The 54671-nt window shown below is 67.8% G+C and carries 61 protein-coding genes, 1 tRNA gene and 1 pseudogene (1 of these 63 running past the window's edge); 24 read left to right on the forward strand and 39 right to left on the reverse strand.

Annotation, left to right across the window (positions count from 1 at the left end; genetic code table 11):
- Positions 1–98: 98 nt before the first annotated feature.
- A pseudogene (locus PV734_RS13290) lies at positions 99–191 on the reverse strand (NIPSNAP family protein); the annotation flags it as partial.
- Between the two features lie 175 nt (positions 192–366).
- Here PV734_RS13290 and PV734_RS13295 point away from each other — a divergent pair.
- Positions 367–1476: a hypothetical protein gene (locus tag PV734_RS13295; protein ID WP_319090291.1), complete on the forward strand. Its 1110-nt coding sequence runs from the start codon at positions 367–369 to the stop codon at positions 1474–1476.
- Positions 1477–1492: 16 nt separating this feature from the next.
- Here the strand turns inward: PV734_RS13295 and PV734_RS13300 are convergent, their stop codons facing one another.
- A complete protein-coding gene (locus tag PV734_RS13300; RefSeq protein WP_319289586.1) occupies positions 1493–2338 on the reverse strand; it encodes a DUF6602 domain-containing protein in 846 nt (281 codons plus the stop codon).
- Between the two features lie 146 nt (positions 2339–2484).
- On the opposite strand from PV734_RS13300, the gene PV734_RS13305 reads away from it, so the two are divergent.
- Entirely contained in the window at positions 2485–5646 is a 3162-nt protein-coding gene (locus PV734_RS13305; RefSeq protein ID WP_319090293.1) for a DUF3427 domain-containing protein, read from the forward strand.
- A 4-nt stretch (positions 5647–5650) separates the two neighbouring features.
- Here the strand turns inward: PV734_RS13305 and PV734_RS13310 are convergent, their stop codons facing one another.
- Positions 5651–6301, reverse strand: coding sequence for an ATP-binding protein (locus PV734_RS13310; RefSeq protein ID WP_319289588.1), 651 nt, complete (start codon positions 6299–6301; stop codon positions 5651–5653).
- A 225-nt stretch (positions 6302–6526) separates the two neighbouring features.
- On the opposite strand from PV734_RS13310, the gene PV734_RS13315 reads away from it, so the two are divergent.
- Entirely contained in the window at positions 6527–7375 is an 849-nt protein-coding gene (locus tag PV734_RS13315) for a helix-turn-helix transcriptional regulator (protein ID WP_319289589.1), read from the forward strand.
- Entirely contained in the window at positions 7372–7587 is a 216-nt protein-coding gene (locus tag PV734_RS13320; protein WP_319289591.1) for a DUF397 domain-containing protein, read from the forward strand. Before PV734_RS13315 ends, PV734_RS13320 begins: the two co-directional genes overlap by 4 nt.
- A gap of 90 nt (positions 7588–7677) precedes the next feature.
- Here PV734_RS13320 and PV734_RS13325 read toward each other — a convergent pair whose 3' ends face one another.
- The 4 genes from PV734_RS13325 to PV734_RS13340 form a co-directional block, all read right to left on the reverse strand.
- The gene (locus tag PV734_RS13325; protein ID WP_319090689.1) at positions 7678–8850 is read right to left on the reverse strand and encodes a serine hydrolase domain-containing protein; all 1173 of its coding nucleotides are present in this window, start codon (positions 8848–8850) and stop codon (positions 7678–7680) included.
- A 214-nt stretch (positions 8851–9064) separates the two neighbouring features.
- Positions 9065–9913, reverse strand: coding sequence for a helix-turn-helix transcriptional regulator (locus PV734_RS13330; RefSeq protein WP_319090297.1), 849 nt, complete (start codon positions 9911–9913; stop codon positions 9065–9067).
- 23 nt (positions 9914–9936) lie between these two features.
- Positions 9937–10470, reverse strand: coding sequence for a DUF6879 family protein (locus PV734_RS13335; protein ID WP_319289592.1), 534 nt, complete (start codon positions 10468–10470; stop codon positions 9937–9939).
- Positions 10445–10702 carry a hypothetical protein gene (locus tag PV734_RS13340; protein WP_319090299.1) on the reverse strand — a complete coding sequence of 86 codons (258 nt, stop codon included), beginning with the start codon at positions 10700–10702 and terminating at the stop codon, positions 10445–10447. Before PV734_RS13340 ends, PV734_RS13335 begins: the two co-directional genes overlap by 26 nt.
- A gap of 384 nt (positions 10703–11086) precedes the next feature.
- Between PV734_RS13340 and PV734_RS13345 the strand changes: the two genes are divergently transcribed.
- Both PV734_RS13345 and PV734_RS13350 read left to right on the forward strand, forming a co-directional pair.
- A complete protein-coding gene (locus PV734_RS13345) occupies positions 11087–11545 on the forward strand; it encodes a hypothetical protein (RefSeq protein ID WP_319289594.1) in 459 nt (152 codons plus the stop codon).
- A 99-nt stretch (positions 11546–11644) separates the two neighbouring features.
- Entirely contained in the window at positions 11645–12019 is a 375-nt protein-coding gene (locus PV734_RS13350; RefSeq protein ID WP_319090301.1) for a hypothetical protein, read from the forward strand.
- 30 nt (positions 12020–12049) lie between these two features.
- Here PV734_RS13350 and PV734_RS13355 read toward each other — a convergent pair whose 3' ends face one another.
- The 5 genes from PV734_RS13355 to PV734_RS13375 all read right to left on the reverse strand — a co-directional run bounded on the left by PV734_RS13355 (position 12050) and on the right by PV734_RS13375 (position 17730).
- On the reverse strand, positions 12050–12259 hold the full coding sequence (locus PV734_RS13355; protein WP_319198812.1) for a hypothetical protein: 210 nt from the start codon (positions 12257–12259) through the stop codon (positions 12050–12052).
- Positions 12260–12429: 170 nt separating this feature from the next.
- Positions 12430–15087: a valine--tRNA ligase gene (locus tag PV734_RS13360; RefSeq protein WP_319090303.1), complete on the reverse strand. Its 2658-nt coding sequence runs from the start codon at positions 15085–15087 to the stop codon at positions 12430–12432.
- 556 nt (positions 15088–15643) lie between these two features.
- Positions 15644–16357, reverse strand: coding sequence for a hypothetical protein (locus PV734_RS13365; RefSeq protein ID WP_319289595.1), 714 nt, complete (start codon positions 16355–16357; stop codon positions 15644–15646).
- Positions 16358–16416: 59 nt separating this feature from the next.
- Positions 16417–17349, reverse strand: coding sequence for a hypothetical protein (locus tag PV734_RS13370; RefSeq protein ID WP_319289597.1), 933 nt, complete (start codon positions 17347–17349; stop codon positions 16417–16419).
- A 12-nt stretch (positions 17350–17361) separates the two neighbouring features.
- Positions 17362–17730, reverse strand: a complete 369-nt coding sequence (locus PV734_RS13375; protein ID WP_319289598.1) for a peptidase inhibitor family I36 protein — start codon at positions 17728–17730, stop codon at positions 17362–17364.
- Positions 17731–17973: 243 nt separating this feature from the next.
- Between PV734_RS13375 and PV734_RS13380 the strand changes: the two genes are divergently transcribed.
- The 4 genes from PV734_RS13380 (at position 17974) to PV734_RS13395 (ending at position 20788) form a co-directional block, all read left to right on the forward strand.
- Positions 17974–19125 carry a sensor histidine kinase gene (locus PV734_RS13380; protein WP_319289599.1) on the forward strand — a complete coding sequence of 384 codons (1152 nt, stop codon included), beginning with the start codon at positions 17974–17976 and terminating at the stop codon, positions 19123–19125.
- Positions 19122–19778, forward strand: a complete 657-nt coding sequence (locus PV734_RS13385) for a response regulator transcription factor (RefSeq protein WP_319090308.1) — start codon at positions 19122–19124, stop codon at positions 19776–19778. Before PV734_RS13380 ends, PV734_RS13385 begins: the two co-directional genes overlap by 4 nt.
- Positions 19779–19786: 8 nt before the next feature.
- On the forward strand, positions 19787–19951 hold the full coding sequence (locus PV734_RS13390; protein WP_319289601.1) for a hypothetical protein: 165 nt from the start codon (positions 19787–19789) through the stop codon (positions 19949–19951).
- Between the two features lie 279 nt (positions 19952–20230).
- On the forward strand, positions 20231–20788 hold the full coding sequence (locus PV734_RS13395) for a DUF1062 domain-containing protein (protein WP_319289602.1): 558 nt from the start codon (positions 20231–20233) through the stop codon (positions 20786–20788).
- A gap of 91 nt (positions 20789–20879) precedes the next feature.
- Here PV734_RS13395 and PV734_RS13400 read toward each other — a convergent pair whose 3' ends face one another.
- Positions 20880–21293 (reverse strand): DUF6924 domain-containing protein, encoded by a 414-nt coding sequence (locus PV734_RS13400; RefSeq protein ID WP_319090311.1) that lies wholly within the window; start codon positions 21291–21293, stop codon positions 20880–20882.
- Positions 21286–22098, reverse strand: coding sequence for a maleylpyruvate isomerase N-terminal domain-containing protein (locus tag PV734_RS13405; RefSeq protein WP_319289603.1), 813 nt, complete (start codon positions 22096–22098; stop codon positions 21286–21288). Before PV734_RS13405 ends, PV734_RS13400 begins: the two co-directional genes overlap by 8 nt.
- 174 nt (positions 22099–22272) lie before the next feature.
- Here PV734_RS13405 and PV734_RS13410 point away from each other — a divergent pair, with 174 nt between their 5' ends.
- A complete protein-coding gene (locus PV734_RS13410) occupies positions 22273–22596 on the forward strand; it encodes a hypothetical protein (protein ID WP_319090313.1) in 324 nt (107 codons plus the stop codon).
- A 101-nt stretch (positions 22597–22697) separates the two neighbouring features.
- Positions 22698–22859, forward strand: a complete 162-nt coding sequence (locus PV734_RS13415) for a hypothetical protein (RefSeq protein ID WP_319289919.1) — start codon at positions 22698–22700, stop codon at positions 22857–22859.
- 18 nt (positions 22860–22877) lie between these two features.
- Here PV734_RS13415 and PV734_RS13420 read toward each other — a convergent pair whose 3' ends face one another.
- Positions 22878–23378, reverse strand: coding sequence for a hypothetical protein (locus tag PV734_RS13420; protein ID WP_319289604.1), 501 nt, complete (start codon positions 23376–23378; stop codon positions 22878–22880).
- Between the two features lie 131 nt (positions 23379–23509).
- Positions 23510–24928 carry a DUF445 domain-containing protein gene (locus tag PV734_RS13425; RefSeq protein ID WP_415924198.1) on the reverse strand — a complete coding sequence of 473 codons (1419 nt, stop codon included), beginning with the start codon at positions 24926–24928 and terminating at the stop codon, positions 23510–23512.
- Positions 24929–25122: 194 nt separating this feature from the next.
- Here PV734_RS13425 and PV734_RS13430 point away from each other — a divergent pair, with 194 nt between their 5' ends.
- Complete coding sequence (locus PV734_RS13430) at positions 25123–26469, forward strand: SGNH/GDSL hydrolase family protein (RefSeq protein WP_319090316.1); 1347 nt, start codon at positions 25123–25125, stop codon at positions 26467–26469.
- Between the two features lie 219 nt (positions 26470–26688).
- Here PV734_RS13430 and PV734_RS13435 read toward each other — a convergent pair whose 3' ends face one another.
- From PV734_RS13435 to PV734_RS13450, 4 genes are all read right to left on the reverse strand, one after another.
- Positions 26689–27399 (reverse strand): DUF1707 domain-containing protein, encoded by a 711-nt coding sequence (locus tag PV734_RS13435; RefSeq protein ID WP_319090317.1) that lies wholly within the window; start codon positions 27397–27399, stop codon positions 26689–26691.
- Between the two features lie 32 nt (positions 27400–27431).
- The gene (locus tag PV734_RS13440; protein WP_415924199.1) at positions 27432–28529 is read right to left on the reverse strand and encodes an ABC transporter ATP-binding protein; all 1098 of its coding nucleotides are present in this window, start codon (positions 28527–28529) and stop codon (positions 27432–27434) included.
- 5 nt (positions 28530–28534) lie between these two features.
- The gene (locus PV734_RS13445; RefSeq protein WP_319090691.1) at positions 28535–29359 is read right to left on the reverse strand and encodes an ABC transporter permease; all 825 of its coding nucleotides are present in this window, start codon (positions 29357–29359) and stop codon (positions 28535–28537) included.
- Between the two features lie 178 nt (positions 29360–29537).
- Positions 29538–30338, reverse strand: a complete 801-nt coding sequence (locus PV734_RS13450; RefSeq protein ID WP_319090318.1) for an ABC transporter permease — start codon at positions 30336–30338, stop codon at positions 29538–29540.
- 214 nt (positions 30339–30552) lie between these two features.
- On the opposite strand from PV734_RS13450, the gene PV734_RS13455 reads away from it, so the two are divergent.
- On the forward strand, positions 30553–33336 hold the full coding sequence (locus tag PV734_RS13455; protein WP_319289606.1) for a transglycosylase domain-containing protein: 2784 nt from the start codon (positions 30553–30555) through the stop codon (positions 33334–33336).
- 89 nt (positions 33337–33425) lie between these two features.
- Here PV734_RS13455 and PV734_RS13460 read toward each other — a convergent pair whose 3' ends face one another.
- Together PV734_RS13460 and PV734_RS13465 are read right to left on the reverse strand one after the other, a co-directional pair.
- A complete protein-coding gene (locus PV734_RS13460; protein WP_405826354.1) occupies positions 33426–33728 on the reverse strand; it encodes a GroES family chaperonin in 303 nt (100 codons plus the stop codon).
- A gap of 75 nt (positions 33729–33803) precedes the next feature.
- A complete protein-coding gene (locus PV734_RS13465) occupies positions 33804–34136 on the reverse strand; it encodes a DUF3618 domain-containing protein (RefSeq protein ID WP_319090320.1) in 333 nt (110 codons plus the stop codon).
- Positions 34137–34316: 180 nt separating this feature from the next.
- Here PV734_RS13465 and bcp point away from each other — a divergent pair, with 180 nt between their 5' ends.
- The 4 genes from bcp (at position 34317) to PV734_RS13485 (ending at position 36488) form a co-directional block, all read left to right on the forward strand.
- Positions 34317–34784 (forward strand): thioredoxin-dependent thiol peroxidase, encoded by a 468-nt coding sequence (gene bcp, locus PV734_RS13470; protein WP_319090321.1) that lies wholly within the window; start codon positions 34317–34319, stop codon positions 34782–34784.
- A gap of 137 nt (positions 34785–34921) precedes the next feature.
- The gene (locus PV734_RS13475) at positions 34922–35548 is read left to right on the forward strand and encodes an HNH endonuclease signature motif containing protein (protein WP_319090322.1); all 627 of its coding nucleotides are present in this window, start codon (positions 34922–34924) and stop codon (positions 35546–35548) included.
- The gene (locus PV734_RS13480; protein ID WP_319090323.1) at positions 35545–36402 is read left to right on the forward strand and encodes an HNH endonuclease signature motif containing protein; all 858 of its coding nucleotides are present in this window, start codon (positions 35545–35547) and stop codon (positions 36400–36402) included. Before PV734_RS13475 ends, PV734_RS13480 begins: the two co-directional genes overlap by 4 nt.
- Before the next feature lie 10 nt (positions 36403–36412).
- Positions 36413–36488: transfer RNA gene (locus PV734_RS13485), tRNA-Leu, on the forward strand.
- 55 nt (positions 36489–36543) lie between these two features.
- Here the strand turns inward: PV734_RS13485 and rdgB are convergent.
- The 4 genes from rdgB to PV734_RS13505 all read right to left on the reverse strand — a co-directional run bounded on the left by rdgB (position 36544) and on the right by PV734_RS13505 (position 38826).
- Positions 36544–37146 (reverse strand): RdgB/HAM1 family non-canonical purine NTP pyrophosphatase, encoded by a 603-nt coding sequence (rdgB, locus tag PV734_RS13490; protein ID WP_319289608.1) that lies wholly within the window; start codon positions 37144–37146, stop codon positions 36544–36546.
- Between the two features lie 60 nt (positions 37147–37206).
- Complete coding sequence (locus tag PV734_RS13495; protein WP_319090325.1) at positions 37207–37611, reverse strand: hypothetical protein; 405 nt, start codon at positions 37609–37611, stop codon at positions 37207–37209.
- A 152-nt stretch (positions 37612–37763) separates the two neighbouring features.
- Complete coding sequence (gene rph, locus PV734_RS13500) at positions 37764–38501, reverse strand: ribonuclease PH (protein WP_319090326.1); 738 nt, start codon at positions 38499–38501, stop codon at positions 37764–37766.
- A gap of 91 nt (positions 38502–38592) precedes the next feature.
- Positions 38593–38826: a PTS glucose/sucrose transporter subunit IIB gene (locus PV734_RS13505; protein ID WP_319090327.1), complete on the reverse strand. Its 234-nt coding sequence runs from the start codon at positions 38824–38826 to the stop codon at positions 38593–38595.
- A 223-nt stretch (positions 38827–39049) separates the two neighbouring features.
- Between PV734_RS13505 and PV734_RS13510 the strand changes: the two genes are divergently transcribed.
- Positions 39050–40297, forward strand: coding sequence for a PTS transporter subunit EIIC (locus tag PV734_RS13510; RefSeq protein ID WP_319289610.1), 1248 nt, complete (start codon positions 39050–39052; stop codon positions 40295–40297).
- A gap of 86 nt (positions 40298–40383) precedes the next feature.
- Here the strand turns inward: PV734_RS13510 and PV734_RS13515 are convergent, their stop codons facing one another.
- Entirely contained in the window at positions 40384–41136 is a 753-nt protein-coding gene (locus PV734_RS13515; RefSeq protein WP_319090328.1) for an MBL fold metallo-hydrolase, read from the reverse strand.
- 206 nt (positions 41137–41342) lie between these two features.
- Here PV734_RS13515 and PV734_RS13520 point away from each other — a divergent pair, with 206 nt between their 5' ends.
- Positions 41343–41810: a type II toxin-antitoxin system PemK/MazF family toxin gene (locus tag PV734_RS13520; RefSeq protein ID WP_319289611.1), complete on the forward strand. Its 468-nt coding sequence runs from the start codon at positions 41343–41345 to the stop codon at positions 41808–41810.
- A gap of 62 nt (positions 41811–41872) precedes the next feature.
- Here the strand turns inward: PV734_RS13520 and PV734_RS13525 are convergent, their stop codons facing one another.
- The 6 genes from PV734_RS13525 to clpS form a co-directional block, all read right to left on the reverse strand.
- Complete coding sequence (locus PV734_RS13525; protein ID WP_319090330.1) at positions 41873–42823, reverse strand: cysteine synthase; 951 nt, start codon at positions 42821–42823, stop codon at positions 41873–41875.
- 16 nt (positions 42824–42839) lie between these two features.
- Entirely contained in the window at positions 42840–43118 is a 279-nt protein-coding gene (locus PV734_RS13530) for a MoaD/ThiS family protein (protein WP_006381347.1), read from the reverse strand.
- 140 nt (positions 43119–43258) lie between these two features.
- Positions 43259–43357: a putative leader peptide gene (locus PV734_RS13535; RefSeq protein ID WP_319090331.1), complete on the reverse strand. Its 99-nt coding sequence runs from the start codon at positions 43355–43357 to the stop codon at positions 43259–43261.
- A gap of 79 nt (positions 43358–43436) precedes the next feature.
- Positions 43437–43859 carry a M67 family metallopeptidase gene (locus PV734_RS13540; RefSeq protein WP_319090332.1) on the reverse strand — a complete coding sequence of 141 codons (423 nt, stop codon included), beginning with the start codon at positions 43857–43859 and terminating at the stop codon, positions 43437–43439.
- Between the two features lie 85 nt (positions 43860–43944).
- Positions 43945–44550, reverse strand: coding sequence for a DUF2017 domain-containing protein (locus tag PV734_RS13545; protein ID WP_319090333.1), 606 nt, complete (start codon positions 44548–44550; stop codon positions 43945–43947).
- A gap of 11 nt (positions 44551–44561) precedes the next feature.
- Entirely contained in the window at positions 44562–44870 is a 309-nt protein-coding gene (clpS, locus tag PV734_RS13550) for an ATP-dependent Clp protease adapter ClpS (RefSeq protein ID WP_319090334.1), read from the reverse strand.
- A gap of 86 nt (positions 44871–44956) precedes the next feature.
- Between clpS and PV734_RS13555 the strand changes: the two genes are divergently transcribed.
- Both PV734_RS13555 and PV734_RS13560 read left to right on the forward strand, forming a co-directional pair.
- Complete coding sequence (locus PV734_RS13555) at positions 44957–46297, forward strand: nicotinate phosphoribosyltransferase (RefSeq protein ID WP_319289613.1); 1341 nt, start codon at positions 44957–44959, stop codon at positions 46295–46297.
- Between the two features lie 131 nt (positions 46298–46428).
- Entirely contained in the window at positions 46429–47013 is a 585-nt protein-coding gene (locus PV734_RS13560) for an isochorismatase family protein (protein WP_319090336.1), read from the forward strand.
- Positions 47014–47053: 40 nt separating this feature from the next.
- Here the strand turns inward: PV734_RS13560 and PV734_RS13565 are convergent, their stop codons facing one another.
- From PV734_RS13565 to PV734_RS13575, 3 genes are all read right to left on the reverse strand, one after another.
- The gene (locus tag PV734_RS13565) at positions 47054–47533 is read right to left on the reverse strand and encodes a pyridoxamine 5'-phosphate oxidase family protein (protein WP_319090337.1); all 480 of its coding nucleotides are present in this window, start codon (positions 47531–47533) and stop codon (positions 47054–47056) included.
- A 92-nt stretch (positions 47534–47625) separates the two neighbouring features.
- Positions 47626–47988, reverse strand: a complete 363-nt coding sequence (locus PV734_RS13570; RefSeq protein ID WP_319090338.1) for a hypothetical protein — start codon at positions 47986–47988, stop codon at positions 47626–47628.
- 121 nt (positions 47989–48109) lie between these two features.
- Positions 48110–50479 carry an immune inhibitor A domain-containing protein gene (locus tag PV734_RS13575; protein ID WP_319090339.1) on the reverse strand — a complete coding sequence of 790 codons (2370 nt, stop codon included), beginning with the start codon at positions 50477–50479 and terminating at the stop codon, positions 48110–48112.
- Positions 50480–50877: 398 nt separating this feature from the next.
- Between PV734_RS13575 and PV734_RS13580 the strand changes: the two genes are divergently transcribed.
- Positions 50878–51174: a hypothetical protein gene (locus PV734_RS13580; protein WP_319289614.1), complete on the forward strand. Its 297-nt coding sequence runs from the start codon at positions 50878–50880 to the stop codon at positions 51172–51174.
- 106 nt (positions 51175–51280) lie between these two features.
- On the opposite strand, the gene PV734_RS13585 is transcribed toward PV734_RS13580, so the two are convergent.
- Together PV734_RS13585 and PV734_RS13590 are read right to left on the reverse strand one after the other, a co-directional pair.
- The gene (locus tag PV734_RS13585) at positions 51281–51940 is read right to left on the reverse strand and encodes an RDD family protein (RefSeq protein WP_319289615.1); all 660 of its coding nucleotides are present in this window, start codon (positions 51938–51940) and stop codon (positions 51281–51283) included.
- 144 nt (positions 51941–52084) lie between these two features.
- Positions 52085–53530 (reverse strand): RDD family protein, encoded by a 1446-nt coding sequence (locus PV734_RS13590; RefSeq protein ID WP_319289617.1) that lies wholly within the window; start codon positions 53528–53530, stop codon positions 52085–52087.
- A 279-nt stretch (positions 53531–53809) separates the two neighbouring features.
- Between PV734_RS13590 and PV734_RS13595 the strand changes: the two genes are divergently transcribed.
- On the forward strand, positions 53810–54292 hold the full coding sequence (locus PV734_RS13595; protein ID WP_415924211.1) for an SsgA family sporulation/cell division regulator: 483 nt from the start codon (positions 53810–53812) through the stop codon (positions 54290–54292).
- A gap of 17 nt (positions 54293–54309) precedes the next feature.
- Here the strand turns inward: PV734_RS13595 and PV734_RS13600 are convergent, their stop codons facing one another.
- A protein-coding gene (locus PV734_RS13600; protein ID WP_319289619.1) for an FAD-binding oxidoreductase crosses the window boundary here: on the reverse strand, positions 54310–54671 show its 3' end. Its footprint extends 1045 nt past the window's final position; only the last 362 of its 1407 coding nucleotides appear in the window; its start codon lies off the right edge, out of view; it ends in the stop codon at positions 54310–54312.

Here is a 54671-nt window from a genome sequence, read left to right on the forward strand (position 1 = left end):
GCCGCCGGCCGCCGGGCCCACACCGAACGCACCCTCGTCCTCAGCCTCTACGGCATCACATGATCAAACCGGACGACCCGGGCAAACGCCGGGGCCCTGCGGTTGACGAGCCCTACCCAGCGGCGCCCGTACTCCTCGAAGTCGTCGATCTTGTCGGCGTCGATCTCGTACTTCAGGTGAATGGTGATCATGCGTACATGATGCGGCGAGGCCCCAGAGAGCGGTCGGCTGGTCCGACGGCATCGCGTCCGAGATGGACTTAGCTCCGCTTCGGCGACTCCATGGAGGCCCCGCAAACTCGCCTGCTCGCTCATCATCGCCACCGCCCTCTTAAAGTCATCGAGGGGTAGTTGTTAGGGTCATGACATGGCGACTAAAGTGATCGTTCCCGGAGACGTGCGTACGCGCGCAGAGATAATGCCGGTGTTCGGAGGAAGCGGGCAGGGCGGAATATGCCCCTCCGTTGAAAAGCAGAGCGTCAACCTGTATTCAGACCCATCCGTCGGAGAGCTTAACGGATACTACGACGGCTGGCTGGCAGAGGAAGACGACCTGGGGCCCATATTCGAATACACCGGGGCGGGTAAATCCGGCAACCAGACATTCACTGGTGTAGCAGGGTCAGGAAACCGAGCCATACTACGCCACGCTGAACAGGACCGCACTTTACGAGTTTTTATAAAAGTCGGCGTACTACCTAAGAGTGGCACCAAGACGCATCAGTTCATCGGGGAATTTACCCTGGATGTTCTAGAACCTTATGTATGGCGCAGAGTACACGGAAACGACAACAAGGAACGCAACGTAATCGTTTTTCGCCTGCGACCGGATGGCGAATTTCGGCACTCGTCGAAGAACTTAATCCCCGCCGCACCGGAGACCACATGGGAACTCGTCCCCTTTGAGATAGTCACTGCGGCTAACTTCCATAGCGATCCTGCAACTACTGGAACACTGCCAGTTTCCAAGCAGCGCAGAAACAAAGCAAGCTCCCTTAAAAAGGCTGCCGAAAATGCCGCCACGAGTGGCACCTTCGTCGTATCAGAAGCATTCAACAAGAAAATGAGCCTCCGGTCGTCGGCAGCAGCCCACATAGCCGTACGCCATGAAGCCGAATTGACCCGTACCTACATGGCGCACCTCAGAGAGGTCGGACGCCAGACCGGCGCCTTCCAGATAAAAGTCAAAGGGCTTACCTCCACCCTCAGGACAGATCTCTATGACGCAACGGAGCATGTACTTTACGAAGCTAAGGGATCTAGCGCACGCGAGGACGTAAGGATGGCCCTGGGGCAGATTTTAGACTACAGCCGTTATGTGCGAACTATTGAGCATCCAGAGCCACCCAAGCGCGTAATTCTCCTCCCCGCGAAACCCGACCTGGACATGTTTGACCTGTGCAAAATGTATGGGGTTGAAATTGTCTACAGGTCAGAAAATGGCAGCTTCATCGGGGAATCGGTACCAACCGACTAATCTTTCAGATATGCCTCTATGACCCTTCCAGCACCTTGAGCGGCCTACCTGCGGGAGTCATACGCCATCGACGCGAAATAGCGCCAAGCCGAGTGGCTCCCGCATACGGCACCAGATCTAGCGGATTCATCCACGCATCAGAGAAGTGAATGTTCAAGTGTAACGCGAGAGCCAAGAGGATGTCCTGAGACGCATCCGTATCAATTTGCGCAAGCAGAAACCCTGGACCGGGCGAGCGCTCTAGAAGCAAACTATCAGGGTTCTGCCACTGCAGATGCCCCTTGCCTAGCACCCAAATGCTGTCAGGCCATTCAACTGGCGGTCGGGTCTGACACCATTCCATAAGATGACTGCCAATCGTCTCCAATTTGAGACTATCAAAAGCAATGACGATCCCCGAGGTCGGGAAGAAGTCGTAAGCCTTCCCATAGGCAAGCGTTTTTCGCGGCACAAGCCCCGGTGACGGGCGATATGAATCTTTCGACATGCGTCGCAATTTACTAATTTTATTGCACGCATCTACAAGCTGTTGCTTGTCTAATTTTGTCTTCACTTCGACAACGCCATAGACACACTCGTTCGGGAGGATCCTATACCCGTTCAGGGTGGTGAACGGTGGGGTTCCTCGATCTGCGAGAACGATGTCGCACTGCGGAGAGGTCTCATCGGAAGCTGTGACTATCTCAGCGTTATGTATCGGTTCCACATGAGATGGTAGATGGCTGGCGAGAAACTCCCGAATGAGAGCTTCTCGAGAAGTTCCTGCTTCGCCGTTGTGGCTGAAATTTCTCGACTGCTCGAAGTCTGCGCGCATCCGCATTGCAACCGAGCTGAGGATTCTTCCGAGTTTCTCTTGAGTCATGAAATAATTCTAGGGCAGCGCAACAGGTGAGTGCAGCTATGCCGGCAACTCACGCCTCTCCCCATCCGGCAGTCGGTCATCGCCTGCGCACTGTCACTGCCCTCTGTTACACATGAGTCAGCTGCTGATCGATCAAGGGAGCCAGAGTGTCGGAGTCGGGGGAACTCGCGCAGCCCGCCGTGGGCTTGTACGAGGAGCTCATCACGGTGCGCTTCGAGCAGAAGCTCAAGGAGTTCGCGAGCCTCGGGTGGCATCTCGTGAGCGACGCGGTGGGAGACGAGTCGACTCCCCATGTCCTGGCAAGACACATCACCCGGACGGTGCGCCGTGTGCTTCAGAGCATCCCTGCCGAGGAGCGGGTATACGCCACCAACCACATCTTGGAGTCCATCAGCACTCTCAAAGGGGCCCAGGAGTGGGTGGAGTTGGTGGCAGACGGACCTCGCCAGCTCTTGGCCTTGACACGGCAGGAGGCTCCTGGTGTCTTCGCCGTTCGTCCCGGGATCCCCCTCTCCGAAACGGCGCTTATCACCAACTCGCCTGAAGACCCCAGCCTCGGCTTCGAGCTACGCGCCGAGCTCGCCACCGCTGACCGCGTCGACCTGCTCTGTGCCTTCGTGAAATGGCATGGCCTGCGCATCATCGAGCAGTCTCTACAGGCTGCCCGTGAGCGGAACGTGCCGATACGCGTCATCACGACGACTTACATCGGCGCCACCGAGCGGCGCGCACTGGATCGGCTGGTGCAGGACTTCAACGCCGAGGTCAAGGTCAACTACGAGACCAGGTCGACGCGACTCCACGCCAAGGCATGGCTGTTCCGCCGGAATAGCGGATACGACACCGCGTACGTCGGTAGTTCCAACCTCTCCAAGGCCGCACTGCTCGATGGCCTGGAGTGGAACGTCCGGCTGTCGTCCATCGCAACGCCCGACGTACTGCGGAAGTTCGAGGCGACCTTCGAGTCGTACTGGAGCGATCCGTCCTTCGAGATGTACGACCCGGAGGCCGACGGAGCTCGACTCCAGGAAGCCTTGGCGATCGCCGGAGGCACCTCTGCTACGTCTGCTGCAGATCGCCGAATCACCTTGTCCGGCCTCGAAGTACGCCCCTATCCGCACCAACGCGACATGTTGGAGCGGCTCGAAGTTGAGCGAGAAGTGCATGATCGGCACCGGAACCTACTCGTCGCAGCGACGGGAACCGGCAAGACCGTGATGGCGGCCCTGGACTACAAGCAACTACGCAAGAAGCACGGCCGTGACCTTCGGCTGCTCTTCGTCGCTCATCGCAAGGAGATCCTCCAGCAGTCCCTACGGACCTACCAAGACGTCTTGGTAGACGCGAACTTCGGCGAATCCCTACACAGCGGAGAGATCCCGGAGCGTTGGACACATGTCTTTGCCAGCGTGCAGTCACTCAACGCCCGGGCGCTGGACAGGCTCGCCTCCGATCACTTCGACGTGATCGTGATCGACGAGTTCCACCATGGGACTTCGCCGACATACCGGAAGATTCTCGATCACTTCGAGCCACTGGAACTGCTCGGCCTGACTGCGACTCCTGAGCGCATGGACGGCAAGAACATCCAGGACGAGTTCTTCGATGGTCGCATTGCCGCCGAGATGCGGCTGTGGGAGGCCTTGGAGAACGACTTGCTCAGCCCCTTCCACTATCTCGGCATCAGCGACAACACTGACCTGAGTGCGGTGAAGTGGCATCGTGGGGCGTACGACGCAGGCGCTCTGAGCGAAGTGCTGTCCGCCAATCACGCGCGGGCGCTGCTGGTCTTGAAGGCTGTTGCGGAGAAAGTCGCCGATCCCACCGCCATGCGCGCGTTGGGCTTCTGCGTCTCTGTCGCACACGCGCACTTCATGGCGCAGTCCTTCCAAAAGGCCGGCATCAAGGCCGTTGCCCTATCCGCTGTGACCCCCGCCGACGAGCGCAAGCAAGCACTGGACCATCTCAAGTCTGGTGCGCTGCAGGTGATCTTCTCGGTCGACCTCTTCAATGAGGGCCTGGACATCCCCGACGTGGACACCTTGCTCCTACTACGTCCTACCTCCAGCGCAACAGTCTTCTTGCAGCAGCTCGGCCGGGGGCTCCGACGTACCGAGAACAAAGCGGTACTGACCGTGCTCGACTTCATCGGTCAGCACCGCAAGGAGTTTCGCTTCGAGAATCAGTTCCGCGCGCTAACGAATCTGACCCGCAAGCGGCTCTTGGACAACATCGAGCACGACTTCCCACAGCTCCCGTCTGGCTGCCAGATCCTCCTTGAGGAGAAGGCCAAGAAGACCATCATCGCCAATATCAGAGACCAGATCGGCGTCAACGTCACGGCTCTGGCGCGCGAGGTGGCGGATTACGCAGAACCGACGCTCAGCCGCTACCTCGACGAGAGCGGACGCGAGCTCAAGGAGCTCTACCGGGGCAACGGGAACTCGTGGACAGGTCTACTCCGCCGTTCTGGTCTCCTGAAGGGTGAGGCTCCGGAAGGTGAAGCGGCCCTCCTCAAGCGCGTCTCGGCGTTCCTCCACGTGGACGATCCCCTGCGAGTTGCCGCGTACACCCGGATGTTGGAGGACGACTCCCCTTCGTACGACGCCCTCGACGAGCAAGGGCAGGCATACGCGCGCATGCTCTTCTTCCAGTTGTGGCCGCTTGGTGGCATCGTCCGCAAGGGATACGCCACCTACGACGCCGGGTTCGCGACCCTGCGCAGACACCACGCCGTACGCAGTGAGCTGCGCCAAGTGTTGGAGTACAACCTCGCCCACACCGAGCACGTACCGATCCCGCTCTTGGGTGTTGGCGGCCCAAGCGGCGTCCCGCTCACCGTGCATGCCTCCTACAGTCGTGAGGAAATTCTTCCTGCACTGGGGCAGTCGTACATCGGCGGCTTCATGCCGGCCGACTTCCGTGAGGGCGTGAAGTGGTGCGACTCCATCAAGACGGACGCGCTCCTCATCACCCTAGAGAAGGACGAAAAGGACTTCTCGCCGCAGACGCGCTATCACGACTACGCACAGAGCGAGACTCTCTTTCACTGGGAGTCCCAGAACCAGACATCAGCGACCTCTCCCACGGGCCTGCGGTACCAACATCACCTCACTGAGGGCAGCAACGTCCTACTCTTCGTCCGCCGCTACAAGAACACCGATACCGGCGGTGCCCAACCGTGGATGCTGCTTGGCCCGGCCGACTACGAGAAGCACACAGGCAGCAAACCGATGGCGATCACGTGGAAGCTGAAGCACGAGATTCCGGCGGACGTGTGGACGTACTCGGCGATTGCAGCCGGGTAGCGTCTCACGCCGAGAGGCCCCTCACCGCAGCTTCGGCTTCTGCCTCGAAGTGCATCTGCGCTCGGTCCAAGACGTCATCCGCGTCACAGCCGTGCGCTCGGAGCCAGTGGAGAAGGTCAGCAATGGCGGCGATCACTGCTTCCTCCGCCGTAACCGCGCTCAGCCGACGTGAACCAGTGCTGGTCGGTAGGTTCGCGCCACAGCGAAGTTCGAGCATCTGCTCCGCTCTCGTCACACAAGAGTGTTTACGGTGCCCGTTGGGCGAGGTCAGGGAGGTGGCGAGTTCACACCACGTCACCTTCCGGTCAGCGAGAAGCTGAACACCCCAGCGGTCGGTCACGAAGGTGACGAGCTCCATACCCCTCCCCGTCTCGGAGTTGATGCCAGCGTTCAGGAGTGTCGGAAGAGCACGGGTGTCAGGGTCATGAACCTCGATACGCAGACGGGTGCCCTTCATCGAGACCGCGAGCGTGGTGGGGGTACCTGGACCGACGTGGGTGATCACGTTGGACACAAGCTCGCTGACGCAGAGCTGGGCCGCGTCGACGAGCTCGTCCAGGCCCCAGATTCCCAAGTGGATCCGCAGCACACGCCGTAGCCCTGCCACCTCCTGACGCTCCGCCAGAAAACGAAGCTCCCACGGCTTACGTGACATACACGCTTCCTGGATCACGAAGACCTCTCTCGTCGCATGCCGTCCCCCCTGACCCAGCATGATCAGCGGAGCGTTGCACGCACTCACAGCGAGTTGCGTCACTGGAAGGATGGACCGAGCGTATCCCTTCATGCAATGTGCACGGCGGGATTCCCACTTCCGAGTGATTGGCAAGCACCCCTCTTGGCGCAAGACTGAACGTCCGCTATCCGAAAGAGGGTTGAAGTGGCCGGTTCACCGACGGCACGGCGCCGCCGTCTCTCGATCGAGCTGAAGAAGCTCCGCGAGAAGAGCGCGTTCACCTGCGCCCAGGTCGGCGAAGCGCTGGACTGGAGCGGCTCGAAGGTCAACCGGATGGAGACGGGCAGCGGCAGGGTGCAGCCCTCCGACATCGATGCACTGTGCCGGTTCTACGCCACCAGTGACGAGCTGCGTGAATTCCTCAAGTCGCTTGCCCGACAGGCCAAGACGCGCGGCTGGTGGCAGGTGCACGGCGCCGGCGTACCGGAGTGGTTCAACATCTACATCGGCTTGGAGCAGGACGCTTCCACGCTCCGCCAGTACCAGTGCGAGTTGCTGCCGGGTCTGATGCAGATCGCGCCCTACACGGCCGAACTCCACACCACCGGCGCGCACATGTCCGCCGAGGACATCGAACGCGCCGTACGAGTGCGCATGGAGCGACAAGCCATGCTGACGCAGCCTGGTGCCCCCGATGCCTGGTTCATCGTGAGCGAGGCGTCTCTGCGGAACGTGATCGGCGACCGCGCGTTGATGCGACAGCAGCTTGAACGTGTTCTGGACGTATCCGAGCTGCCGAGCGTGACATTGCAGGTCCTGGCCTTCGACTCGGGCACGTACCCGGCCACGGGCTCGTTCACGATGCTCGGCTTCCCCGATCAGGCGGATCCGGACATCGTGTACCGGGACGGCATCACCGACGCCGTCTACCTGGAAGGCGAGCATCATGTACGGGAGTACACCCGGGCCTTCGACGGGCTCAGGGCCGCTGCTCTGAGCCCTCAACGTTCCGGTCAGCTGATCAAGTCCGTCATGAAGGAATACGCAGGATGAGTAACGCGGGTCCCAACAGCCACGCCTCCCTGACGTGGTTCACGTCGTCGTACAGCAATGGTGCAGGGGGTGAGTGCGTCGAGTGTGCGCTTACTGGTGACAGTGCCCTGGTACGTGACTCGAAGTGTGCTGGGAGAGCCGTGATCGTTGTTCGAGGTCAAGGCTGGCGGGCCTTTGTAGGAGGCCTGGGGGAAGGGAAGTTGAAGGGCTGATTCACGATCCCGTCCATCCTTGCCAGCTTGCCGGGACCAGCCAGAAGATCGACAACATTGATCATCTCTGTAGCGTGCCGAACCGACCGATCACTTCAGTGACCTCCTCACCGCTTCAACCAGCGACCTCGCACGAACATCGCCAGGCCCCGCGACGATGTGGTTCATCGCGTAGCCAAAGGCGATGCCGTGCTCCGGGTCGGCGAAAGCGAGCGAGCCGCCTCGGCCGGTGTGGCCGAAGGCGTTCGGCCCTGTCATGGGCTCGGTCTCGGTGGGCAGCATGTATCCGGAGCTGAACCGGCTCTGCACCACCATCACCTGGTCCGGCCCGTTTGCCTGCTCCTTCGTCGCCGACGCGAGGGTTTCCGGGGTGAACAGGCGTACGCCGTCCACTTCTCCGATCAGCGCGGCGTACATTCGAGCGAGTCCGCGCGCGGTGCCGATGCCGTTGGAAGACGGAAGTTCCGCGGCCTGAACCTCGGGTGAGTTGAAGTCGATTTCAGCCGGGTCTGTGACCTGGAACGCCCTGTTGTTGAGCGAGTTCGGGTCGCGCCAGGCGGCGACCTGCGCGCGGAGTCTCTCGGGGAGCGACTCCGGAGGCGAGGTGGTGAAGTCGACGTCCGGCTGCTTGTAGATCATGCGGCTGACCCGGTCGCGTTCACCGGCGGGCAACCCGATGAAGAATTCCAACCCCAGTGGGGAGGCGATCTCGTTGGCGACGAAGTGACCCGGTGTGCGTCCAGATACCCGACGGATTACCTCACCGACCAGCCATCCCCAAGTCCGGCCGTGATACCCGTGTGCAGTGCCTGGAGTCCATTGGGGATGCTGAGCGGCCAGCGCGGTCACCATCGGTTGCCAGGCCAACGCCTCTGCCAGCGGCACTGGTTGGTCCAGCGCGACCAGACCGGCCTGGTGGGAGAGCAGCCAGCGCACCGGGATGTTCACCTTGCCGTTCGCGGCGAACTCCGGCCAGTACTCGGCCACCGGCGCATCCAGGTCCAGGACACCGCGCTGGGCCAGCAGATGCGCTGCGGTGGCGGTCGCCCCTTTGGTCGCCGAGTAGACGAGTTGCAGTGTGTCCCGCGTCCATCGACGACCGGTCTCGGGGTCGGCGATCCCACCCCACAGGTCCACCACCGGCCGACCGTCCTGGTACACGCACACCGCAGCGCCGATGTCCCGGTGCCTGGCGAAGTTCGACACGAACGCCTCACGTACGGCTTCGAACCCGCTCTCGACCTCACCCTCGATCGTCGTCATGCTGCTCATCCTGGCATTTTCGCCGCCAGCCAGAAGGGACGGGCGGACTCATTCTCGGGGCGCCGGGCGGCGCTGGTCGCGCTTCGGTAGGAGTGTCCTCGGGCACTCCTACCGAACTCGCCGACGGCCGTAGCGACCTGTGCGGTTTACCCCACGTGACGAACCTCTCCGACCCTCTACAGCCATCCACCGCACACCCACGCGGGCACGTCCATCACAGAGCCTCGATAGCCTTGAGAATCAGGCCCCGAGCCTCCGCCCCGTACACGGCCAGGCCACGGAGCTGTTCGAATGCCTTGATGTACAGGGCGATCTCGGAGGGCTGCGTGATGTTCACTTCTGCGGAGAGCAGCTCGACGGACACAAGCGTGTCGTCGTGTACGTCGAACGTCTCCTGCGGCCACAACGCACGCTCACGCGTCGACGTGGGGATGATGCCGAACGACACCGCGGGCAGTGCCCCTGCGGTGAGCAGGTAGCCCAGTTGTGCGGCCATCGCGTCGGCGTCCCCGAGCTGGTAGTAGAGCGTGGCTTCCTCGACGACCATCACGAAACGGTGGCCTGCCTCGTGGATGATCTGCGAGCGTTGCAGGCGTGCCGCTGCGGCAGCGTCCGCGTCGTCGGGTACGGCAAGGAGACGCGCATTGGCGCTCAGCAGCGCCCGTGCGTATCCCTCGGTCTGCAACAACCCCGGGATCAGGACTGGGGAGTACACGCGCAGCAGACTCGTCGACCTGTACAAGTCCACGTAGCTGTCCTGCAGTTGCCGCAGGCCGGTACGCACGCGCTGTCGCCACTCCCGGTAGAGGGATTCCGCGTGCTGGGAGGCCGCGATGAGATCGGGAGCCTGGTCGGCCACGCCCGCAGCGCGGCACCACAGACGGATGTCCGTGGGCGATGGCGGTGTCCTGGCGTTCTCGATGCGAGAGGTCTTGGCGTGGTGCCAGTTGCATTGAGAGGCCAGCTCAGTGACCGTCAGACCCGCGTTCTTCCTCAGATCGCGCAGTTGGCGTGCCACGTTCTCGCGCGCGGCTTGGGCTGAGGAAGACGGGGAGAGGGACATGAGCCGGCCAGGGTTGCTTTCTGTCAGCGGATCTCGTACTCGTCGTGCGGGACGGCGCGTTCCCAGACTGTTTCGAACGCGTCCGAGCACTGTTTCACGATGCTTGGCTCTGTTCGCAACTCCATGGGCGGATCAGTCCAGTTGCCGTCCCCTGAAAAGTGGTTGAAGAGGACCTGTGTCCCGTCGAAGATCCACAGGTCGGCACCCGGCAGCAGCAGGTCGGCTGCCCGTCGCCGGGGCAGCCAGCGCACCTGTTCGCCGGCCTGCACGTTGACAGCAGTTCCGGCGTGCTCGTACCGGATGTAGTCGGTAGCCGGTTCGGACACGATGCGGGCACGCCGTACGACGACTCCGCGAGTGACCGCACGGGAGATCATGTCGACCCACGGCGCCCAGTATTCGGAGGCAGGGTCGACGTCACGTCGGCCTTCGCTGAGCCAGGTGTCGAAGTCGTCCACCTCGTCCCCGACGGCGTACTGGTCGCGCATTTCGAGATGCACGGCCGAGCTCCGTGCAGCCTCCATGAGCTCGTCAAAGCTGGGAACGTTCTGCGGCATCGCAGGCCTCCCTCAGGAGCGGCACCAGACGCGCGGGGATGCGGATCACTGTTTCGTGGGCGGGAATCCCTTTGGTGTGCCCAGGCGCCGTGTTCTCCACGCACTGGATCCGCGTCTCTTCGTCGGCCGTGTAGCTCTGGAGCACGATGTCCGCGGTCTCCAGATCCACCCAGGCCGTCGGTGATCCGTTCTTACCTGTGTCCGGGTCGATCCCGATGAACTGTAAATCCATGGCTGCCCTCCGTGCGACACCGTGCTCCGATGTGCACCAGAGTCAGTCTTCAGCGACAGGGCGTCAAGGGTGCGAGGTTAACCAGTCGCTCGTCAACATGGCTTACGCACATTGGTGCACATCGCTGGCCGTCGTGTGTGCCGCACCCATAGCGTCGGAACCACGACAGAACCCCGGAGAGGTGGCGAGTCCTCCCGAGGCGTGAACAGCACCGCTGAGCAGCGCCTACGTGAGGCAAGCCGCAGCCCATTCACAACTCGGCGAACGCCGGGAGCACGTACCGCCCGATCTTGGGGCGATGCGGCACCTGGCACATCGGCTGTACGGCACTCCGGAAGACGGCTACCCCCAGGGCCCAAGGCCCGCCAACCGTGAGGTGAGTCCATGCTCTGCCCAACTCCCGCGCCCAACAACGTCATTGCCACCAAACCTCGCGTCGGCCGCTCCCTGGTCACCGATGCCGACTTCGCCATGCTCGCCACGTTCTGCGCCGACGAGTACGGCTTGGAGCGCTGCGTCGCCGAGCGGGTCGTGGACCAGGCCCTCGCTCTGGTCCACGTGATGGGTACGACCCGCTCGGGAGCCCTCATGGCACCGTCCCAGCAGGTCGACCCCGGCTGGCACACGCTCATCCTCCACACCGACTGGTACGCCAACTGGTGCCAGGAGCAGTTCGGTTACTTCCTCCACCATCAGCCGAACAGCAAGACCCGTACGCGGGGACTGATGACCGACGTCGTCGGGAGGATCGGGGCAGCAGGCTTCGAGGTCGACGAGCGTCTGTGGGGCACGGCTGCGGAATGCAACCCTCCCTCATGCTGCGGCGACGGCCCCTGCTGCTGACCTGCATTCCCCACTCACCTTCAGCGGGGCGGGCCGCTCTCCCCTGGCTTGCCAGGCAGGGCCCGCCCGGCCGTCATCACCAGAAACGGACTGGCTCACGTGTCCACGACCGAGCTGACCGCGACCAGCCGTGTGACCGTCTTTCCCCTCGAAAGCCTCACCGTCGCCTACACCACCCAGTCCGGCGACGAACGCGGCCTGGGCAACATCGGGCTCGTCACCGTCGTCGACAATCACAGCGACGGAGAGGAACTTTGGCGGCTGGCCCGCGACCTGGGCGGCAGCCGCGCCTCCGACGGGGATCGGGCCCGGTGGATCCTCACCCAGGCCAGTCGCGCGCGCATGGTCACGGCGTACACGAACCTGCCGAACGCGGCCTGGACGGCGTACATCCGTCGGCGCTACGAACTCGACGCGCTGTTCGCGAACCACGACGTCCTGCTGACCGGCCGCATCACCCTGCCGATTCGCTGAACCGGCAGTGGGCGCCCTGGCCTTCGCCGATCACGCCCATTCGAAGCCGGCCAGCCGGTATCCCCCCGCGTCGAAGGTTTCCTGGTTCACCGAGATGTCGAAGGCGATCTCCAGGCCCTTGAGGAACCGCTGCTTCCAGTCGGGTATCCAGCCCTCGTCCGCGAAGACCGGGCGGCCGTCGACGTAGTGGACCTCTGGGCGGCAGCCCGCGTCGTGCATGGCCCAGTTGAGGAAGGACATCTTCGGCGCGTAATGGCCACGCACGACGTGAAGCAGGCCCTGAGCGTCGCGCGACAGAGGGAGTTCTCCTTGTCGAGTCCGTTCGAGTGCCTGGGAATCCCGTAACGGCCAGATAGTCAGGCAAGAAGCCCCGGACGACGGTCCGGGGCTTCTTCGCTGGGCAACCGCCGTCAGGCGGACGGCAGGCTCTCGATCTGGGCCTGGAGCCGTGCGATGTCCTCCTCCGCCTTGGTGAGGCGGGTGCGGATCTTGTCGACCACGTTGTCCGGGGCCTTGGCCAGGAACGCCTCGTTGCCGAGCTTGGCGTGCGCCTGGGCCTTCTCCTTCTCGGCTGCGGCGAGATCCTTGGTGAGGCGCTTGCGTTCGGCCTCGACGTCGATCGTGCCGGAGAGGTCGAGTGCGACCGTGGCGCCGGCGACGGGGAGCGTCGCGGTGGCGTTGAAGTCGTCGCCTTCCGGCTGGAGGCGCAGGAGTTGGCGGATGGCGGCCTCGTGGGCGGCGAGTTGGGTACCCGAGAGGTCCAGGCGGGCGGGGACCTTCTGGCCGGGCTGAAGGCCCTGGTCGGAGCGGAAGCGGCGGACCTCCGTGATCACCTTCTGGAGGTTGTCGATTTCCGCCTCGGCCACCGGGTCACGGAAGCCGCCCGGGGCGTCAGCTCCAGGAACGGACACAGTCGTCGGCCAGTCGGCGATCACGAGGGACTCGCGGCCGGTCAACGTCGTCCAGAGGCTCTCGGTGACGAACGGGACGACCGGGTGCAGGAGTCGCAGGGTGACGTCGAGGACCTCGCCCAGCACGCGGCCGGAGACCTTCGCCTGCTCGCCGCCCTCGAAGAAGGTCGTCTTGGACAACTCCACGTACCAGTCGAAGATCTCGTCCCAGGCGAAGTGGTAGAGGGAGTCGGCGAGTTTCGCGAACTGGTAGTCGTCGTAGTACGCGTCCGCCTCGGCGACGGTCGCGTTGAGCCGGGACAGGATCCAGCGGTCCGTGGCCGACAGCTTCTCGACGGGCGGGAGTTCGCCCTCGATCGTGGCGCCGTTCATCAGGGCGAAGCGCGTGGCGTTCCAGATCTTGTTGGCGAAGTTCCGGGACGCCTGGACCCAGTCCTCGCCGATCGGCACGTCCGTACCGGGGTTGGCGCCCTTGGCCAGGGTGAAGCGGACGGCGTCCGAGCCGTACTTGTCCATCCAGTCCAGCGGGTTCACGGTGTTGCCGAACGACTTCGACATCTTCTTGCCGAACTCGTCACGCACCATGCCGTGGAACGCGATGGTGCGGAACGGCACTTCGCCGTCCATCGCGTACAGGCCGAACATCATCATGCGGGCGACCCAGAAGAACATGAGGTCGTAGCCGGTGACGAGGACGGAGTTCGGATAGAACTTCTCCAGGTCCGGGGTCTGCTCCGGCCACCCGAGGGTGGAGAAGGGCCACAGGCCGGAGGAGAACCAGGTGTCGAGGACGTCCGTGTCCTGGGTCCAGCCCTCGCCGGCCGGCGGCTGCTCGTCGGGGCCGACGCAGACCGTCTCGCCGTTCGGGCCGTGCCAGACCGGGATGCGGTGGCCCCACCACAACTGCCGTGAGATGCACCAGTCGTTGAGGTTGTCGACCCAGTCGAAGTACCGCTGGGACATGTCGGCGGGGTGGATGTTCACTCGTCCGTCGCGAACCGCGTCCCCGGCCGCCTTGGCGAGCGTCTCGACCTTGACCCACCACTGCAGGGACAGGCGCGGCTCCAACGTCGTCTTGCAGCGCGAGCAGTGGCCCACCGAGTGGACGTACGGGCGCTTCTCGGCGACGATCCGGCCGTCGGCGCGCAACGCGGCGACGATCGCCGAGCGGGCCTCGAAACGGTCCAGACCCTGGAAGGGTCCGTGGACGGTGATGACACCGCGCTCGTCCATGACGGTCAGCGACTCCAGGTCGTGCCGCTGGCCGATCGCGAAGTCGTTCGGGTCGTGGGCCGGGGTCACCTTGACCGCGCCGGTGCCGAACTCGGGGTCGACATGCGTGTCCGCGACGACCGGGATGGTGCGGTTGGTCAGCGGCAGCTTGATCTGCTTGCCGATGAGCGACGCGTACCGTTCGTCGTCCGGGTGGACCGCGACGGCCGTGTCACCGAGCATGGTCTCGGCGCGGGTCGTCGCGACGACGAGCGTCTCGTCACCCTCGCCGTACTTGATGGAGACGAGCTCGCCGTCGTCGTCCTGGTAGTCCACCTCGATGTCCGAGATGGCCGTCAGACAGCGCGGACACCAGTTGATGATCCGCTCGGCGCGGTAGATCAGGCCGTCGTCGAACATCTTCTTGAAGACGGTCTGGACAGCCCGGGACAGACCCTCGTCCATGGTGAAGCGGTCACGGCTCCAGGCGACGCCGTTGCCGAGGCGCTTCATCTGCCCGGAGATCTGACCGCCGGACTCGGCCTTCCACTGCCAGACACGGTCGACGAAAGCCTCACGCCCGAGGTCGTGACGGGACTTGCCCTCCTTGGCGAGCTCACGCTCGACCACGTTCTGCGTGGCGATTCCGGCATGGTCCATGCCCGGCTGCCACAGTGTCTCGTAACCCTGCATGCGCTTGCGGCGGGTCAGGGCGTCGATCAGCGTGTGCTCAAAGGCGTGGCCCAGGTGCAGGGACCCCGTCACGTTGGGCGGCGGGATGACGATCGTGTACGCGGGCTTGTCGCTCTTCGCGTCGGCCTCGAAGTAACCCCGGTCTACCCAGCGCTCGTACAGCATCCCCTCTACTTCGGCCGGCGCGTACTGAGTCGGCAGTTCGGGGGAGCTGTTCGGCCCGCTGTCGGGGCGCTGAGAGTTGTCGGTCACGGCGGCCATTCTAGGGGCCCGGGGTCTCAGCCCCTGTCTGGTCGCTTCGCCCGCGCCGGCCGTAGCCAGGGCATGAGAGTGGCCGCACGAAGGCTGTCCAAGTGTGACCAAGAACGCTCTCGTGCGGCCGATTTCCAGCGTACCCCTACGCCCTGGCGGGATCGCAACTCAGGACGCGCCGCCCGGAGTCTCCTCCGACCCGGCCGAACGGTCGGCCCGTCCGAAGCGACCTCGCGGCATACTCCGCCATGCGATGGGTGGGTTGCGGCCAAGGATCCTCCGGGTGCGCGCCCGGCCCGAGATTCTTCGAGCGAATGAACAGCGGCATCCGCTTGCCGTCCCCGCTCTCGAAGTCGCGGCGGCGCTCCCGCCGTGGGTGATCCGTCAGAGCTGGGACAGCAAGGTAACTCCTCGAATGCGAGGCGTAGTTCAGGCCTTGGGGGGCGTTGCCCCAGCCCTCCCGGTCGACGAGGTGGAGCGTCGGAATCGCATCCGTTGGGAACGCGGGGCGTTCGCGCCCCGCCGTACCCACCGCCCCTCGATGGCCCGCCGCCGATCACGCCCATTCGAAGCCGGCCAGCCGGTATCCCCCCGCGTCGAAGGTTTCCTGGTTCACCGAGATGTCGAAGGCGATCTCCAGGCCCTTGAGGAACCGCTGCTTCCAGTCGGGTATCCAGCCCTCGTCCGCGAAGACCGGGCGGCCGTCGACGTAGTGGACCTCTGGGCGGCAGCCCGCGTCGTGCATGGCCCAGTTGAGGAAGGACATCTTCGGCGCGTAGTCGAAGTAGTGTCCGCCGGTCCGTTTCGTCTCCTCGTCGAAGTAGCCGTAGATCTCGTCGCTCCAGACCAGTTGGCCGTCTTCGAAGTAGAGCATGCAGTACATGCCCTTGGCGGAGATGTTGTAGAGGAGGACGACCCGGCCGGTTCCCGGCGGCAGTGCGAAGCCCCGTCGGAAGTGGATCAGGAAGTCGAAGTTCCCCGCGAGGAAGGACCAGCGGCCTTCCCTGCCGTAGGCGGCCATCTGGGGTTCGTCGGAGACTTGTGTGGCGGGGTGGGTCCGGTCGTAGACGGCCTTGGCCTCCTCGCTCACCGGCTCGGGGATCTCCCAGGGAACGGCTCCGAAGACCACCGCCAGGTCCTGCGGCGCGATACCTTCCGCGAACACGAGACCTGCCTGGTCCGCGAGGAGGGGGTCGTCACAGTCGCTCGTCCACCGCTCACCGAGCCATGCGATTCCGTCGTTTCCGTCGTTTCCGTCGTTGTCTGCCATGGCTGGGGACCGTAACAGCCGGGTCTGACACCGGTGTTCGTGTGTCGCCGTCACGCCGGTCACTGCGTCGTCGCCCGCTCCACCGCGGCCGATCGGAGGTGAGTCAGGTGGGACAGGTCTATTGGGTGGGTGCCCGCGACGGCGGTCTCGGCGCGGGACTGGGCCTCGGTAACCGTGCGGGGCAGGTCGGTCGTCCGTTGGCAGTCGGCATCTTGTCCGGCCACCTTCAGCTCGTAGCCGGCCACTTCGTGCGGTTGTCCCGACCGGGCACCCGCACCCGCACTCGCGCTCGCACCCGTGGCCGTGGCCGTGGCCCGTGCGAGCCGTTGCTCGACAAGGCCGCGCGGGTCGTCCGGGGACTTCACGGCGAGGCCCGCCGCGCGCATGCACAGTGCCCACCGGTGCTGGGCGCGCAGATAGCGCGGGTCCTTGAGTACGGCCGTGATGACCTGGTTGGACAGCACCTGGTACCGGCTGGACAACCGGTCGTAGTCGGCGCCGTACAGCGTCTGCCGGGCCTGGGTGACGCACGCGTCGCTGTTGTAGAGGAACTCGACACCGCCTGGCAGGTGGACGCGGACCTCATGGCTCTTGGTGCCGAGAAGCGCGCGGCTCCACCCGGGCTCCCGGGCACGGTCCCGGTTGGTGTCGAGGGGGCGGGCGGCCAGGCGGGCGCTGGTGATGCCGTAGCCGTCCTGACGGGCCTGGGAAGTGGTCAGCAGGCCGTACGGGTTGACGTCCTGCGGGTCGGTGCCGCCGGTCGCGAGGGGCTGCGGTTCGTAGCGCAGCCCGCGCCGCCGCATGCAGTCGGCGACGAGACGCTCGTCCGCGGTGTGGAGGACCTGCCTCTCCTGCTGGTCGTAGAAAAGGGCGTTGGCGAAGGGGCGCGGCAGGACGGGGTCGGGGGTGGTGCCGCCGGACTGCGTACAGCCGGCGGCACCGAGGACCCCGAGGAGCAGCGCTGCGAGCGCCGTGCGGGTTCCGTTTCTCATAGCGGGTGCGGGTCAGAGGCACCAGTAGTTGGACGAGATGTGCGGCAGGTTGGAGCCGATGTTCGCCCAGCCGGTACCGCGGTTGAGCTTGAAGCCGGACCCGGTGCCGTTCTTCCCGGTGAAGACGTTCACGTTGCAGACGTTGCCGTTGTTGAACAGCGAGCCGCCCTGGATGTAGTAGAAGTAGCCGTACTGCGTGAGGTTGTCGTTGTCCTCCCAGACCCGCTGCGGCGTGCCGCCGGCGTAGTTGGCGAGGGCGTACGCACACAGCGCGCCGGAGCTGCATCCCGAGGGAACGGCCTGGGCGGCGGGGGCTATGGCGAGTCCGGACCCGACGAGTCCGGCTGTGGCGGCGAGCATGGCGATGGTGCGACGGCGCATGAGTACTCCTTGGCTGATGACACGGGATGGGGATTTCCAGTGCGGTACCGGTAGTCGTCCGGTACCGGTGGTCGTCCGGTGCCTTGGTGCCCCCAGAACGTACGGTCCGTGCTGTGCCGCCGACGTCCCACGCGGGGTTGAACTCCCCTTCGTACCAACGCGGTAGCCAGCCAGTCACTACAACTTCCGCGGTACAGCGGATGTTTGACGACCATCTTCCTGAACTGGCCTTACTCTGCTGCGATGAGGACCCGCCCCCTCGCCGTCGACACACTTCTCGCGGCGGCGCTGACCGGTGTGGCCGTGCTGCTGGGACCGGAGGCGGCGCGTCAGGGGCACAACCCGCTCGACGCGACGGCGTACGCGCTGGTGGTCCTGGTCCACCTGCCGCTCGTGCTCCGCGGCCGGGCACCCGTGGTGGTCTGCTGCCTGGTGCACGCGACCTGGCTGGTGTTCATCACCGCCGGCTACTGGTCCGTGGTGTGCAGTTTCGGCCCCATGCTCGCCGTCTACACCGTCGCCTCCGTGCGTCCCACGCGCGTCGCCGCGCCGTGCGCCGCGATGATGGGTGCGACCTGGGTGTACGCGGGCGCGGTGGGCCAGACCGACGGCTGGCCGTCCGTCGTCGCACAGGCCGTGGTCTACCCGGCGATCCTGGTGCGATTCGGCGTGGTCGCCCGCCACCTGGCCGAAATGACCCGGCAGTTGCGCCGCGAGCAGGCCGAGCGGGCCCGGCGCGAGGTGGCCGAGGAACGCGGCCGGATCGCCCGCGAACTGCACGACGTGGTCGCCCACCACATGTCCGTGATCTCGGTGCAGACCGGTCTCGCCCGGTTCGTCTTCGACACCGACCGGGAAACCGCGCGTGCCGCGCTCGACACCATCGAGGCCACCGGCAAGGAGGCCCTCGACGAGCTGCGCCGCATGCTGTTGGTGCTGCGTGCCGCCGACGACGGTGCCCCGGCGGGCCCGATGCCGGGCCTGGCCCACCTCGACGAGATGGCCGAACGCGTCCGCGCCGGGGGCGTCCCGGTCACGCTGATCGTCGAGGGCACGCCACGCCCGCTCGCCCCCGGCATCGGACTGTGCGCGTACCGGGTCGTGCAGGAGTCGCTCACCAACGTCATGAAGCACGCGCCCGGCGCCAGTGCGGAGGTACGGCTGAGGTACGAGCCGCATCAGGTGACGGTTTCGGTCACGGACGACGGGGAGGGGGTGATTCCAGACAGAGTACGAGTCGGCGGCGGACACGGCTTGCTCGGTATGCGGGAGCGGGCGAAACTCTACGGCGGGCAGATCGACATCGGCCCGCAATCCCAAGGTGGCTTCGCTGTGCGGCTGACCCTGCCGACCTCCGCGCGGCCGCTCGTCCGGGGGGACGACGCCACACCATGACCACAGTGCTCGTCGTCGACGACCAGTTCCTCATCCGGGCCGGACTGGTGGCGCTGCTGCGCGCCGCCCCCGGTATCGAAGTCGTCGGCGAGGCGAGCGACGGCGCGGAAGCCGTGGCTCTGGCTGCCGAGACCGCCCCCGATGTGATCCTCATGGACATCCGTATGCCCGGCATGAACGGCATCGAGGCCACCGAGCGCATCCTCGCCCAGGCCGCCGACCCGCCGCCGCGGATCCTGGTGCTGACCACCTTCGACCTCGACGAGTACGTGTACGGGGTGCTGCGCGCCGGGGCGTCCGGATTTCTGCTCAAGGACTCCGGCCCGGAACGGCTGCTCGCCGCGGTGGCCGCGGTCGGCGGGGGTGACGCGCTCTTCGCGCCCAGCGTCACCCGCCGCCTGGTCGAGGCGTTCGCGTGCCGGAGCACCGTCGAACCGCCCGTCGAGCTGGGCGCGTTGACCTCCCGCGAGCTGGAGGTCCTGAAGCTGATCGCACGTGGCCTGTCCAACCCGGAGATCGCCGACCGCCTGTACATCAGCGAGGCGACCGTCAAGACCCACCTCAACCGCACGATGACCAAGCTGGACCTGGGCAGCAGGGCCCAGGCGGTGGTGGTGGCCTACGAGTCGGGCCTGGTGACACCGGGCGGATAGCGGCCGGGGTGCCCAGGCTGTGGACGGGGTACGTCAATCCGGGCGCGTTCGGGTTCGCGCTCGCCGGGGTGCTGTGCGCCATCGGCTCCGGGTACGAGGCCGAGTCGGGCGCCCGCCGGGCCGCCTCCACCTCGGCGGACGGCGGAGTCGGGGACCAGCGGCCCGGCCGTTGACGCCCAGCGACCGATCGGCTTGTGAGCCGTTTCCGGGAGGCGTTCCCCGGAAACGGCTCGTACGAGGTGGCGCATCGTCACGTCATGGCACGGTCGAAAAACCGGTGGAACGGCGCCGCTGTGCGCCACTACCGTGCTGCCGAGCCAGGTCGTCCGGTCAAAGGAGTGCCGTTGTACACCGTGTGAGACCCCCCGATTGCTGATCTGTCGCGCGTCGCGTGCTTGTGCGCCGCGCTGCTTTTTGCTGCGGACTTCTCACACTGAAACCGGTGTACTTCTGTGCTCGAAAACTGGGTGGTCACGCCCACCTGCCTGCCGCTCGTCCTCCGTCGTTGCCACACGTGCGCGTCCGAGAGCTTCCGGGCCAACGGCAAGTTCCGCGTCAACGCCAACCACAAACTCATCGACGCCTGGCTCCTCGCGCTCTGTACCTCCTGCGGGGAGACCACGAAGATCACGATCCTGGAGCGGCGGAACGTGCGCTCCGTACGGCCCGAAATGCTGGACCGGATGCACGACAACGACCCTGTACTGGCAGCCGAGTTGCTCCAGGACCCGGTCGTACGTCGCCGCAATCGCATCGCCCTCGACTGGGACGACGCCTGGCGCCTCGACACCGGCGGATCGGATCACCCGGACCGTGCGGGGAACGAGGCGATCGATGTATCGGTCCGCTTCGCGGCGCGGGTCCCGGTCCGGCCCGTGCGGCTGATCGCCGAACGTTTCGGTCTCCCGCGCGCCGAGGTCGAGAGACTGGTCTCCGAGGGGAAGATCGTTTCGGCGGTCCGGCTGAGCGGGAAGCTCTCCGGCGACTTCACCTTCACCCTCAAGCGCTGACCCGCTTCTCGGGGTCAGGGGCCTGTCCGGCGGGATCCGCCGGACAGGCGCCCGGCGCACCACGATCGGCGACCCCGTCTCCCCCTGGCGGTCAGAAGCCTCGATGTACCCCGTCCGCGTCGACGGCCGCCGCGAACTCCCTGAAGTCCATGTTCGAGATCGACAGGTTGTTCTCGATGCCCCACAGCTCGCTCGCCACAACCCGTAGGCAACGCCCGCGCTCCTCCCGCAGGTCCACGACGAGGAGCGGGAACTCCGCCGAGGCCAGGGCCGTCGTGTCCGCCAGGACGAGGATCGGGTGGTCGTAGCCGACCGGGAGCCGGTCGAGGGCCTCCTCCGCGACCACTCCCGTGAACCGGGGGTCGGCGACGAGTTCGACGTACGGCAGGAAGTCGTCCTCGCTCGGTGTGGCCAGGATCCGGCCCAGTTCCTCCCACGCGGCGTCGTCGGCGAAGTCGGTGCGCAACACCAACGTGCCTGAAGTGCACGGCAGTTGTTCAGTCATCCGTGCACAGTACTGGCGCGCCGGCGGGGAGTTGCTCGGCCGGGTCCCAGGCGCTGAGCTGATCGAAGAGACCTGGGTCGCCGTCGAGCTTCAGGGAGTTGAACGGGATGCGGTCGTACAGGATGAAGACCAGCTCGCCGGCCGTGCCCCGAGCGGAGGCGAAGGCGGTGGCCGGCCTGGTGTCGGGCCCGGGGAGGCGATCGGTCCGTGCGCCGTCGGCGGAGAGCGAGAGGCGCCAGGAATGGCCCTCGGAGGCGTGGAAGTCGATGGCGGTGGGCTTGTGCGGCCAGGCACTTGTCGTCGCGACGCAGGTGGACAGGAACTCGTCGACCCCGTCGAGCGCCACCTCTTCCGGCAGCGGCTGCGGGGCACCTACGGTGAGCTGCGCGTCGTACGTGTGCACCGCCAGCTGCTGGAGCTGGTGCCGAGCCACGGCACCGGTGGTCTGCGGCGACTGCGAGTCACCCCACCACGTCCAGCAACCGCGATCCGGGCCTGCCTCCCGCAAGGCGTCCACCAGTTGCTCCGTGGACTCCGCCAGCCAGGCCAGCAGGGCCTCGCGCTCCCGAGGTGCGGCCGGGGCGCCCTCCGCCGCGGACTTGGCCGGAGCGGGGCCCGCGGCGACGGTGGCGGCCCAGTCGCGGCGACCCTCGCCGATGTGCTGCGCCAGATCGAACAGTGTCCACTCGGGGCAGGTCGGCACCTGTATGTCGAGGCTGGGCGCGGAGGCGACCGCGGCGCGGAAGGCAGTCGACCGTTCGTCGATCAGGCGCAGCAGAACGGGGAACTCGAGTGTCGTTGTCACCCTGAAGCTGTATCACCGCGTTCCGACAGTCGGACAGCGGTTTTCACAGCCTCCGTCGCGGGCGGACCCGCACCACCGCGGGGCGAACAACGGCCCGCCGAACGGGAGACCCAGCTCCACGGGTTAGCCTCGCCCCGTACGACTCCGACACGATTTAGCGGGAGGCAGACCACCATGGCTCTGGCGAAGACCAAGGTTCCCACGGCACTCGTGGCCGCCACCGGGCTCGTCGGCGGGTACGCCGTCGCCCGCTGGAGCCGGAGCCGGCAGCTCGGCGGGACCGTGCTGGCCGTCGCGGGAACCGTCGCCGCCCAGCGGTGGCGGGAGCAGGCGGGCGTGACCGCCGCCGGGGCGCTGACCGTCGCGTACGTCGGCGCCTTCGCCGGATCGCACCCGCTGGCGAAGAAGGTGGGCGCCTGGCCCGCCGTGTTCGGGGCCGCCGGAGCCGTCGCCGTCGCCTCGTGGGCCGTCGCCGACCGCCACGCGGCGCTCCGCTAGGTTGCCGGGGGGTGCGTGTGGGTTGCTGCGGCGCCGTTGTGGCTGGTCGCGCAGTTCCCCGCGCCCCTGAGGGGGCCTGCGGCCCGCCTCAGATCGTGTCCATGGTGCTGACCGGTCAGGAGACGGTCATCGAGGGTGGGTCGAGTGGCGTGAACCCGGCGGTCACCGTGAGGCTCGCCATGTTCACCGGCGTCTTCAACCTCCTGTGGGCCACCGTGACGGTCCTGATGATCGTCCGCCCCGGCTCCACCACAGGAGCCTGACCCCACCCGATACGGCCTTCACCTCTGCCCGGCCGACACCAGGCCCTCCGTCGACTCCTCCTCCACCCGGTACGCCCGCCCCACCTCCGCCGCGACCAGCACCCCCGCCGCGATCACCAGCGCGAAGAACGCCCAGGTCAGAGGCCAGGCATTGGCGAAGCCGTCGGGTGGGCCGGGTTGGCTGCTCAGCGAGACGTACATGAGCGTCGCCGGGGGAACCGCGATCAGGAGCAGCGGCCAGCCCCGGCGGTCCCGGTAACCGAAGTAGGCGGCCAGAAGCAGCAGCAGGACGCCCAGGGCGGCGACCCCGACGCCCGTCACCGGGGTCGTCTCCTGCGTCGAGCCCGAGACCTGCGCCCGGTTGCGCAGATCCCAGGGGACGCAGACGACGTACGACGCCGAAGCGACGGCGGCGCCGAACACGCGCGTCAGCCAGCGCTCGCCCCAGGCACGTGTCCGCAGCGGCCCGAGCAGCTTCCCGGTGGTGCCGGTGGTGCCGTTCCCCGCTATCTCGGTCATACGTACGAGGGTCACCTGTCCGGAGACGGTCCGACAGAGTACGCGTACTCAGGTATGGGTACTCAGGCACGGACCCACAGACCCGGACCCACGGAGTCAGACGGGGGAACTCGGCAGCGAGCACACCCCGGCTACACCCCCACCGCCCGCGACACCACGTAGATCAGCAGTCCCGCCAGTGAGCCGACCACCGTGCCGTTGATACGAATGAACTGCAGGTCACGGCCAATGTGCGCCTCGATCTTCTTCGTCGTGTGCTCGGCGTCCCAGCCCGCGACCGTGTCCGTGATCAGGGAGGTGATCTCGCCCTGGTAGGTCGTCACGACGTACACCGCCGCGCCCTCCACCCAGCCGTCCACCTTGTTCTGCACCCCGGAGTCGACCGCCATCCGCGACCCCAGCGACAGCAACGACGCCCGTACGCGCAGCCGCAGCTCACTGCGCTCGTCCTCCGCCGCCGAAACGATCATCGATCGTACGGCCGTCCAGGCGGACGCGATCAGGTCCTGGACCTCGCCGCGCGCCAGGACCTCGGTCTTCAGCCGCTCGACACGCGCGCGCGTGTCCGTGTCGGACTGGAGGTCGGAGGCGAAGTCGGTGAGGAAGCGGTCCAGAGCCCCGCGCGCCGGGTGGGAGGGCGCGTCGCGCATCTCGGTGACGAAACGCAGCAGCTCCTTGTAGACGCGCTCGCCGACCCTCTTGTCGACGAACCTGGGCGTCCAGCCGGGCGCGCCGCCCTGCACGGCGCCCATGACCTCCTCCTCGTGCAGGACGAGCCAGTCGTGGGCGCGTACACAGATCAGGTCGACGACCCTCCGGTGACCGCCGTCGACGACGACCTTCTCCAGCATCTTGCCGATGCCGGGGGCGATCTCCTGGGCGTCGGCCCGCCGGGTGATGGCCTCACCGACCACCGCCTGGACGTCGGAGTCGCGCAGCACGGTGAGAGCCCCGCGCAGGGCCGCCGACAGCTCCGCCGTGACGCGGTCGGCATGCTCCGGCTCGGCGAGCCACGTACCGAGGCGGCTGCCGATACCCACGGCGCGCAGCCGCTGCCGTACGACATCCTGGGAGAGGAAGTTCTCGCCGACGAACTCGCCGAGGGAGACGCCGAGTTGGTCCTTCTTGGTGGGGATGATCGCAGTGTGCGGGATGGGCAGGCCGAGAGGATGACGGAAGAGGGCGGTGACCGCGAACCAGTCGGCCAGCGCGCCGACCATGCCCGCCTCGGCCGCCGCGGCGACGTACCCCGTCCAGGCACCGGCGCCCTGCTCACCGGCCCACTTGGCGAGGACGTACACGACGGCGACGAAGAGCAGCAGCCCGGTCGCCGTGAGCTTCATCCGGCGCACCCCGCGCTGACGCTCCTCGTCGGCGGGGCTGAAGGAGGTCATGGCGCGACCCGGGACCGTACCCGCGGGGGCGACAGACGCGGCCGGCGCCGCCGGCGCGACTGGCGCGGCACGGGTCCGCTGCTGCCCGCCGTCAGCCATCCCGGCCCTGTCGGTCTCCTCGGAACCGCCGTCCGATCCCGTTCTCGTCCGTTCCATTCGCTCCACCGTTCAGTGATCCCTCACACATTGTCCCTTCCTGACCGACTCCTGGAACGGAACAAGAGTTCCCCGCGTATACCCGGATGAGCCGTTCCCAACTGTTCGGGCCGGCTCGCACAGGCCCATCCCGCATCATGGGCACAGCCCACCGGAGCCCCACGCTCCCCGCCGTACGAGGAGTCCCGCATCCCATGACCAGGCGCCACGGTTATGGCCTGCTCGCCGCGATGATCACGCTCGTCGTGGCCGTGTCGGCCGCCATATACGTCGGGGCGACCCTCGACGACGGCAACCGGCACACGAGGTCCGTCGGCCGGGCCCTCGGCGACTCGGGCAACGACGTCTCCTCCACGTCCACCGGCGCCTGGGTCGGCGGCTGGTCCGCCTCCCCCGTCGAGGGCGAGCCCGGCACCGAGACACGGGGCCTGGCCGGCCGCTCCCTGCGCAACGTCGTGCACACGGCGGCCGGCGGTACGAGTGCCCGCGTCACGCTCTCCAACCTGTACGGCGAGCAGCCCCTGACCATCGACCACGCCTCGATCGCCGTCGCCGCCGCCGAGAACAGCGCAGCCGCCGACGCCGCGACCATGCGCCGGCTCACCTTCGGCGGCAGCCCCTCGGTGACCGTCGCGCCCGGACGGCAGATCGTCAGCGACGCGGTACGGATCACCGTCCCGCGCGACAGCGACGTCCTCGTGACGACGTACGCCGCCCTCCCGTCCGGCCCCGTCACCTACCACCCGCGGGCCCGCCAGATCTCGTACTCCGCCCCGGGCGACCGCACCCAGGACACCCACGCCACGGCGTTCACCGAGCGGATCGAGGCCTGGCGGTACGTCACCGCCCTGGACGTCCTCAGCGACCAGGCCAACGGCACGATCGTCGCCCTCGGCGACTCGCTCACCGCCGGCAGCACGTCGACCGTGGGCGCGAACAGCCGCTGGCCCGACGTCCTCGCCGACCGGCTGCACGCGGCTGCCGAGGCCGGCGCGGACGTGCCCCGCTACAGCGTCGTCAACCAGGGCATCGGCGGCAACCGCGTCCTGCGGCCCGGCGGCAAGGGGACGCCCGCGCCCAACGCGAGCGGACTGACCCGGTTCGGACGGGACGCCCTCGGCCGTACGAACGTCAAGGCCGTCGTCATCGACCTGGGCGTCAACGACATCCTGCGCGCCCGCGACCCCCGCACCCTGAAGGCGTCCTCCATCGTCGCCGGGCTGCGTGAGCTGGTGGGCGAGGCGCACGGGCGGGGGCTGACGGTGGTGGGGGCGACGCTGATGCCGTTCGGGGGGTTCCATGGGTACTCGGCGACCACGGAGGCGTTGCGGCAGGCGGTGAACGCGGAGATCCGGGGTGGGCGGGTGTTCGACGCGTACGCGGACTTCGACAAGGCGTTGCGGGATCCGTACGATCCCCGGCGGTTCCGGGCGGAGTACGACTCCGGGGATCATCTGCATCCCAGTGACAAGGGGTATGCGCGGATGGCTGCGGTGTTCGACCTGGAGGAGTTGAAGGGGGCGGCGCCTGCGCGGCTTTAGGGGGTTCGGGTTCGGGTTCGGGGTGCGTTGTCGGGTGCGGGTCCGTGGGGGCTGGTCGCGCAGTTCCCCGCGCCCCTGAAAACGGTCGGTCGCCGTCCCGCGTGCCTGGAAGAGCTCGGGCACCCTGCCTGCGCGCCTAAAAGTGCTCGGGGCACCGCCCCTGCGAGCCTCGAAGCACCCGGGCACCGTTCCTGCGCGCCTAAAAGTGCTCGGTCGCGTTCAGCGGTAGTCCGAGCCCGAGCCGCCCAGTTCGCCCCGGCCCTCTCGCCTCTCCAGTTTCTCCTGGCGGCGTTCCTCCTTCAGGCGTTGGCGTTCTGCCTTCGGGAGTTTGCGGGTCACGCCCACTCCGCCCCAGAAGGCGAAGCCCTGGATGATCACTCGGGGGGCGCCGGGGTCGCCCAGTACCCCCTCCTGGCTGTGGTCGAAGCCGCCCATGATGCCGATGCCACGCACGACGACCTCGACCCCGGGCGGCACCACGACGTTCATGCCGCCCATGATCGCGACGCAGTTGACGACCACCTCACGGTCGGCGAAGTTCGCCTCACGCAGGTCGAGTTCACCGCCGCCCCAGAACGTGAACGCGTTGAACCGCCTCGGCATCGTCCAACGCCCCCCGCGCTGGAACCCACCCATGATGGCGACGGCCCACCGCGAGGAACCCTCGCCCCCGACGATCCGGGCCGGCCAACTCCCGCTCCCCACAGGCTGCTTGACCATACTCACCGCGGGCGCACTCACCCCGGACCCGGGCAGGTCACGGGTGATCGGCGTCAACTCACCGTACGTACGCGCCTGGTAGGTCGCGTCCAACCGCTCCTCGAACTCCGCCATGTCGAGCCGCCCCTCCGCGAGGGCGTCCCGCAGGATCTCGGCGACTCGTTCACGATCGGCGTCGGAAGCGCGCAGCTCCGGAAGGTCGTCCGTCATGCACGCAGCCTACGAGGTCCCCGCGAGGGAGGCTACGAGACCGCGCGCCCCGAGTTCTCCCCCGGTTTCTCCCCCGACCTCTCACCCGATTTCCCGGCCTGCTCGGCGTACATCTTGGCGATCACCGCCTCGATGTCCGGCTCCCGCACCGACAGGTCCACCAGCGGATACTCCGCCGCGATCCGCGCGACCAGCGGAGCCGCCGACTCCGACGCCGGGAACGCCAGCCACTGACGCGGACCCTGCACCCGTACGACCCGGGCCGACGGCACCTCGATCGGCGGCAGCTCACGCTCCAGGTCCACGACGAGGGTCCGCTCACTGTCGCCCACCTCGTGCAGCCCGGTCAGCGGACCGTCGTACATCAGCCGGCCGTGGTCGATGACCATGACACGCGAGCACAGCTGCTCGATGTCCTGGAGGTCGTGCGTGGTGAGCAGGACCGTCGTGCCCCGCTCGGCGTTCAGGTCACGCAGGAACTCGCGCACCCTGGCCTTGGAGATGACGTCGAGCCCGATCGTCGGCTCGTCGAGATACAGCACCTCGGGATCGTGCAGCAGAGCCGCCGCGATGTCGCCGCGCATCCGCTGCCCCAGGGACAGTTGACGCACGGGGACGTCCAACAGGTCTCCCAGTTCGAGGAGTTCGACACACCGGTCGAGGTTCTCCCGGTAGCGGGCGTCCGGGATGCGGTACATGCGGTGCATCAGGCTGTACGAGTCGATCAGTGGGAGGTCCCACCACAGCGTCGTACGCTGCCCGAACACCACCCCGATGCGCCGCGCGAGACGGGTGCGCTCACGGGACGGGTCGATACCCGCGACGCGCAGCCGGCCGCCGCTGGGCGTGAGGATGCCGGTCAGCATCTTGATCGTCGTCGACTTTCCGGCGCCGTTCGGGCCGATGTAGCCGACCATCTCCCCGCGCGCCACCCGGAAGGAGATCGAGTCGACCGCCCGCACCTCGCGCCGTTCACTGCGCATGAACCCGGTCTTCTTGCGTACGTCGAAGACCTTCTCGACACCGTCCAGCTGAATGAACGACTCGTTGAACGCCTCGTCGGAGGCCTGGTCGAGCGACCCGTCGAGCGACTTGTCGAAGGAACCGTCTGTGCGATGACCGCTGTCCACGCGCCCTAACTCCCCGTGCTCCGGTACGAAAGAAGTCCCGCCCGCCAGGCCAGCCCGGCGAGCGCGCAGCAGCCAAGCGCCACCAGCGGCGACAGGAACGCCACCCACTCCGGCAGGTCGAGCGGGTAGGGGCGGCCCAGCACGTACAGCGCGGGCAGCCAGTTGACGAAGGCCAGCGGGACGACGAACGTCACCCCGCGCACCAGGTCCTGCGCGAACAGGCCCGGCGGATACTGCAACAGCGTGGCACCGCCGTACGTGAACGCGTTCTGCACCTCGGAGGCGTCCCGCGCCACGAACTGGAAGGCCCCGCCCCCGACGAACACCGCGCAGAAGATCGCCCCGCCACTGATCACCATCACCGGCAGCAGCAGCACCTTGAGCACCGTCCAGTGGACGTCGTCGAGAGCCCCGAGGGAGTAGCCGAACACCAGCAGCCCCTGGGTGATCCGGCCGAGGCGGCGCAGCGCGAACCGGTCCGCGGCGACCTGCGCGAGCACCGGCACCGGGCGCACCAGCAGTGTGTCCAGGGTGCCGTCGCGGACCCGGCGCCCCAGCCGGTCCATCGACCCGACGACCAGGTCGGCGATCCCGAACGCGATCGACGACAGCCCGTAGAGGAACGCGATCTCGGGCAGCGAGTAGCCGCCGAGCCGGTCGATCTGGGAGAACATCAGCACGATCGCCAGGAAGTCGAGGCCCGTCGCCACGAAGTTCCCGAGCGTGGTCATCGCGAAGGACACCCGGTAGGCCATCGTCGACCGGATCCACATCGCGGCGATCATCCGATAGGCCCGCACCCCGTCGAGCACCCGGCTCGTACGGCTCAGCGGCCCGTCGTCCCAGCCATCGGCCCCGCCGACCCAACCTGCTCGGCCCGCTCGGCCCGCCCCGCCTGCCGCGTCGCTCCCGCCGCCGCCCGGCCGCCGCTCGCCCCGCACCCCGGTCTCCACCACCCCGGCGACACCACCGGCACCACCGGTAGCGCCGGTAGCGCCGACATCCGCGTCATCCACCCTGAACCACCACCCGCCGAGTAGCGGCCGCCTGGACCAGACGCCCCACCCCCAGCAGCGCCACCGCCCACCCGGCCTGGAAGGCGTACGTGCCCACCGGATCCGCCTCGCCCAGCAGGATGTCCGCCGGCGCCTGGATCAGCGCCGCCCACGGCAGGGCCCGTACGATCTCGCCGAGCAGCCCCGGGAACACGTTCAGCGGCAGCACCATGCCCGAGCAGAAGACGCCCGCGAGCCACGCCATCTGGGTGATGCCGGCGCCGTCGAGGAGCCAGAACGCGGCCAGCGCCACCAGGAAGCGGAACGAGTAGCTGACCAGGATCCCCAGCACGACCGCGCCCAGGAACGCCAGCCAGGTCAGCGGCGAGGTCGGGAGCGTCAGGTCGAAGATCCACGCGCCGATCGCCACCGGGACCAGCCCCCTGCCCAGCAGGTGGAACAGGGCCCGCCCCATGTCCTGGGCCAGCCACCACAGTTGGAGGTCGGCCGGCCGGTAAAGGTCGATCGCGATGTCACCCGTACGGATACGCTCGATCAGCTCACCCTCGAAGCCCGTGCCCATCACGCACATGGTCATCAGCAGTGCCTGGCCCAGCCACACATAGGTGAGAGCCTGGGACTGGTCGTACCCGCCCAGGTGCGGTCTCTCGTCCCACAGGGCGATGTACGTGTAGGCCAGAATCACGCCGAAGACGGTGTTGGTCAGCACCCCCGCGAGCGTGGCCACCCGATAGGTGGCATACCGTCGGAAACCCCCCGCCGCGACGGCCGCGTACAACCGCCCAGAACCCACGACACCAGCCTTCCCCAACGCGTCCGGACCGAAGCGCAGGAGCCTAGTCCGCCCTCCTGTCCGCCCGCCACGTGTTTTCGGGCAGGAAGCGTGCCTGGCTCAGGGAACTGATCGCCGGGTGCGACAGTCTTCAAGAGGGGGCGCAGAAAACGTTTGAAGTGGTGAATGAGGTCGTGCGGCAACGTACGACGCGAAACAGGAGTCCGTGCACGACATGAGCGACCAGCCAGAGCCGCAGCAGCCGAAGCAGGGCTCGGCACCCAAAGAACCCGCCGTGCAGCCCGACGCGAAACCCGAACGAACCGTCGCGGAACCAGTCGTGGAGCCCGTCACGAAGCCCGTCGCCAAGCCTGATGCGGACCGCCGTGCGGACGGCGACGGGGACCGCGAGCAGACCGTCGCGCAGCCGGTGGCGACGCCCGCCGTGGAGCCTGACGTGGACCGTGAGCGAACCATCGCGCAGCCCGTCGCGAAACCCGTCACGGAACCCGTCGCGCGACGCGAACAGACCGTCGTGCAGCCCGCCGTGCCGGCCGCCGTACGACCCGACGTGCGACCCGGAGTGACGGAAGGCGGGACGCCCGAGACCGCCGCGGATTCCGCAGGTTCAGCCGATTCCGCGAAGGCCACGAAGGGCAAAAAGCCCAAGCGTCCCCGGCGCACCGGATGGCGGCGACTGATCCCGACCTGGCGGTTCGTGCTCAGCGCGTTCGTGCTCGGGACCATGATGGTCATCGCCCTGTTCGCGCTCGGCTACTACATGGTGAACATCCCGGCGGCGAACGCCGCGGCCATGAAGCAGAGCAACGTCTACCTCTACGCCGACGGCACCCAGCTCGCCCGCGACGGCGAGGTCAACCGGGAGAACGTGACCCTGTCGCAGATCTCCAAGGACGCCCAGCACGCCGTACTGGCCGCCGAGGACCGCGACTTCTACAGCGAGTCCGCGATCGACCCGAAGGCCATGATCCGCGCCGCCTGGAACACGGTGACCGGCAAGGGCAAGCAGTCCGGCTCCACGATCACCCAGCAGTACGTGAAGAACTACTACCTCGCGCAGGAGCAGACCGTCACCCGAAAGGTGAAGGAGTTCTTCATCTCCATCAAGCTGGACCGGGTGAAGTCCAAGGACGAGATCCTTGAGGGCTACCTCAACACCAGCTACGTCGGCCGCAACTCGTACGGCCTCCAGGCAGCCGCCCAGGCCTACTACGGCGTCGACGCCGTCGACCTGACCGCCGGCCAGGGCGCCTACCTCGCCGCGCTGCTCAACGCGCCCAGCGAGTACGACGTGATCGCCCACCCCGAGAACAGGCCGGCCGCGCTCGCCCGCTGGAACTACGTCCTCGACGGCATGGTCACGAAGGGCTGGCTGACCGAGTCCGCGCGCAAGGACACCAAGTTCCCGGAGCCCAAGCAGTCGATCGTCTCGACGGGTCTGTCCGGCCAGCGCGGCTACCTGGTCAAGGCCGTCAACGACTACCTCTTCGACAACAAGATCCTCACCGAGGACCAGCTCCAGGCCGGCGGCTACCGCATCACCACCACCCTGCAGAAGCCCAAGCAGGACGCCTTCGTGAAGGCGGTCAACGACAAGGTGATGAAGAAGCTCGACAAGAAGAACAACAAGGTCGACAACTACGTCCGCGCGGGCGGCGTCGCCATCGACCCGGCCACCGGCAAGGTCCTCGCGATGTACGGCGGCATCGACTACACCAAGCAGTACGTCAACAACGCGACCCGCCGCGACTACCAGGACGGCTCCACCTTCAAGCCGTTCGTGTTCACCTCGGCCGTCCAGAACGGCTCGGTGACCCAGGACGGGCAGACGATCACCCCGAACACGTACTACGACGGCACCAACAAGCGCCCGGTCGAGGGCTGGAGCGGCGGCGAGTACGCCCCCGAGAACGAGGACCAGGGCTCGTACGGCAACGTCACCGTCCGCACGGCGACGAACAAGTCCATCAACTCGGTGTACGCGCAGATGGCGGTGGACGTCGGCCCCGCGAAGGTCAAGCAGACGGCGATCGACCTGGGCCTGCCCTCCGACACCCCCGACCTCAACCCGTACCCGTCCATCGCGCTCGGCACGTCGACGGCCAGCGTCCTCGACATGACGGAGGCGTACGCCACACTCGCCAACCACGGCAAGCACGGCACGTACACGATCATCGAGAAGATCACCAAGGACGGCGAGACGGGGTCGGTGACCCTCCCCAGGCAGAAGACCAGGCAGGTCGTGTCACGGGAGGCCGCCGACACGACCACGGCGGTCCTGCAGAGCGTGGTGGAGGAGGGCACGGCGACCGCGGCCCAGGAGGCCGACCGCCCGGTGGCCGGCAAGACCGGTACGGCCGAGGAGGACACGGCGGCCTGGTTCGCGGGCTACACCCCCGACCTCGCGACGGTCGTCTCGGTCATGGGCCAGGACCCGGTCACCGGCAAGCACAAGTCGCTGTACGGCGCGATGGGCCTCCAGCGCGTCAACGGTGGTGGTGCCCCCGCCGAGATCTGGGCCCAGTTCACGAAGGACGCCCTGAAGGGCAAGGAGGCGAAGGACTTCGACCTCCAGCTCCAGGAGGGCGCCGACGAGGAGCAGGCCCCGCCCGTCGACCCGAGCCCCGACCCCGGCACCGACGCCGGCCAGGACAACGGCGGCACCACGACCGGAGGCCAGGAGACCCCGGGCGCGACAACCGGTCCGACCACGGGCGGCACCCCGACGACCGGCGGCACGACCACCGGCGGGACCACCACAACCACCGGCGGCACGACGACGACCGGCGGTACGACAGCCACCGGCGGGACCACCACCACAGGCGGTACGACGGGCACCGGCGGGACGACCACGGACGGCGGCACCACCGGCACCGGGGGCACGACGACCGACGGCGGCACCACCGGCACCGGCGGCACGACGGACTCGGGGGGCAACACGGGAGGGACGACACCGGGGGTGACGACGGGGGCGCTGACCTCGGCACGACGGGACTGAACCGAACCCGCCGCAGAAGCCGCAGAACGGGAAAGGGGCTGGTGACGATGGTCACCAGCCCCGGGATTCCCTGTCCTACAGGTCGCTGTTCACAGATACAGCCCGGTCGAGTCCTCGGACCCCTCGAACCGGTCCGCCGCGACGGCGTGCAGATCGCGCTCGCGCATCAGCACGTAGGCCACACCGCGCACCTCGACCTCGGCGAGATCCTCCGGGTCGTACAGCACGCGGTCGCCCGGCTCCACCGTCCGTACGTTCTGCCCGACCGCGACGACCTCCGCCCAGGCCAGCCGACGCCCGACGGCAGCGGTGGCGGGAATCAGGATCCCGCCACCGGAACGCCGCTCACCCTCGCTGGCGTCCTGCCGCACAAGCACACGGTCGTGCAGCATCCGGATGGGCAGCTTGTCGTGATGGATGCTCTTCTCACTGCTTTTGGCGCTCACGCTCCGAACCTACCTGTCCCCTCAGCCCCTGCGCCGCCGGGTGCCGAGAGCGAGCAGCCCGACAAGCCCCACGACCACGAGGGCGACGGGCACGATCCGCTCCAGCCTCGGAGCGCCCTCCTCGTCGACGAACTGCCCCTTGACGTCACCGACGACACGGTTGACGCCGACATAGGCGCGTCCGAGGGTGTGGTCGACGCCGGCGACGACCTTGGCCTTGGCATCGCCGACGATCGTCTTCGGGTGCACCCGCACCCCGATCTCGTCGAGCGTCTCGGCCAACGTCTCGCGCCGGCGCTTGATGTCCGCCTCGATCTGCGCCGGGGTTCTGCTGCTGTCCGAGGTGTCCGCCACCGTACGCCCTCCGAAGTCCGCTGGATGCATTGCTCCGGACAGTCTGTCAGTTCCGCCTCGGACCGCACTGTCAGCACCCCCGGTTAGGCTCGGACCGGCACCTTTCAAGGGTGCCAGGGGTGCACGTGGACGCATGTGGACCCACGTGGACACACAAGGACGTACGAGGAGATCAGACGGATGAGCGAGCGACTCCAGCCCGGTGACGTGGCCCCCGCCTTCACCCTGCCCGACGCCGACGGCAACGAGGTGTCACTGGCAGACCACAAGGGCCGCAAGGTCATCGTCTACTTCTACCCGGCCGCACTCACCCCCGGCTGCACCAAGCAGGCCTGCGACTTCACGGACAACCTGGAACTGCTGGCCGGCGCCGGATACGACGTGATCGGCATCTCCCCGGACAAGCCGGAGAAGCTCGCGAAGTTCCGCGAGAAGGAGAACCTGAAGGTCACGCTGCTCGGCGACACGGACAAGACGGTCCTGGAGGCGTACGCGGCCTTCGGCGAGAAGAAGAACTACGGCAAGACGTACATGGGCGTCATCCGCTCCACCATCGTGGTGGACGAGGAGGGCAAGGTGGAACACGCCCTGTACAACGTCCGGGCGACCGGCCACGTAGCCAAGATCATCAAGGACCTGGGCGTCTGAGGGACCGCTTTCCGCTGAACGGGCGGCTCGTGCGGGATGCCTCGCACGGGCCGCTCTACTTTTCGGGCGTGACTGTCCGATGAACTGTTCGTTACTCCGTACGGGCTGCGAACGCGCGGCCGGGGCGGAGGGGGAGCGTGACGGTTCGGTACACCCGCGAGCTGCTGGAGGAGGCGGCTCTGCGAACGCAGCACATCGATGACGCTGTCCGATGGTGCGGAGGCAACCCCACACCTGGCAGCAGGCACTATCTGCGCCAGAAAATGGCGGAAGCCGAGATCGACATCTCGCATTTCACGACGGGCCGGGTCCGGCATACCGAAGAACGACTGCGCGCTGCCGTGGCGGAGTCAACCAGTATCAAGGACGTTGTACGACGCCTCGGCATCAACCAGGTCGGTGGCAATCAGACGCACATCAGTCGCCGTATCGCCAAGTTCGGAATCGACACAAGCCACTTCGGTCCGGTACGACGGCAGCGTCCCAAGGGGTCGCTCGGGAGCCCTCTATGCCTGCGCAGCGCCGAGGAGGGAAGAGTGCCGGGCCGACGCCTGCGCCGCGCGCTGCTCCACACCGGAGTTGAGGAGCGCTGCACGATGTGCGGCACGGGGCCGGAGCGGAACGGTCGACCGCTCAGCCTTGAGGTGGACCACATCAACGGCGACTGGTGGGACAACCGCCCGGAGAACCTCCAGTTGCTCTGCCCCAACTGCCATGCGGTAACGGACACTTACCGGGGTCGCAAGCGGAGGAACCAGGGATGAGTTCTCCGAAGTTCACGGGCGATCTGCTCGCCCGTACCGCGGCTGTCTCCACAAGTCTGGCCGATCTGATGCGCAGACTGAACGCTCCGATGGGCAGCGGCCCGCGCAACTACCTGCTCAAACGGCTTAAGCATTACGCGATCGACACCTCGCACTTCATCGACGAACCGATGCCCGAACGCGAGCGGCGAAGCTACTCGAAAGAGATTCTGCAGGAGGCAGCGGCCCAGTCGTCCAGCATCCGAGAAATGCTGAAGTACATGGGCTTTGATCCACGCGACAGCCCGTATGGCCATATTCGTAAGAAGCTCGACCACCTCGGGATCGACACTTCGCACTTCAACAGCGGGCGCAGATACGGTCCGGGGATCGTGCGGCGCGACCAGCTCGCAGCCGCCGTTGCTGCCTCGCGGAGCCTCGCGGGGGTCCTTAAGCTGCTCGGCATCGTCGACAACGGGGCAGGACGCGCACGCGTCAAACGGAGCGTGGAGGCTCACAATCTCTCGATCAGCCACTTCGTCGGTCAGGCTCACGGCCGGGGTGTTCCGAGCAAGAACCGCAAGTCTGCAGCCCAGATCCTGGTGCGGTTGGAACCCGGCTGTTCCCGCACCCAGACGGTGCACCTCAGGCGAGCCCTCGATGATCGGGACGTCCCCCGAACCTGCGACACCTGCCACGTTGGGGACGTCTGGCAGGGCAGGCGACTCGTGCTGGAGATCGATCACATCAACGGTGACTGGCTCGACAACCGGCAGGAAAACCTGCGATATCTATGCCCTTCATGCCACAGCCAGACGAAGACCTTCGCGAATCGGTCTCACCGTCTGCCCTCACCGCGACGCACAGTAGAGTAGGTGTCGCTGCGGGCCCGTACCCCAGCTGGCTATGAGGGCGCCGGTTTAGGTCCGGTGTGTCGTGGGTTCGAGTCCCACCGGGCCCACAGGGAAAATTAGCCCCGCACCTTCGATTCGTAGGTGCGGGGCTTTTTCGTGAAGTCAGCCCAGCAACTCCCGAACCACCGGCACCAACCCCCGGAACGCCTGCCCCCGATGGCTGATCGCGTTCTTCTCCGCCGCCGTCAGCTGTGCGCACGTCCGCGTGTCACCTTCCGGCTGGAGGATCGGGTCGTAGCCGAAGCCGCCCGAGCCCTCCGGGGTGTGCCGTAGGACGCCCCGCAGCCTGCCCTCGACCACCCGTTCCGTGCCGTCCGGAAGCGCCAGGGCCGCCGCGCAGGCGAAGTGGGCGCCCCGGTGTTCGTCCGCGATGTCCGACAGCTGGGCCAGGAGCAGGTCCAGGTTGGCCCGGTCGTCGCCGTGGCGGCCCGACCAGCGAGCCGAGAAGATGCCCGGGGCGCCGTTCAGGACGTCGACGCACAGGCCCGAGTCGTCGGCCACCGCCGGGAGGCCCGTTGCCTGGGCCAGGGCGTGGGCCTTGAGGAGGGCGTTCTCGGCGAAGGTGACGCCTGTTTCCTTGACGTCGGGGATGTCGGGGTAGGCCTCCACGCCGACCAGGTCCATGGGGAGGGCCGCGTCGGCGAGGATCTGCCGCAGCTCGATGATCTTTCCGGCGTTACGGGTGGCGAGGATCAGGCGTGTCATGGCGTCCAGTATCGCGGGCCCACCCGCGACCCCTCACGCCATATCCGAGGATGACGACGACTACGACGTGCAGACCTTCGTCAGTTCGCCCGCCGCGTCCGTGACGCCGCTGATGTCCGGGGTCTGGTCGCCGTTCTTGACGGCCGTACGGACGTTGTCCACAGCCTTGTCGAGGTCGTCGACCGCCTTGTTGACATCGGTGTTGTCCGTCTTGTCGCCGAGGTCGCTGAGGTTCTTGTCGATCGAGGTCAGGGCCTCGTCCAGCTGGGTCGGGTCGTTCGCGGCGCTGCTGACCGCCTGCTGGAGGTTGGAGACGCTGGTGGCGACGGCGTCGGCGGTCTGGACGCAGTCCAGGGCCTTGTTGACGGCGTCGCAGCCGGTGGTGAGCCCGGCGGTCAGCGCGACGGCGGCCAGGGTTGCGGCGATGACGGCGGTGCGGTGGCCGGGTCGGCGGCTCACGGCCATGGTGGTGGTTCCCCTCGTGTGAACGGGGCGCGGTACGTACGACCCCTGACAGCTGGCCGGGCGTACAGCGGTGTGCCGTACGCCCGTACCGATGAAGACGCGATGCGTGGCGGTGCGGTTGCCCGCGACCGGAACCCTACTTGGTGAGTCCTTTACCTTTCCAGGGCGGTGTCCAGCGCCTTGCGCTGGAGGGCCGCCAGGTCGGTGCAGCCGGCGACCGCGAGGTCGAGGATGGAGTTCAGCTCGTCGCGGGCGAACGGCTCGGCCTCGGCGGTGCCCTGGACCTCGACGAAGCGGCCGTCTCCGGTGCAGACGACGTTCATGTCGGTCTCGGCGCGGACGTCCTCCTCGTAGCAGAGGTCCAGCAGGGGCACTCCGCCGACGATGCCGACCGACACCGCGCTGACCGTGCCGGTGAGGGGCTGGCGGTTGGCCCGGATCAGCTTCCGGCCCTGGGCCCAGGTGATGGCGTCGGCGAGGGCGACGTACGCGCCGGTGATGGCGGCCGTGCGGGTGCCGCCGTCGGCCTGGAGGACGTCGCAGTCGAGGACGATGGTGTTCTCGCCGAGCGCCTTGTAGTCGATGACGGCGCGCAGGGAGCGGCCGATGAGGCGGCTGATCTCGTGCGTACGGCCGCCGATCTTGCCGCGTACGGATTCGCGGTCGCCGCGGGTGTTGGTGGCGCGCGGGAGCATCGAGTATTCGGCGGTGACCCAGCCCTCGCCGCTGCCCTTGCGCCAGCGCGGGACGCCTTCGGTGACGGAGGCGGTGCAGAAGACCTTCGTGTCGCCGAAGGAGACGAGGACGGAGCCCTCGGCGTGCTTGCTCCACCCGCGTTCGATGGTGACGGGGCGGAGCTGTTCGGGGGTGCGGCCGTCGATACGTGACATGGCGACGAGCCTAGCCGTAACGGGGGACAGGGCCCTTCCCGTGGTGGGGAAGGGCCCTTCAGGGCTGAACGCCCGCACTACGCAAGGGTGTTCACATCATGTCTTCGATGTCGGCCGCGATGGGGTCGGCGTCCGTGCCGACGACGACCTGGATGGCGGTGCCCATCTTGACGACGCCGTGGGCGCCGGCGGCCTTGAGGGCGGCGTCGTTGACCAGTGCGGGGTCGATGACCTCGCAGCGGAGGCGGGTGATGCAGCCTTCGACTTCCTCGATGTTGTCGAGGCCGCCGAGTCCGGCGACGATCTTCTCTGCCTTGGTGGACATGTCCTACTCCCTGGTCCGAACCGCTTTGTCGCAGTAACCCACAGTTGACCGATCTTCGCGAGCGGTCCGCACGCCGTCCGCGCACTGTCCGCGCACTGTTCGCGACTGGTCTACACCAGTCTGCATCCGTTGTGAAATCGTGGGTTCCTTATGCGGCCTTCACCGTGCTACAACATGGTCTACACCACTGAGTGGTGTAGACCATGTACCCGTTGGAGGAAGTATGAGCACCGCCACCGCGACGGCGGTCCCCTCGAAGAAGAGGGGATCCGGCCTGTTCCAGGGCCTGCAGAAGGTCGGCCGCAGCCTGCAGCTCCCGATCGCCGTACTTCCGGCGGCGGGTCTCCTGCTCCGGCTCGGCCAGCAGGACGTGCACGACAAGTTGAACTTGCCCGACAAGGTGACGGCGGTGTTCGCCACCGCCGGTGGCGCCATCTTCGACAACCTGCCGATGCTGTTCTGCATCGGCGTGGCAATCGGCTTCGCCAAGAAGTCGGACGGCTCCACCGCACTCGCCGCACTCGTCGGCTACCTGGTCTACAGCAACGTCCTCAAGGCGTTCCCCGTCACCGAGGCCAAGGTCCAGGCGGGCGCCGACATAGCCGCGACCTACAACAACCCCGGTGTCCTCGGCGGAATCGTGATGGGTCTGCTGTCCGCCGTGCTGTGGCAGCGCTACCACCGCAAGAAGCTCGTCGACTGGCTCGGCTTCTTCAACGGCCGCCGCCTCGTGCCGATCATCATGGCCTTCGTCGGTACCGCGCTGGGTGTCTTCTTCGGCCTCGTCTGGGAGCCGATCGGTGAGGGCATCTCCAACTTCGGCGAGTGGATCACCGGTCTCGGCGCCCTGGGCGCGGGCCTGTTCGGCCTGATCAACCGTGCGCTGATCCCCGTGGGCATGCACCAGTTCGTGAACACCGTCTCCTGGTTCCAGATCGGCGACTTCACCAACGCCGGCGGCACGGTCGTGCACGGCGACCTCAACCGCTTCTTCGCCGGCGACCCGACTGCCGGTCAGTTCATGTCGGGTTTCTTCCCCATCATGATGTTCGGTCTCCCGGCCGCCGCGATCGCCATCGCGCACTCCGCGCGCCCGGAGCGTCGCAAGGCCGTGATGGGCATGATGATCTCGCTCGCGCTGACGTCCTTCGTGACCGGTGTGACCGAGCCGATCGAGTTCTCGTTCATGTTCATCGCCCCGCTGCTCTACGTGATCCACGCGGTCCTGACCGCTCTGTCCATGGCGATCACCTGGGCCCTCGGTGTCCACGCGGGCTTCACCTTCTCTGCGGGCTTCATCGACTACGCCCTGAACTGGAACCTCGCCACCAAACCCTGGCTGATCATCCCGATCGGCCTGGTCTTCGGTGCCGTCTACTACTTCGTCTTCCGCTTCGCCATCACCAGGTTCAACCTCCCCACCCCCGGCCGCGAGCCCGAGGAGGAGGTCGAGGACCTCACCAAGGCGTGAGAGCCCGGGCGTACGGCCGTACCGCATGACGAGGGCCCCGGAACCGACAGGTTCCGGGGCCCTCGTGCACGTACGACGGAGGAGCCTCAGATCTCGTACGTCACCCTCGGCGTCGCCAGTTCCACCGGCCCCCGGAACACCTCGCGGGCGTCGGCCAGGTTGACCTGCGGGTCGGTCCACGGGGGGATGTGGGTCAGGACCAGCTTGTGCGCTCCCGCGCGATTCGCCGTCTGGCCCGCCTCGCGGCCGTTGAGGTGCAGGTCCGGGATGTTCTCCTTGCCGTGCGTGAACGCGGCCTCGCAGAGGAACAGGTCGGTGTTCCGGGCGAGTTGCTCCAGCGTGTCGCTGACGCCGGTGTCCCCGGAGTACGTCAGGGACTTGCCGGCGTGCTCGATGCGGATGCCGTACGCCTCCACCGGGTGGCGCACCCGTTCGGTGTGGACGGTGAAGGGGCCGATGTCGAACGTGCTCGGCTTGACCGTGTGGAAGTCGAAGACCTCGCTCATGGAGGAGGCGGTGGGGGTGTCGGCGTAGGCGGTGGTGAGACGGTGCTCGGTGCCTTCGGGGCCGTAGACCGGGATCGGATCGCAGCGCCCGCCCTCGTGGCGGTAGTACCGTGCGACGAAGTACGCGCACATGTCGATGCAGTGATCGGCGTGCAGATGGCTGAGAAAGATCGCGTCGAGGTCGTAGAGACCGCAGTGGCGCTGCAACTCGCCAAGGGCACCGTTGCCCATGTCGAGAAGCAGCCGGAAGCCGTCGGCCTCTACGAGGTAGCTCGAACAGGCCGATTCCGCGGACGGGAACGACCCTGAGCAGCCGACGACGGTGAGCTTCATAAAGCAGAAACCTCCGCTGGCGGGGAGCGTCAAAACAAACGTGACGGGGTTCTTGCGGTGCTGTCGAGCGTAAGGCGCAAAACCCCCCGTCGCTCCTCCGTCAAGGGCTGTTGTGGGCGAACTCACCTGTGCTGTCACCGGTTCGGCTGGACGTGAAGCGCCGGTAGCGCGGGCGGCGTGCGGAGTGCGCCGGTACCGTCTTCCGTATGGACACGTCATGGTGGCTCGCCCTGGCGGCCGTCGTGCTGCTCGCGCTGGTCGCGGCGCTGGTGGACGGCTGGGGGCGCGGGCATCGGTCCCCGAGGCGCGGGGGCAGGCCGCCGGGGCGGCCCGGGGAGCCGAAGGGGCAGCGGGGGCGGTCGGCGCGGCCCCGGCCCGCGGAGATCTGGTGGGCGAACGTGCCCTTCGAGGACGGTCCGGGGGGCAAGGACCGGCCGTGTCTGGTGCTCGCGGTGCGCGGGCGGCGCGCGACGGTCGCGAAGATCACCAGCAAGTACCACGACGAGCGGCCCGGGGTGATCCCGTTGCCGCCGGGTGCGGTGGGTGACGCCCAGGGCCGGCCGAGTTTCCTGGAGACGGACGAGTTGCGTGAGCTGCCCGTTCATGAGTTCCGGCGGCGGGTGGGGGTGGTGGACCCGGCCCTGTGGGACCAGGTCCGACACCTCGCGTCGTAGTACGGAACCCGAGTACGGAACCCGAACGGGTTCGCGATGGGCGGCCGGTCAGGGGCTCTGGCTCACGCCCAGAGCTGGCCCTGGAGTGTCTCGATGGCTTCCTCTGTCGTGGCCGCCGTGTAGACGCCTGTCGAGAGGTATTTCCAGCCACCGTCGGCGACGACGAAGACGATGTCGGCGCTCTCGCCCGCCTTGACGGCCTTGTTGCCGACGCCGATCGCGGCGTGCAGCGCGGCGCCGGTGGAGACGCCCGCGAAGATGCCCTCCTGCTGGAGGAGTTCCCGGGTGCGGGTGACGGCGTCCGCCGAGCCGACGGAGAAGCGGGTGGTGAGGACGGAGGCGTCGTACAGCTCGGGTACGAAGCCCTCGTCGAGGTTGCGCAGGCCGTAGACCAGGTCGTCGTAGCGCGGCTCGGCAGCGACGATCTTCACGTCCGGCTTGTGCTCGCGGAGGTAGCGTCCGACGCCCATGAGCGTGCCCGTCGTGCCGAGGCCCGCCACGAAGTGGGTGATGGAGGGGAGGTCGGTGAGGATCTCCGGGCCGGTGGTGGCGTAGTGGGCGCCTGCGTTGTCGGGGTTGCCGTACTGGTAGAGCATCACCCAGTCCGGGTGCTCGGCGGCGAGTTCCTTGGCGACTCGTACGGCCGTGTTGGAGCCGCCGGCGGCGGGGCTGGGGATGATCTCGGCGCCCCACATGGCGAGCAGTTCGCGGCGTTCCTGAGAGGTGTTCTCGGGCATCACGCAGACCATGCGGTAGCCCTTGAGCTTGGCGGCCATGGCGAGCGAGATGCCGGTGTTGCCGGAGGTGGGCTCCAGGATGGTGCAGCCGGGGGTGAGCCGGCCGTCCTTCTCGGCCTGCTCGACCATGTGCAGGGCGGGGCGGTCCTTGACCGAGCCGGTGGGGTTGCGGTCCTCCAGCTTCGCCCAGATCCGTACGTCGGCGGACGGCGAGAGCCGCGGCAGGCGCACCAGGGGGGTGTTGCCTACCGCGGCCAGCGGCGAGTCGTAGCGCATGGGTGCCGGGGGCCGATCAGACCATGCCACCGGCGACGGCCGGCAGGATCGTCACGGTGTCGCCGTCGGCGAGCTTGGTGTTGATGCCGTCGAGGAAGCGGACGTCCTCGTCGTTGAGGTAGACGTTGACGAAGCGGCGCAGCTTGCCGTCGTCCACGATGCGGGCCTGGACGCCCGTGTGCCGGGTTTCGAGGTCGGCGAGGAGCTCGGCGAGGGTCTCTCCGGCACCGGGGACGGCCTTCTCGCCGTCGGTGTAGGTGCGGAGGATGGTCGGGATGCGGACCTCGATGGCCATGGCTCGGGGCTCCTGTCGGGAGTTGTGGGTCGGTGGGCGCGCGGCGGCGCGAAAAGCCGTTTCGTGCAGGTCATGCAGGTCATGCAGGTCATGCATGTGAGGCGCCGCGGCTCACGGCCGTACGGCGGCAGGGTCCGGCGTCAACAGATGGCGCTGGCGAGCCTGCACAGGTCGACGTGCAGCCGCGCCACGAGCAGCGGGGTGCCCGGCGTCTTGTCGCTCACGTCGTAGGAAACCATGGGCTCATCGTATCGATTCCCGGTCCGGATCCTGGAGGTCTGTCTCGGCTGGTGGACCATTTCGGGCCGACAGCTGAGATCAGTACGTTTCCACGACCGTGACCTCCTCCTCCGTGACCTCGCCCTCGATGATCCGGAAGGAGCGGAACTGGAACTCGCCGAGGCCGTCGGCGTCGGCCGTGGACACCAGGACGTAGTGGGCGCCGGGCTCGTTGGCGTAGGAGATGTCGGTGCGGGAGGGGTAGGCCTCGGTCGCGGTGTGGGAGTGGTAGATGACCACGGGTTCCTCGTCGCGGTCGTCCATCTCGCGGTACAGCTTCAGCAGGTCCCCGGAGTCGAACTCGTAGAACGTGGGCGACATGGCCGCGTTCAGCATCGGGATGAACCGCTCGGGCCGGTCCGAGCCCGCCGGGCCGGCGACGACGCCGCACGCTTCGTCGGCGTGGTCCTTGCGCGCGTGGGCGACGATCTGGTCGACGAGGGCCTGGGTGATGGTCAGCATGTTCGTCAGGATAGACAGAAGGGCCGTCCCGTACCGAGGGGTGGTACGGGACGGCCCACATGCCGGGATGCCACCCGGCCCGCCCTCAGGGCATCAGGGTCGAGACGAGCGTCTCCTGCAGCCCGCCCAGCCACAGGTACGCCATCACCATCGGCTTGCGCGGGTCCTCGTCCGGGAGCCGGTAGAGGAGGTCGGTGTCCTCCTCGTCGATGACGTCGAGCCGGGCGCCGATCGCCAGGCGCAGGTCGTTGAGCGCGCCCAGCCACTGCCGGGACTCCTCGTGCGTCAGCTTGAGCACCGCGCCCCCGTCGCCGGCCGGTGTCAGCGCGTCCAGTGAGCGGATCACCGCGAGGGCGCTCTCCCGCTTGCCGGTCCGCAGGTCGTTCTCGGTGAACCGGCGGAACTCGGAGGAGTACTCCCGCTGTTCCTCGGCCTGTTCCGGTGACGACGGTACGTCGACGGGGTCGCCGTAGGCGTCCGGGAACAGGCGTTTGAGCACCGGGTCGGAGGGGGGCTCGCTCGGGCCCTCGGCGAACAGCTCGGCGAGCGGGTCGTCGGGGGCGTCCTCCGCGGGGCCGGGGCCGATCAGCTCCAGGAGCTGGACGGCCAGCGACCGGATGATGGAGATCTCGACGTCGTCGAGCGCGACGGCCGCGCCGCCGCCGGGGAGCGGTTCGAAGTGTCCTGGCATTGAGTGGTTCGCTACTTCCGGTCCTGCTGGAGGGTGGCCCACAGACCGTAGCCGTGCATGGCCTGCACGTCGCGTTCCATCTCTTCGCGGCTGCCGCTGGAGACGACCGCCCGGCCCTTGTGGTGGACGTCCATCATGAGCTTGGTGGCCTTGTCCTTCGAGTAGCCGAAGTACGTCTGGAAGACGTAGGTCACATAGCTCATGAGGTTGACCGGGTCGTTGTGGACGATGGTGACCCAGGGGACGTCGGGCTCGGGTACGGCGAAGGTCTCCTCCGCCGGTTCGGTGCGTTCGATCTCTACGGGAGCGGGTGACGTCACAGGCCCATGCTGCCACCAGAAGGGGGTCACCGGCCAAATCACGCTGGAAATCGTCAAAGTGACGAGATGGGGGTAGCATCCCGTCCATGAACACAGCGGACCTTGGGCTGCCGGTGGACGTCCCCTCGACGGCGCTCTTCACGGATCACTACGAGCTGACGATGCTCCAGGCAGCCCTGAAGGCGGGCACCGCCGACCGGCGGTCGGTCTTCGAGGTCTTCACGCGGCGACTGCCCGAGGGCCGGCGCTACGGCGTCGTCGCGGGCACCGGACGGGTGCTCGACGCGGTGGAGAACTTCCGGTTCGACACGGCCGTCCTCGACTTCCTGCGCGAGCGCCGGATCGTCAACGAGGAGACCCTGCGGTGGCTGGCGTCGTACCGGTTCGCCGGGGACGTCTGGGGCTATCCCGAGGGCGAGGTCTACTTCCCGGGCTCGCCGATCCTGCGGGTCGAGGGCTCCTTCGCGGAGTGCGTGCTGCTGGAGACGGTGATCCTCTCGATCCTCAACCACGACTCGGCGATCGCTGCGGCGGCGTCCCGGATGGCCTCGGCCGCCGGTGACCGCCCGCTGATCGAGATGGGCGCCCGGCGCACGCACGAGCTGGCCGCGGTGGCCGCCTCCCGCGCCGCGTACGTCGGTGGCTTCACGAGCACGTCCGACCTGGCCGCCGGTTTCCGTTACGGCATTCCGACCGTCGGGACGAGCGCCCACGCCTTCACCCTGCTCCACGACCGCGAGCGCGACGCCTTCCAGGCCCAGGTGGACTCGCTGGGCCGCGACACGACGCTGCTGGTGGACACGTACGACGTCGCCGAGGCGGTACGGGCGGCGGTGGAGGTCGCCGGGCCCGAGCTGGGCGCGGTGCGCATCGACTCCGGGGATCTGCTGCTGGTCGCGCACCGGGTGCGGCAGCAGTTGGACGCGCTGGGGGCCGAGCGGACGCGGATCGTCGTGACCTCGGACCTCGACGAGTACGCGATCGCCTCGCTGGCGGCGGCGCCGGTGGACGCGTACGGGGTGGGTACCCAGCTGGTGACGGGTTCCGGCCACCCGACGTGCTCGATGGTCTACAAGTTGGTGGCCCGCGCCGAGTCGGCGGACCCGAAGGCTCCGCTGGTTCCGGTGGCGAAGAAGTCGAGCGGCGGCAAGACGTCGATCGGGGGCCGGAAGTGGGCGGCCCGGCGTCGCGACCGGGACGGGTTCGCGGAGGCCGAGGTGATCGGTACGGGGCCGGTGCCGGCCGAGCTGACGGACCGGCAGCTGCTGGTCGAGCTGGTGAAGGGCGGTCGGGTCGTCGCCCGGGAGGCGCTGGACGTCGTACGGGACCGGCATGCCGCCGCGCGGGCCAACCTGCCGCTGTCGGCGACCCAGCTGTCGCGCGGGGAGGCCGTCATTCCGACGGAGTACCTGCCCGCGCAGGCCTGACACCCCCGCTGCACAGGGGCAACAGGCGTCCGTGCCCGCCGGTTGCCCCGAATGCCCCCTCCCGAAGTGGGGCGGAAGTCTCTAGGCTCGGAAGTTCACATGTTCACACCGGCAGTCGAAGGACACCGACCATGCGCCGCGCCTTGATCGTCGTAGACGTGCAGAACGACTTCTGCGAAGGAGGCAGTCTCGCGGTGGCCGGGGGTGCCGATGTCGCCGCCGCGATCACCGAGCTGATCGGGCAGGCCCCCGCCGGGTACCGCCATGTCGTGGCGACCCGCGACCACCACATCGCCCCGGGCGGACACTTCGCCGACAACCCCGACTTCCAGCGCTCCTGGCCCGCGCACTGCGTGGCCGGCACGGAGGGCGTCGGCTTCCACCCGAACTTCGCCCCCGCGGTCGCCTCCGGCGCGGTCGACGCCGTCTTCGACAAGGGCGCGTACGCGGCGGCCTACAGCGGCTTCGAGGGTGCCGACGAGAACGGGGTCGCGCTGGGTGACTGGCTGCGGGCGCGTGAGATCGACGAGGTGGACGTCGTCGGTATCGCGACCGACCACTGTGTCAGGGCCACCGCTCTGGACGCGGCCCGCGAGGGCTTCCGTACGCAGGTCCTGCTGGACCTCACGGCGGGAGTCGCCGAGGAGTCGACGGAACGGGCACTGGAGGAGCTGCGGGCGGCGGGCGTGGAGCTGTCCGGCAAGGCTGTCGTCTAGCCCGTACGCCGGTACACCCCCGCCTGGAGCCGCCCCGGGCTCAGTCGCCCCGGACCAGCCACTTGCCGTCGCGCATGAGGTCCCGGTCGGCCATCTCGGGCACCGTCCCCCACGCCTGGACGACCTCCGGGGTGATCTGGAACCACACGTACGACGGGCCGCTCTCGCGCGGGTCCCAGCCGTCCTTCGCGGTGAAGGCGTCGCCCACGCCGGGCGGCAGTTCCTCGCGGGTGAACACACGGGCCGTGCCGTGTATCAGGACCACGTCCCGGGTGTGGCCGAAGGAGAGTCGCACCCGGCCCGAGGCGCGCAGGTTGCGGCCGGTCGGGTTGGTGTCGCGGGTGGCCAGCCACACCGTCTCGCCGTCCCACCAGAAGGTCAGCGGTACGAGGGTCGGCTCGCCGGTGGCGTCGGCCGTGGCGACCCATACGTCGATGTCCCGCGCGAGCCGTTCCAGTGCTTCGCGCCCGCGCTGCTCGATGCTGCGGGGTCCGCCGGGGGAAGAGTCAGCTGCCGTCATGCGGCGAGGTTACGGCGTACACCCGGCCGGTCACATCGTGCGATCGGCCTAGGCCGAAAGGCCGAGGCCCCCGGAGGGTGGTCGCACCCGTCTCACACCCGGGCCGGCGGCCTCCGCAGCAGCGACCTGATCGGGTGCCACAGCTCCGTGCGCTCCGGAATCGAGGGGACGCTGTTGTCCGGGGCCGTGCGCCATATCAGGCCGTCGGGGTGGTGGAGGACGGCCGTGATCTCGTCGGGGCTCGGCGGCTCCGCGTTGCCCCGGAGGTAGACCGCTCGCAGGCCGAGGTTGCGCAGGCGGGTCAGTGCCCTGGCGCGGTTCTGGGCGAGCACCAGGACACGTACGTCGTCCAGGCCCACGCCCGTGGGTCTGCCGGTCGGGGCGGTGGGGCTGGGCAGGTTCAGCGCCACCACCACGCTGCCACTGGGCAGCTTGCAGAAACCTCCTGCGGCCATGCGGTCACACCCCCCGTGGGACTCGTGTCAATAAGAAAGGCACAGGAGGCACCTAAACACGATCGGCCGCGACCCGCCAGGGGGTCACGGCCGATCATGCTCTGACCTGCAGTTATGTTGATTACTTCCCTGCGGGGCCGACCTGGACCGAGATCGTGGAGCCGTCCTTGGCCTCCTTGACGATCCTGATCCTGGTGTTGGTGTCAGTGATCTTCACGCCCGCGAGCGGGGTCGCCGCGTCGTAGTACGTGGAGGTGCGGTCGTTGAAGACCGGCACGCCCTTCTGGGAGGCGACCTTCGTGAGGACGTCCGCCTTGTGGAGCCGGAGGGCGTCCGTGCGGTACAGGCTGAACGGGGAGTCGTAGGACTGGATGCGGTTGCGCATCAGCGTGCCGTCCGCCCACTTCAGCGGGGTCGGGTGCGAGTCCACCGGAAGGATCTTGCCGAGACCCGGGTGCGCGGTCACGTTGTTGTCCTTCTGGGAGGTGTCCCACTTCCAGATCAACAGGCCGTTCTGGTACGGGAAGTGCTCGACCCAGTCCGGACGGGTCGTCGAGAAGCCGAAGTTGTACGGGCCGACCTTGAGGGTCTTGTCGTACGACACGTACTGGCGGTTCTCGGCGATGTAGTACTGCGGGTAACTGTCCGTGAAGGACGCGCCGATGCGCGAGAAGCCCTTCGTCTTCCAGGCAGCGTCCGCGCTCTCCGCGTTGTCGGCGAAGAGGGTGGCGCCGTCGGCGGTGAGGGTGATCTCGTCGGCCGCGAAGCCCTTCTGGGAGACACCGCCGTCGGACGAGTAGCGGAAGCGCAGGTCGACCTTCTTGCCCGCGTAGGCGTTCAGGGAGTACGACAGCTTCTTGTACGCGTCGACCGTGCCGGTGAGCGCCGGGTTGCCGCTGCCGTCACGCGGGATGGTGGCGCCGTCGACCGTGCCGTCGACGGGCGTCCAGTTGGCGCCGCCGTTGGTGGAGACCTCGGTGTAGAGGTAGTCGAAGTCGGCCTCGATGTCGTACCAGCCGTCCAGGGTGAGGGTGGCCGAGGACTTGCCGGTGAGGTCGACCGACCGGGTCAGCGTGTTGTTGAGGTCGTTGTCGCTGCCGCTCCACCACTGGGTGGCGCCCTGCGCCGGGGTGACGACCTCGGTGGTCACCGACTTGTTCGGCAGCTGGACGACGACCGCCTGCGCGTTCTTGGTGTTGTACTCGGCGACGCCCAGCTTGTGGCTCGACTTCTTCGCGGCCTTCGCCGTGTCGTACTTGAGCCAGCCCAGCTGCAGCTTGTCCCAGGCGTTCATGTCACCGGGCAGGTTGCCGATGTTGTCGCCGCCGGTGCCGAGCCAGGAGCCGGACGACATCAGCGTCCAGTAACCGGTCGAGTTCTCACCGGTGTTGGTCGTGTCGTAGTGGTCCGGCAGGCCGAGGTCGTGGCCGAACTCGTGGGCGAAGACCCCGAGTCCGCCGTTCTCCGGCTGGATGGTGTAGTCGCCGACCCAGATGCCGGTGTCGCCGATCTGCGCGCCGCCGCGCAGGTTGGTCGCGGGGCCGGTCGAGCCCTTGTCGGAGCCGAACGCGTACGAGCGGTGGGCCCAGATGGCGTCCTCGCCCTGTACGCCGCCGCCCGCGGACTCGTCCTCACCCGCGTGCACGATCTGGAAGTGGTCGATGTACCCGTCGGGCTCGTTGAAGTTGCCGTCGCCGTCGAAGTCGTAGCGGTCCCACTGGTCGTAGGCGGCCAGCTGGGCCTTGATCGCCGCGTCGGTCGCGCCGGCTGCCTTCCGCGCCGCGACCCATGCGGTGACCCCGTCCTGCACCGCGAACCAGGCGCAGTTGTCGGGGTCACAGCTGTTGGAACCGTAACGGGCCTCGTTGTAGGGGACCTTGACCCAGTCCGAGACCGTGCCCTCGATCGAGTAGCGGCCCGAGGACTGCTTCTCGTAGTACTTCTTCATCGACTCGGTCTTCTTGCCGGTGCCGAAGTAGAGGTCCTTGAAGTGCGCGGTGTTGTAGTCCGCCTGCCAGGCCGTGCTGTTGTCCTTGGCACGGTCCGGCGCGGCTATCCGGTTGTGCAGCGGGCCGGGCGTGCCGCCGTAGCGGCTGTCGACCTGGTCGCCGAACTCGACGAGGATCGTGAAGATCTTGTCGGTCCGCTCGCGGCCGAGCTCGACGTACTTGCCCTTGCCCTTGCTCTTGCCGCTCTTGAGCTGCACGACCTGGGAGCCGTTTCGGCTCTGGGCCTTGGCCTCGCCGGAGATGACCTGCCTGAGGGCTTCCTCGCGCTGGGCCTCCTGGGTCTGGCTGTACGGCGTGTCGAGGTCGTCGACCGCGTGCTGTCGCTCCGCCGGGTCGTGCCGGTTCGCGGCAGGCACGGCTGAAGCGCCTTTGCCCGCACCCGAGTCGGCCTCGGCGATGGCGAAGGTGGAGAAGGTGGCGGCGGCTGTGGCGAGTGCCACGCCCACGGCCGCCGTTCTGAACGTCCAGGGTCTGCTGGTCACTTGAGGGTCCTCCCCCGCGTCCGTCGCCGCGGATGGGGGGTTCCTGGTTCGGAAGCTGTCCGCGGGCGGTATACGCGTGTAGTCAAGTGACGTAATTTGACTAGAGGTTTAGAAGAAAAGACAGACCTTGACTTGGACAGGTCAAGTGCATTATGCGGTCTTGACGGTCCTCATACGTGTCGCCCGACCGGCGCGCGGGCGCGTCCACTTGGTGGACGTGATGACTCCGTGCGCCCCCTGTGCTCCGGAGCCGTGTGTTAGGTCACGCTTACCGCGCGTTCCAGTCGGGCATGCACGCGATTAGAGTCGGTCGGCGGACGCCGGATGTCCGGTGGAAAGCCAGGCCGACCCGCGTAGCTCCCCCCGATGACCCCCGAATCCACGAGGACTCGATTGCCATGCCTCGTCAGACCGCGCCTCGTCCGACCGTCGCACAGCTCACCTACGGTTCGTGCACCGTGATTCTCTCGACGCTCGCCATGCTGCTGCTGTCTCAGACGGATTCGGGCCCGGGGGTAGCGCTGATCGCCCTCGTGGGACTCGGCCTGGGACTGCTCGTCGCCATGACCGTGCCCCGGCACAGGCCGACCCGGACGGCCTCACAGATCGTCGCCTCGTCGGCCACCCCGGCGGTCGTCGCCCCGGCACCTCGCGAGCGTGTCCCGGTGCAGGCCTCCTCGGCTCAGCAGGACTGAACCACCGCAGGACTCAGACCTCCTTACGCCAACGGCGGTCGGGTGGTGCCCGCGTCATACGGGCACCACCCGACCGCCGTTGCCGTTTCGCCGCGCCGGTCCACGCTCAACCGGTGCCGACCACCACCGTCTTGGCGGCCTTGTCGTGCAGGCCCTGCTTGTACGGCTTGTCGAAGAAGCTCCAGCCGCCCGAGATCGCCGTCCAGATGCAGGCGCAGCAGAAGGCGAACGGGATCCACAGCACGAGCGACCGGACGAGCGCGGTCTGCACGGAGGGCGTCGCGCCGTTGTCGAGGTTGGCCACCCGGAGCCGGAGCCACTTCTTGCCGAGGGTCTGCCCGGTCCGGGAGATCAGGATCGTGTCGTACGCGATGTAGAGCACGGCGGCGATGGCCGACTGGCCGATCGAGCGGCCGTACTCGATCTTGTCGCCGTCGACGTCGTACTCGTTGACGTTGAAGCCCAGGGTGAGCAGCCAGACGACGACACCGACGAGGATCATGTCGATGAGCCGTGCCAGTACACGCCGGCCGCCGTCGGCGAGCGGGGGCATGCCCGACAGGGGGTCGGCGGCCCCGCCGTAGGGATCACCGCCGCCGCCTCCGTACGGCGCACCGGCTCCTCCTCCGTACGGCGAGCCGCCGCCGGAGGGGCCTGTGCCGCCGTAGGGATCGCCCGCGCCGTACGACGGAGGCGGTGGCTGCTTCCTGAACGGGTCGTCGTCCGGTGGCTGCTGACCGGAGCCGGGAGGCGGTTCGCTGCTCATGGCCCGAGTGGACCGCGAACCGCCCGGCGCCGCATCCGGCGAGCGGCCGTCCGGGGTACCGGATCGGACGATGCGTACGTCGTACCGGGCCGACCCGTGTCGAACGTACGGCCGCCGCTCAGCCGTACGCCCGGCCGTCCGTGCTCAGCCCGCGACGAAGGTGTGCGCCGCCTTGTCGTGCCAGCACTGGTGCCACGGGCGGTCGAACAGGCACCACAGGACACCCACGACACCGATACCGAGCAGCCCCGGGACGCTGTAGACGAGCCAGCGGCGCAGGGCCGCGCCGAACGACGGGGGCTCGTGGCCCTCGATGTCCCGGACCTCGAGACCGAGCAGCTTCTTGCCGAGTGTGCGGCCCCACCTGGCGGTGGGCAACGCTTCGGTCAGGACCCCGGCCAGCAGCAGTACGGCCAGCACGATGCCCAGGTACAGCCCGGTCGTGCCGTCCAGCAGCCATACGGTCACGGTCTCGCCGGAGAGCTTGGCCGCGTCGATCTTCTCGTTGACGTGGTCGAGGGCCTTGGTGCCCAGCGGTACGGCGGCCGCGGCGGTGAGGGCGCCGAGGACGAGGGTGTCCACGAACCGGGCGACCAGCCGCTTGCCGAGGTTCGCGGGACGGGCCGCGGCCTGTCGTCGGGCGGCTGCCTGGAACACGTCCTCGACGGGCGGCTTCCAGGGCGCGAGGCGCCGTTCCCCGCCCTCCTCGGGTCCGCCCGGGCGGGGTGCCTGCATGGCCCAGGAGGGCTGGCCGCCGCCGACGCCGTGGGCCATCGGGGCACCGGTGCCGGGAGAGTTCTGCTGGGGGACGGCCGGGGTCGCGGCCGGCAGAGCGGGGTTGGCGCCCTGGGCCGCCGCCGCACGGGCCGCCGCGGCCTTCCCGGCGCCGAAGCCGCGGCCGGACGCGGGAGCGGGTGCCGTCACGGGGCCCTGCGCGCCCTGCGGCGAGCCCGTGCCCCCCGGCTGCGCGCCGCCCGCCCCGTCTTCGCGCCCCGTGCGCGGGGAGAGCGCACGGAAGGTCATGGTGCCCTCGGAGGGCGCGGGGCCACGGGTGCCGGGGACGCCTCCCTCCGCTCCGGTGGCGGCCGGTCCCGGGGTGGGCCGGCGGAACACGAACGTGCCCGACTCGGGGATGTCGCCGACCTCCGGCTCCATCGGCGGGATCGTCGCGGAACCGTCCGTACTGGCCGACCGCCCGTCCGGCTGGACCGGGGGCTCGTGCGCCGCCCTGGGGTCGGCCGTCCTCGGGTCGGCCGCCTGCGCCGGTGAGCCCCAGGAGACATGGCGGTCCCGGTCGCCGCCGAACCCGGACTGGCGCGAGCGGTCGGCGCCCCAGGCGGACGCCGGTTCGGGACGGCTGCCGTGCTGGGCCTCGGCCGGGGTCGCCCGGCGCGGCTCCTCGTCGAAGAAGTGCGGCCCGGTCTCCTCGACCCGCGCCGCGCCGGGCGCGCCGTCGGACTGCGCCGGGCGACTGGTGCCCGGGACCCAGGAGGCACCGTTCCAGAACCGGACGTATCCAGGAATGGACGGGTCCGGGTAAAACCCCTCGCGGGGCCTGTCGTCACCGGGGGCCGGGGTTGGGGCGCTCATGTCCGTCGTCCGGTATCTGCTCGGGGGTCATTCGGGGTGACCCACATCTATCAGACCGGCGCACACGCTACCGCCCCTCCGGCCGTACCTAATCCCTTCGTGACAGCTTCTGCCATCCGTCGCGACGGCTCCGACACGGTTCGCAAAAAACTTCTCCGAAAAACCTCTCGGAACCCGCGTAATGCTGACGCGTCCGCACGCTCTCTCCTCGTACGGGCCCACCGCGGGCCCCGCACGACACGTTCGACGAGAGAGGAAGTGCCCGCCATGAACCACGCGATGAACACCGTGGTGGAACGGGAACTGGAGCTGAAACTCATCCTGTCGCCGGAGCGGAGCATCCCCGTGCCCGCGCGGCTCACCTATCGCACCAACGATCCGTTCGCCGTCCACATCGCCTTCCACATCAGCTCCGAGAACCCCGTGAACTGGACGTTCGCCCGTGAGCTCCTGGTCGAGGGGGTGTTCAGGCCGTGCGGTCACGGTGACGTCCGGGTGTGGCCGACGAAGGTCGACGGACGCAGCGTCGTCCTGATGGCGCTGAGTTCACCCGACGGGGACGCCCTCCTTGAGGCGCCCACCGCTCAGGTGTCGGCATGGCTGGAGCGCACCCTGCGGGCGGTCCCCCCGGGCTCTGAGGCCGAGCAGCTCGGTATCGACGACGGCCTCGCCGAGCTGCTCGCGCCCACCGTGGCCGATGACCTCTGGCTGCGGGACCCGTGGCCGTCGGACGAGTCCCAGGACGGGGAGGGATGCGTGTGACGCGTACTCCGAGCGGCTCAGAACAGCTTGCCGGGGTTCAGGATGCCCAGCGGGTCGAAGGCAGCCTTGACCGCCCGCTGCATCTCCACGCCCACCGGGCCCAGCTCGCGTGCCAGCCACTCCTTCTTGAGGATGCCGACGCCGTGCTCCCCGGTGATCGTGCCGTCCAGCTCCAGGCCGAGGGCCATGATCTCGTCGAAGGACTCGCGGGCCCGCCGGGACTCCTCGGCGTTCTGGGCGTCGAAGCAGACCGTGGGATGGGTGTTGCCGTCGCCGGCGTGGGCGCACACCCCGATGGTCAGCTGGTACTTCTCGGCGATGCGCTCGACGCCCGCGAGCAGCTCACCGAGCCGGGACCGGGGTACGCACACGTCGTCGA

The organism is Streptomyces sp. AK08-02, assembly GCF_033795085.1.
Taxonomy (GTDB): Bacteria; Actinomycetota; Actinomycetes; order Streptomycetales; family Streptomycetaceae; genus Streptomyces; species Streptomyces echiniscabiei.

Coding starts and splice junctions, on each gene's coding strand:
- PV734_RS13555 (WP_319289613.1), top strand. CDS start 44,957: ATGAACACAGCGGACCTTGGGCTGCCGGTGGACGTCCCCTCGACGGCG.
- PV734_RS13325 (WP_319090689.1), bottom strand. CDS start 8,850: ATGACGACGATCGAGGGTGAGGTCGAGAGCGGGTTCGAAGCCGTACGT.
- PV734_RS13300 (WP_319289586.1), bottom strand. CDS start 2,338: ATGACTCAAGAGAAACTCGGAAGAATCCTCAGCTCGGTTGCAATGCGG.
- PV734_RS13380 (WP_319289599.1), top strand. CDS start 17,974: ATGAGGACCCGCCCCCTCGCCGTCGACACACTTCTCGCGGCGGCGCTG.
- PV734_RS13590 (WP_319289617.1), bottom strand. CDS start 53,530: ATGAGCGCCCCAACCCCGGCCCCCGGTGACGACAGGCCCCGCGAGGGG.
- PV734_RS13310 (WP_319289588.1), bottom strand. CDS start 6,301: ATGTCACGTAAGCCGTGGGAGCTTCGTTTTCTGGCGGAGCGTCAGGAG.
- PV734_RS13570 (WP_319090338.1), bottom strand. CDS start 47,988: ATGGCCGCAGGAGGTTTCTGCAAGCTGCCCAGTGGCAGCGTGGTGGTG.
- PV734_RS13320 (WP_319289591.1), top strand. CDS start 7,372: ATGAGTAACGCGGGTCCCAACAGCCACGCCTCCCTGACGTGGTTCACG.
- PV734_RS13415 (WP_319289919.1), top strand. CDS start 22,698: ATGGTGCTGACCGGTCAGGAGACGGTCATCGAGGGTGGGTCGAGTGGC.
- PV734_RS13425 (WP_415924198.1), bottom strand. CDS start 24,928: ATGGAACGGACGAGAACGGGATCGGACGGCGGTTCCGAGGAGACCGAC.
- PV734_RS13525 (WP_319090330.1), bottom strand. CDS start 42,823: ATGCGCTACGACTCGCCGCTGGCCGCGGTAGGCAACACCCCCCTGGTG.
- PV734_RS13435 (WP_319090317.1), bottom strand. CDS start 27,399: ATGACGGACGACCTTCCGGAGCTGCGCGCTTCCGACGCCGATCGTGAA.
- PV734_RS13370 (WP_319289597.1), bottom strand. CDS start 17,349: ATGAGAAACGGAACCCGCACGGCGCTCGCAGCGCTGCTCCTCGGGGTC.
- PV734_RS13595 (WP_415924211.1), top strand. CDS start 53,810: ATGAACACCGTGGTGGAACGGGAACTGGAGCTGAAACTCATCCTGTCG.
- PV734_RS13365 (WP_319289595.1), bottom strand. CDS start 16,357: ATGGCAGACAACGACGGAAACGACGGAAACGACGGAATCGCATGGCTC.
- PV734_RS13480 (WP_319090323.1), top strand. CDS start 35,545: ATGAGTTCTCCGAAGTTCACGGGCGATCTGCTCGCCCGTACCGCGGCT.
- PV734_RS13530 (WP_006381347.1), bottom strand. CDS start 43,118: ATGGCCATCGAGGTCCGCATCCCGACCATCCTCCGCACCTACACCGAC.
- PV734_RS13545 (WP_319090333.1), bottom strand. CDS start 44,550: ATGCCAGGACACTTCGAACCGCTCCCCGGCGGCGGCGCGGCCGTCGCG.
- PV734_RS13400 (WP_319090311.1), bottom strand. CDS start 21,293: ATGACTGAACAACTGCCGTGCACTTCAGGCACGTTGGTGTTGCGCACC.
- PV734_RS13495 (WP_319090325.1), bottom strand. CDS start 37,611: ATGGCCGTGAGCCGCCGACCCGGCCACCGCACCGCCGTCATCGCCGCA.
- PV734_RS13460 (WP_405826354.1), bottom strand. CDS start 33,728: ATGCTGCACGACCGTGTGCTTGTGCGGCAGGACGCCAGCGAGGGTGAG.
- bcp (WP_319090321.1), top strand. CDS start 34,317: ATGAGCGAGCGACTCCAGCCCGGTGACGTGGCCCCCGCCTTCACCCTG.
- PV734_RS13340 (WP_319090299.1), bottom strand. CDS start 10,702: ATGGATTTACAGTTCATCGGGATCGACCCGGACACAGGTAAGAACGGA.
- PV734_RS13540 (WP_319090332.1), bottom strand. CDS start 43,859: ATGCTGACCATCACCCAGGCCCTCGTCGACCAGATCGTCGCCCACGCG.
- PV734_RS13580 (WP_319289614.1), top strand. CDS start 50,878: ATGCCTCGTCAGACCGCGCCTCGTCCGACCGTCGCACAGCTCACCTAC.
- PV734_RS13535 (WP_319090331.1), bottom strand. CDS start 43,357: ATGGTTTCCTACGACGTGAGCGACAAGACGCCGGGCACCCCGCTGCTC.
- rph (WP_319090326.1), bottom strand. CDS start 38,501: ATGTCACGTATCGACGGCCGCACCCCCGAACAGCTCCGCCCCGTCACC.
- PV734_RS13375 (WP_319289598.1), bottom strand. CDS start 17,730: ATGCGCCGTCGCACCATCGCCATGCTCGCCGCCACAGCCGGACTCGTC.
- PV734_RS13385 (WP_319090308.1), top strand. CDS start 19,122: ATGACCACAGTGCTCGTCGTCGACGACCAGTTCCTCATCCGGGCCGGA.
- PV734_RS13420 (WP_319289604.1), bottom strand. CDS start 23,378: ATGACCGAGATAGCGGGGAACGGCACCACCGGCACCACCGGGAAGCTG.
- PV734_RS13455 (WP_319289606.1), top strand. CDS start 30,553: ATGAGCGACCAGCCAGAGCCGCAGCAGCCGAAGCAGGGCTCGGCACCC.
- rdgB (WP_319289608.1), bottom strand. CDS start 37,146: ATGACACGCCTGATCCTCGCCACCCGTAACGCCGGAAAGATCATCGAG.
- PV734_RS13510 (WP_319289610.1), top strand. CDS start 39,050: ATGAGCACCGCCACCGCGACGGCGGTCCCCTCGAAGAAGAGGGGATCC.
- PV734_RS13430 (WP_319090316.1), top strand. CDS start 25,123: ATGACCAGGCGCCACGGTTATGGCCTGCTCGCCGCGATGATCACGCTC.
- PV734_RS13345 (WP_319289594.1), top strand. CDS start 11,087: ATGCTCTGCCCAACTCCCGCGCCCAACAACGTCATTGCCACCAAACCT.
- PV734_RS13410 (WP_319090313.1), top strand. CDS start 22,273: ATGGCTCTGGCGAAGACCAAGGTTCCCACGGCACTCGTGGCCGCCACC.
- PV734_RS13520 (WP_319289611.1), top strand. CDS start 41,343: ATGGACACGTCATGGTGGCTCGCCCTGGCGGCCGTCGTGCTGCTCGCG.
- PV734_RS13505 (WP_319090327.1), bottom strand. CDS start 38,826: ATGTCCACCAAGGCAGAGAAGATCGTCGCCGGACTCGGCGGCCTCGAC.
- PV734_RS13295 (WP_319090291.1), top strand. CDS start 367: ATGGCGACTAAAGTGATCGTTCCCGGAGACGTGCGTACGCGCGCAGAG.
- PV734_RS13335 (WP_319289592.1), bottom strand. CDS start 10,470: ATGCCGCAGAACGTTCCCAGCTTTGACGAGCTCATGGAGGCTGCACGG.
- PV734_RS13585 (WP_319289615.1), bottom strand. CDS start 51,940: ATGAGCAGCGAACCGCCTCCCGGCTCCGGTCAGCAGCCACCGGACGAC.
- PV734_RS13565 (WP_319090337.1), bottom strand. CDS start 47,533: ATGACGGCAGCTGACTCTTCCCCCGGCGGACCCCGCAGCATCGAGCAG.
- PV734_RS13515 (WP_319090328.1), bottom strand. CDS start 41,136: ATGAAGCTCACCGTCGTCGGCTGCTCAGGGTCGTTCCCGTCCGCGGAA.
- PV734_RS13330 (WP_319090297.1), bottom strand. CDS start 9,913: ATGTCCCTCTCCCCGTCTTCCTCAGCCCAAGCCGCGCGCGAGAACGTG.
- PV734_RS13560 (WP_319090336.1), top strand. CDS start 46,429: ATGCGCCGCGCCTTGATCGTCGTAGACGTGCAGAACGACTTCTGCGAA.
- PV734_RS13355 (WP_319198812.1), bottom strand. CDS start 12,259: ATGTCCTTCCTCAACTGGGCCATGCACGACGCGGGCTGCCGCCCAGAG.